Source organism: Thalassospira lucentensis, assembly GCF_032921865.1.
Lineage (GTDB): Bacteria > Pseudomonadota > Alphaproteobacteria > Rhodospirillales > Thalassospiraceae > Thalassospira > Thalassospira lucentensis_A.
On sequence record NZ_CP136684.1, the window covers coordinates 2,988,738 to 3,043,176 of the forward strand.

A 54,439-nucleotide genomic window follows, 5' to 3' on the forward strand; every position below is an offset into this window, starting at 1 on the left:
GTCAGGCTGCAAAATTATATCAGTCCAGTATCGTCCACTGTGCGCCAAACCTGCCCCGAAGGGAAGTAACGAATGACCGATGGTAGTGTGACTTTCGTCGAAAGTGGTGAACTCGATCACCTGATCGCACAGGGCAATGTGACCCTGATTGATGTCCGCGAACCCGACGAATTCAAGTCCGGCCATATCAGCGGGGCGATCAATATGCCGACCTCGAATTTCGACATTCCGGCACTTGTCGACCTTGCCGACGATACAGAGACGGATCTGGTCTTCATTTGTGCCGTCGGACAGCGATCTTTCGGCGCCGCCAACGCCGTTCTGCCCCACCTCGACTGTCAGGTGATGAACCTCAAGGGCGGCCTGCAAAGCTGGACCCGCGACGGATTTGACCTAACCCAAGCCTAACAAACGCCGCGCGCCTTTCCCTCTATCCGCCCTCGCACCCACAGCCCGAACACCAAGAATCGCAAACCAAACTGGAACAGGGGTCCTCTGCGCCAACACGCCAACCCACAGACCCTCTCCCTTCCTCATCCTCATCCTCATCCCTTCCTCATCCTCATCCCGTCCCCGTCCCCGTCCTTGTCCTCGTACTAGTCCTTGTTCTAGTTCTAGTTCTAGTTCTCGCTCTCGTCCCTCCACTCCCGCTCCATACGCCGCCGCCTCCTCCAACAACCACATCGATTCTCGTTGACGATTTCTCATATATGGGATTAATTCCCTGATAGTGGAATTTGAGGTGGTGGGATGATGGATCGGAGGATTGCGGAGCGGTTGGGTGCGTTGCGGGCGGAGCGGGGCTGGTCGCTGGAGGAGCTGGCCGCACGCAGTGACGTCAGCCGGGCCAGCCTGTCGCGGCTTGAGAATGGCGAGGTCAGTCCGACGGCGCATGTTCTGGGCAAGCTTTGTGCCGCCTATGGCCTGCCGATGTCACGCCTGATGCAGATGGTCGAGGACGAGTTCAAACCGCTTGTTTATCGCGGTTTGCAGCGGACCTGGGCCGACCTGGAGACCGGATTTTTCCGACGGACGGTTTCGCCACCCGCGCAGGGGCTGATGGCGGAAGTCATCGAATGCGAACTCGATCCCGGTGCACGGATCGAATACGAGGGAACGCCACGCCCGGGGCTTGAACATCATCTGGTGATGCTGGCCGGGCAACTGCATATCACGGTGGAGGGCAAGGCCTATGTGCTGAATGTCGGGGATTGCCTGCGATACCGGCTTTCAGGCCCCAGCAGCTTTGAAGCCCCCGCCGATAAAGGCGCGATCTATCACCTTTTCATCGTATGAGAGTATGAGGCCCCCAAAAATGAGCGACCAGATCACCATTGCAAGCTTTGACGCCGATCAGCTTGAAAGCCACCTGGAGGCGTTTGGCGAGATGCTGCATGCCTGCGTTCATGACGGGGCCAGCATCGGATTTATCGAACCGTTTGATGCCGCCGCCGCAATTGGCTTCTGGCGCGATATGGTCCTGCCCGCGATGCGGGACGGCAGGCGTGATCTGTTCGTGGCGCTGCTGGACGGCAGCAAGGTGGTCGGAACCGTGCAGCTTGATTGCGCCACCATGCCCAATCAGGTCCATCGTGGCGAGGTCTGCAAACTGATGGTGCATCCGCAATATCGCCGCATGGGCATTGCGCGAAAACTGATGGAAGCGCTGGAAAAACGGGCGTTTGCGAAAGCACGTCATCTGCTGACACTTGATACGAGAACCGGCGACAGTGCAGAGCCGCTTTATGCCTCGCTCGGTTTTGAAACGGCGGGCGTGATCCCGGCCTATGCCCGCGATCCGTTTTCCGAAAAGCTGAGCGCAACGACGGTGATGTATAAGCGGCTTGCCAATTAACGCGCAGGTGAACGATTCCCGTATTCTGTATTCAAAACCGTTTTTCTGGCATGCCAGATTACGTAGGAAAAGTGAATAATCAGCCCGATTATTCACTTTTTGCATTGCAGCATGTGATTGCCGAGCAGGGCGCTTTCCCCCGGAACAGAAGACCTTCATGCTGCTGTGCAGCGCACTAAGGGTTAATGCGTGTGACAGTGGTATGACCAAAACATCTTGAATGCCAAACCGGGTTGAGCGCATCTTTGCGCCTGAAAGCTTTTGTATAAAATAAAAAACCCCGGAGGACGTTCGTCATGAAGAAATTTGCCCTTGCGGCGGCCCTGATGGCTGCCGTTGGTTTTACCGGCATGACCCATAGTGCCATTGCAGCCGATCTGACATTGCGGATTTCGCTGCAACTGCCGATGAAAAGCCATCTTGGTCAGAACCTTTTGATGTTCAAGAACGAGGTCGAGGAAAAATCGAACGGCGATATCGCGGTCGAGATTTATGACAGTGCGCAGCTTTACAAGGACAAGGAAGTGCCCGCCGCCGTCGGTTCCGGGGCGATTGAAATGGGTGTCGCATCGCTGACCCGTTATGTCGGTGATGTGCCGGCGGTCGATGTGTTCTATCAGCCGTTCCTGCTTGATTCCGAAGAGAAAGTCCGTGCCGCGGTTGCCAAGGGATCGCCGGTGCGTGGCCCGCTTGACGAGGCGATTGCCGATACCGGTGCGACCGTCCTGTGGTGGCAGGCATATGGCGGATCGATCATGCTGTCGAATGGTGGCCCGATCAAAGGCCCGGAAGGTCTTAAAGGCCAGAAAGTTCGCGTGTTTTCCAAAACCCAGGGCGATTTCATTTCAGCGGCTGGCGGTGCGCCGACCCTTATTTCCGGGTCCGAGCAGTATATCGCCTATCAGCGTGGCACGGTTGATGTCGGCATGACCGGCATGTCGGGCGTCAAATCCCGCCAGCTTTGGGAAGTCATGGATACGGTGACCGCCACCAACGATGCCGATGTTGAATTCATCGTGGTGATCAATACCGATTTCTGGAACGGCCTTTCGGATGCGCAGCGCGACATCATTTCGACTGCGGCGATGAATGCGGAAAAAGACGTGCGTGACCGCATGTCGTCGATCGAAGCCGAAGCATACGAAGAAGCCAAGGCCAACGGCATGACCGTCTATACCCCGACCGAAGAGGAAATGGCGGCATGGCGTGAAGTTGCCAAACCGGTTTACGAGGAATTCCTTAGCCATACCGGCGATCTGGGCAAGCAGGTCTTTGATGCGGCGAGCAAGCTTTAAGCCTTATTCGCGGACGATAGACTGAACTGCCAATAAAGAAGACATCACCGCATTTTAGACGGCCCCGCCGTTGCGGTGATGTCTTTTCATCTATTCACCAGTCTCTCTTTTCAGGAGGCGGTCGCAACCGGAGGCCACCATGCCGGTACGGCCAGGATTTTTATCATGTTTGATCGTTTGATGCTTTTGCTGGCCTGGATCGCGGCCCTGCTGTTTGTCGCAGCGGGCGTGATGCTGACTTATGAGGTCGTGGCCCGGTATTTCTTTATTCGTCCCACCATCTGGGCGGCAGAGCTTTCGCAGCTTTGCCTGATCTGGGGATCGCTGCTTGGCATGCCCTGGGCATTGGCGGCACGGCGGCATATTTCCGTCGATGCGATCACCCGGCTTTGCAAGCCGGGGATGCGCCGTCTGCTTGAAATCATCGCGATGGCGGTGGTTCTGGTGTTTTCCGTCATGGTGACGTTCAAGGGCTGGGAAATCTTCCTTGAAAGTTTCGAGCGCGGCCGCACCAGCGGCACGATGCTTGACCTTCCGGCGTGGGTTGCGGAAATCCCGGTCGTGATCGGTTTTGCGCTTCTGGCTGTTCAGGCCGTCATTGAAATTGTCGGCGTGATCCGCGGCAAGGATATTCCGGAAGGGGCGCACGAATGACAATTATCCTGACACTTGCGGCAATGTTCGCCTTGCTGCTGATCCGTGTGCCGGTGGCCTTTGCGCTGGGCGGGCTTGGTCTTGGCATGCTGATCATTGGCGGGTTTTCGCCGCTGATGGCACCGCAGGCGATCCTGTCGACACTGGATGGGTTTATTCTGCTGTCGGTGCCGCTGTTCCTTTTGATGTCCAACATCCTGCTGCGCGCCGGGGTCGGTAATGACCTGTTTGCTGCGGTCAGTGCGTGGGTCGGTCATTGGCCGGGCGGGCTTGCGGTCGCAACCATCCTGTCGTGTGGCGTGTTTGCCGCGATTTCGGGATCATCGGTGGCAACGGCGGCCACGATTGGCACGGTCGCCATCCCGGAAATGGTCCAGCGCGGCTATAACAAGCGTTTCGTCTATGGCCTGATGGCGGCGGGCGGCACGCTTGGCATCCTGATCCCGCCTTCGATCCCGATGATCATTTATGGCTTCGTGACCGAAGAATCCGTGATTGCGCTTTTCCTTGCCGGGGTCGGGCCGGGCATTGCGTTGCTGTTGCTGTTTATCGTCTATTCGATGATCTATGCCCGGTTTGGCGGGCAGGAACGCGAACCCAAACGTGGCTGGGATGAACGCAAGCGCGCCACGTTAAAGGCGCTGCCTGCCGTGCTTCTGGCGGTGCTGATCATATCGGGGATCTATTCCGGGGCCTTTACCCCGACCGAGGCCGCGGCCATCGGTTTTGCCGCTGCCCTTCTGATTACGGCAGCGATGCGGGTTCTGACCTGGAAAGCGTTGAAGCTTGCGATTTTTGATACCATGGCGACCACGGTTGCGATCATTCTGATCATTGCCGGGGCAAAGGTGTTTGGCAAGGCGATCACGCTGTATCGCATCCCGCAGGATATCTCGATGATGATCAGCCAGGGGATCGATACCGAACTTGGCTTTATCCTCGTCGTGACGGTCGTATTGCTGATCATGGGGCTGGTGTTCGAAGCACTTTCAATGGTGCTGATCATGACGCCGGTTCTGCTGCCCGCAGCTTTGGCACTTGGCTTTGATCCGATCTGGTTCGGTGTCTATATGGTGATCATGGTTGAATGCGCGCTGATCACGCCACCGGTGGGGCTTAACCTTTATGTCATTCAGTCGGTGGCGAAAACGCGATTGGGCGAAGTGGCGCGCGGTGTGTTGCCGTTCCTGCTTCTGATGTTCCTGACGGCGGCCATTCTGTATGTCTGGCATGATCTTGCCCTGTATATCCCCTTTAAAATGTGACGCTTATGACCAAACAAATCTCTGCTGCCGATAAACTCCGTGCGCTTCTGGCGACTGGCGACCTGATCACCATGCCGTGCTGCTTTGATGCGCTGTCGGCCAAGCTGATCGAACAGGAAGGCTTTGGCCTGACTTTCATGTCGGGCTTTTCGGCCGCGGCTTCGCGGATCGGCGAACCCGATCTTGGCCTGATGTCTTATGGCGAAGTGCTTGATCAGGCGCGCAACATCACCGACGCGGTTTCCATCCCGGTGATCGGTGATGGTGATACCGGATATGGTAATGCGATGAATGTAAAGCGCACCGTCACCGGATTTGCCAAGGCAGGCTGTGCCGCGGTAATGATCGAGGATCAGCTTGCGCCCAAGCGTTGCGGCCATACCAAGGGCAAGGAGGTCGTTGGCCGGGACGAGGCGTTTGATCGTATCAAGGCCGCCGTCGACGCCCGCGATGCCGGGGCGGATATCCTGATCCTTGCGCGCACCGATGCCCGTCATCAGCATGGCCTGAGCGAGGCGATTGACCGGGCCGCGAAATTTGCCGAACTGGGGGCTGACATATTGTTCGTCGAAGCCCCGAAAACGGTCGCGGAAATGCGCACCCTTTGTGCGGCCCTGCCGGGGCCGAAAATGGCCAATATCGTCGAAGGTGGGGAAACCCCCGATCTGACGCCCGAAGAACTGAGTGATATCGGCTATCAGATCGCGGCCTATCCATTATCGCTTATGGCAGCGGCAATGAAGGCGATGGTTGAAACCCTACAATTGATGAAAGCCGGCAAGCCACGCACCGATATGCTGATGGATTGGGGCCAGTTGCGCAATCGCATCGGCTTTGATGCCTATTACGAGGAATTGGAACGCTACGCGACCTCGAAACGCGGGTAGGGGCGGGCACTCATCTGATAGAGTGAAAAACGGCGCGCGAGGGGCTTCTCGCGCGCCGTTTTGCGGTTTAGCCCGGAATGCGGGCGATAACCTTGATTTCGAAATCAAACCCGGCCAGCCAGTTCACGCCGATTGCCGTCCAGTTCGGATAGGGGGCTTCGGGGAAAACATCACCCTTCACCTTCATGATCGTTTCAAACTGGTTTCCGGGATCGGTGTGGAAGGTCGTGACGTCGACAATATCGTCAAGCGTGCAGCCACCAGCCTTGAGCGTTGCTTCAAGATTGGCGAATGCCAGACGGACCTGTGCCTCGAAATCCGGTTCGGGCGAACCGTCAGAGTGGCTGCCGACCTGCCCGGAAACGAACAGAAGGCCGCCCGATTTGATCGCGGCGGAATAACCGTGTTCGGCATAAAGGGCATGTCGGTTGGCGGGGAAAACGGCGTTACGCTGTGCCATGTGGATTTATCCTTTTATCTGGGCATGCAATTTCACATACGATGCGTATATAAATCTCAGATACATGGCGTATGTCAAGTTCTATATACGTGACGTATGTGAGATGATATGTGTCGGGTAATTGACCAAGGAGGTTTGCAATGGCCGCACGGCGTCGCCAGGAAACGATGGAAGAAAACCGCGAAAAGCTTATTTCGGCGGGGCGCAAGGCATTCGGAACGCAAGGGTTTGCCGCGGCGTCGATGGATGAGCTGACGGCATCGGTTGGCCTGACGCGGGGCGCGCTTTATCACAATTTCGGCGACAAGAAGGGGCTGCTTGCCGCGGTGGTGGCGCAGGTCGATGGCGAGATGGCCGCGCGGGCACGCGCCGCAAGTGCCAGCGCCGGGGACGGGTGGCAACAGCTTCTGGCAGAGGGGGCGGCCTATATCGCGATGGCGCTTGATCCCGAGGTGAGGAGAATCGTTCTGCTTGACGGGCCTGCCATTCTTGGCGATCCGTCGCATTGGCCGAGCCAGAATGCGTGCCTTGAGGCCACCAAAGAAGCGGTCGAAAGGCTGATTGCCGACGGGGTTATGAAACCGGTCGATACCGATGCCGCTGCCCGGCTGCTGTGCGGGGCGGCCCTGAACGCGGCGTTATGGGTTGCGGACAGTGATGATCCGAAGTCTGCTTTGCCCAAGGCGGTTGATGCCTTCAGCCTGATGGCCGAGGGGTTTCTGGTCGAGAAACGATAGTTCCCCGATTTGTGAACCGGATGCCCGCCTTTGCGGGCATGGCGGAGAAGGGAAAGAGTCCAACTTGCCGCATCGGAGACAAAAGAAAACCCCGCAGCCAAAAGGCGTACGGGGTTTTCTTTTAATGGTGCCGGCAGAGAGACTCGAACTCCCAACCTTCGGATTACAAATCCGCTGCTCTACCAATTATAGCTACATCGTCGATGGCAGCTTTGATGCGTCCTCGCGACGATGTTAGCAGACCTGAGTACGCTATATGCCTTTGTTCCGTATGTTAGAGCCGCAAGAAAAATTCAAACTTGACGCGATGCCTCCATTCCGCGTGGCAGATTGGTTAGTGGAATTGCAAGCTTACGATGAATTTCTTGCATTCGATTATCGTTATGAGGAATGATTATTTGAAAGCAAAGAGATACGGGGAGGCGTGACGTTGTTTTGCGCCAAGGCTAGGCGGAAAATTTATGAAGAATAGACCTTATTTCAATAAGTCGATTAAAGAGCTGGAAAAGACCTTTAATGACAACCAGAGCGATTCTGAAACGCTTAACCGCTTGATACATGAACTGGAGTTTCGCAGCACGCAACGCGCACTTGCACTAAAGAAAAAAGTTCAGGCGGCAACTACCGATCAATCCCCTAATTCATCTCCTCAAAAGCCTGTATTCAATCCTGAACCAAAAGCGGATCAGCTTGACTCAGCTCCGCGTCAATCAGCGCTAGCTGTTGGTGAGCCTCCGAAGCTCCATGAAGCTATTAGGCCGCCGGAAACAATCAAGATTGCGGCCAAACCTGTAGCGAAACCACCGATCACAAATGATGCGCAGGATATTCTGCGCGCATGGACGGCGTTGGAGGTTTTGTCTCCACAAGGGTATCGACGAGAAACAGATCTGGTAGCCGGTGACCGGAAAAAGATTGCTCGTTTTGAAGAAGGACCTTTGCCGTGGGAACTAGGGGAAAAATCTCTTCCCAAAAAGCGGCTTTACTATGAGCTTATCCTCGGTGCGATAGAACTAGCTCCAGCTGTTGAAATGCTGCTGAAAGTTTACGCTGATAAGCGCCCGGATAAACCCAGCGTAAGGGGGAGCAGTCCGATTGCAAGCATCCTTTTGGACAAAGAAGGACGCCCCTTGGAGGAAGAGACAAGTGCTGCGATTTCAAGTTTTGCGTGGGGCGTTCCAATCGCTCTTCAAGGGGACTTGAAGAAGCTCGCCGACTGGCCCGCCCAGGAAAAGATTTTGAAAGGACAGTTCAGAAAACTCTTAGTCAAACGGGATCGAAATGATGATGTAATTCCGTTGACGAAAAGCCGTATCTCAGAGCTGTTTGAGTATCTTGTCTCGACCCTAAACCTAGACGGTCATGTGATGAAAGCGCCGTCCTTCGCTTTGCGGCGATATGAGTTTTTTGCCAGTAAGACACCGCCCGAACCGGGTTTGCTTAATTCGTTCTTCTTGGAGGATTTGGCCGAGGCCCGCGTGCTGGCAAGTATGGGGAAACTTCCCAAAGCGCTCGAACATTATCTTGGTATCAAAAAGCCGTCGCAACGCATTAATTTGTTGGAAGACAATGCTGGTTTACGGGACTTACTTCAACCCGCTTTGACGCCTCCCGGGAAATGGCCAGGCAAAGGACGTTTCCCGCTGGCTTTGTTACAGCAAGCGGCAGTCAACGCCACAAATGCGCGGCAAATTAAGACTGGTGTTCTCGCCGTTAACGGTCCGCCCGGTACCGGTAAGACAACCTTACTTCGTGATGTTGTGACAGCACGGCTCATAGAGCGTGCCGTAGTGATGCATGAATTTGACCGTCCATCGCAAGCCTTCACGCCAACTAGCGAAACCCTTCAACGTAGCGGTGCGAAGATCACACTTCATAAGCTGGATGAACGACTTAAAGGCTTCGAGATGGTGGTAACATCATCCAACAACAAAGCTGTCGAGAATGTCAGTGCAGAACTTCCTGCACTAGACGCAATCGCGGTGGATGCGCCCGAACTTCGATATTTCAAGAGTATTTCAGATAATGTTCTTGAACGTGATACGTGGGGTCTTATTGCCGCTGTCCTTGGCAATTCTTCAAACCGCTACATGTTTTCACAAAGGTTCTGGCGCGACGAGGAGAATGGTCTTTCCACGTATCTCAATCATGCCAGCGGTGTGCCGCAAATAGTATCGGAACCCCAAGGTCGCGGCCGTCCTCCGCTGAAGCGAAATCGTCGAATCATTGATCGTGAGCATCCGCCGTCAAATAGCCGCGAAGCACAGATGCGGTGGGAGAAAGCCCGTTCCAAATTCAAGACCAAGTTTGATGCTTTAAAGCGAACGGAAAACCGCCTGCAAAAGCTTCATGTGCAGCTCGTGCGTCACGCACAGGTCGTTGCTGAAATTAATAACCTCGCGCAAAAACTGCCTTCTCTTGAAGTGGATGCGCGGAACTTAGAAAGCGAGCGCGCAACCGCCCTACACGAGCTACAAGAAGCAGAAAACCGGTTTAAGAATTCACGACAAGCCCAAGTTTCTCATTTTTCATCGCGCCCTGGTTTCTTTGCAAGGTTATTCCGCACGCCTCGTTTCAGAACATGGCGCGATGAACAGCAAGGCCTTTTTAATAGAGCCGGAGGCGATCAGCAGCGTTTTCACAACTGCAAGAAAATTGCCGAAGATCTTGGTGCAGAGCTCGCGGCGACAAAGGAATTGATTGCGCAGAATCGGGAGTTTTTGGACACCCTTCGTGCCGAAAAGACAGATTTGGAAGCAAGCCTGCAACATACTTGCGTTGAGCTTGATGTACCGATCCCAGATGACGACTTCTTTGCGGGCGCACACGAAGATATTCAAACCGCCAGCGTCTGGTTTGATAGCGCGGCAAGTCGACAGCGCGATGATGTCTTTGAAGCCGCTATTCAACTGCACCACGCATTTATCGATGCAGCAGCCGATCCGCTGCGGCAAAACCTATCTGTCTTTGTAGAGACTTTCGGGACGCGTTCACTCGGCACACCGCAAAAAGATGTCTTGATCCCTGATCTTTGGTCATCTTTCTTCTTGGTGGTTCCGGTTGTCTCGACAACATTTGCCTCGGTGAATTGGATGTTCTCGCGGCTTCCCACCGAAGCCCTGGGATGGCTTCTGGTAGATGAAGCTGGGCAAGCAGTGCCACAAGCTGCCGTTGGTGCGATGATGCGAACAAAGCGCTCGGTTGTCGTCGGCGATCCGCTTCAAATCGAGCCCGTTGTTACCCTCCCTAACAGCCTCACGGAAGAAGTATGTGCTTTCTTCGGCATTGACCCATTGAAATACAATGCGCCAGAAGCCTCGGTGCAGACAGTTGCAGATGCTGCCAGTATGTACTGTGCTAAGTTTCCGATCGGCAGCGGGCACCGGGATGTTGGATCGCCGCTACTTGTGCATCGACGCTGCGATAGCCCGATGTTTGATATCTCGAACGAGATTGCCTATTCAAATCTGATGGTGCAGGCGAAGGCGCCGTCAACGTCAAATCCGGTTCTCGGACACTCATGCTGGATAGATGTTGTAGGCAAGTCTAGTTCTGACAAATGGTGCGCTGATGAAGGAGAAGTGTTGATTAAAATGCTGCGAAAGATTTGCTTGAGCGGCACTCGCGCTGATCTATACGTGGTGACTCCTTTTGTTGTTGTGCAGGACAATCTCCGTCAGGCAATCCTGCGCAGCGGCGTGTTAAGCGGATGGATCGATAAACCTGACGATTGGGTATGGGAGCACGTTGGTACGGTTCACACAGTTCAAGGCCGTGAAGCCGCAATCGTCTTCTTCGTCCTTGGGGCGCAAGATTCTTCTCAAAATGGCGCGCGCAATTGGGCCGGTAGCAAGCCGAATCTCGTGAACGTTGCAGTAACGCGAGCTAAAGCATCACTATACGTTATCGGCAATCGCAGCCTTTGGAAAACGGCGGGAGTGTTTTCGGTGCTAGACAGGTATCTTTCTGATTAAGGTTTCTTCTCTACGCTGCGACGGATAGAACCGCCCGGCCAAATAGCCAAAAGAAAACCCCGTAAGCATGTGCTTGCGGGGTTTCTTTTTAATGGTGCCGGCAGAGAGACTCGAACTCCCAACCTTCGGATTACAAATCCGCTGCTCTACCAATTATAGCTATGCCGGCCAAGCGGCGCGAAACATAATCCGGGCCGTTCGCGAATGCAAGACTTTGAAACAGGGAAAAGATCAGAAAATTGCATCCCTGAAAATCACGGTCCTGTCGCGGATGTTGGCGGGCCGTGATGCCGGTTTGGCATCACGGGATTCGTCAAAGGTTTTCAGCCGCGTGTCCGGTACAGTTCGTAAAGGGCAACCGCGGCCGCGTTCGAGACGTTGAGGCTTTCGATGCGGTCCGACATCGGCAGTTTGACGAGGAAATCGCAATTTTCGCGCGTCAGGCGGCGCAGGCCGTCACCTTCGGAGCCCATGACGATTCCGACACGGCCCTTCAGCTTGGCTTCGGCCAGGGTCTGTTCGGCGTAACCATCCATGCCCGCCAGCCAGAAGTGGGCGGCTTTGAGCTTTTCGATGGTGTGGTTGAGGTTGCCCGCATGAATATAGGGCACGGTTTCAAGCGCGCCGCTGGCCGATTTGGCCAGAACACCGGTTTCAGGCGGGGCGTGACGGTCGGGCACGATGACGGCAGCCGCACCAAAGGCAGCCGCACTGCGAAGAATCGCGCCGACATTGTGCGGGTCGGTGACCTGATCAAGGATGAGGACCGTGCATTGTTCCTCGTCCCTGGTGTCGGCGATCAGTTCTTCGACGGAAATCTGGGGCAGGGGGGCGCAATGCATGGCCATGCCCTGATGGACGGTGCCCGGCGGCAGCATTTCATCAAGATCGGTGCGCCCGGCGGCGTCAAGCTGGACATCGGTGCGTTCGGTATCGGCAAGGGCGGCAACAATTTCGTCGCGCACGGCCTCGGACGCCCAGATTTTGTGAATCGTGCGTTGCGGATTGTAAATCGCGTTCAGAACCGGGTGACGGCCAAACAGAATCAGGCGCGAAGCGTTGCTTGCATTGCCGCCGTCGCGGCCGCGTTTTCGTCCGCGACGCGAATTGCCGTCACGTTTATCATCGTCTTGCGTGAAGCTGTCGCCCGGACCCGTTCCGGTCGAACGGTTGGCAGAACGTGAATTGTTGCGACGCGACATAATGGCGGAAACCTCCGGACGGTAAGGGTGTGAATGCACTTTGTTTCGCTTTGGAACGAAAGCATGGGGAACATATAGGAAAGGAAATACGATTTCGTGTTTTTTTTTGCTGTTGACAAGGACAGGCCCTGCAACGTATTCCCTCCCTCGCCGAACGAAGCCGGGGGGTAACCCCGACAACGTTTTGACCCTGATGGAGGGGTGGCAGAGCGGTCAAATGCAGCGGACTGTAAATCCGCCGACTTAGTCTACGCAGGTTCGAATCCTGCCCCCTCCACCATTCTCTCGCCCTCGCGAGAGCTCGCAAAGAGAATATGCGGGTGTAGCTCAATGGTAGAGCAGAAGCCTTCCAAGCTTACGACGAGGGTTCGATTCCCTTCACCCGCTCCAGATTTTATATGATCCCGTCGGCTCGTGCGGTGGGTTCTTACGTGTTTTTTTTGGTTCGGATTAGGATCTGAGTGTAATGGCTAAAGAAAAGTTTGCGCGTACAAAACCGCACGTGAACGTTGGCACCATCGGCCACGTTGACCACGGTAAAACCACGCTGACCGCAGCGATCACCAAAGTTCTCGCAGAGAGCGGCGGCGCATCGTTCCAGGACTACAGCATGATCGATAAGGCGCCGGAAGAGAAAGCTCGTGGTATCACGATCTCGACCGCGCACGTCGAATATGAAACGGCGAACCGCCACTATGCGCACGTCGACTGCCCGGGCCACGCTGACTATGTTAAAAACATGATCACCGGTGCGGCACAGATGGACGGCGGCATCCTGGTTGTTTCGGCAGCAGACGGCCCGATGCCGCAGACCCGCGAGCACATCCTGCTTGCCCGTCAGGTTGGCGTTCCGGCCCTCGTCGTGTTCATGAACAAGGTTGACCAGGTCGATGACGAAGAGCTGCTCGAGCTCGTCGAAATGGAAATCCGTGAACTTCTGTCGTCCTACGACTTCCCGGGCGACGACATTCCGATCGTCAAAGGTTCGGCTCTTGCCGCCCTTGAAGGTCGTGATGACGCGATTGGCAAAGAAGCGATCCTGAAGCTGATGGAAGCTGTTGACAGCTACATCCCGGCACCGGAACGTCCGAAAGACCGTCCGTTCCTGATGCCGATCGAGGACGTGTTCTCGATCTCGGGTCGTGGTACCGTTGTGACCGGCCGTGTTGAAACCGGTATCGTCAAGGTTGGTGAAGAAGTCGAAATCGTCGGTATCAAAGACACCGTCAAAACGATCGTCACCGGCGTTGAGATGTTCCGCAAGCTGCTCGATCAGGGTGAAGCTGGCGACAACATTGGCGCCCTGCTGCGCGGCACCAAACGTGAAGACGTCGAACGTGGCCAGGTTCTGGCACATGTCGGCTCGATCAAGCCGCACACCAAGTTCACTGCAGAAGCTTACATCCTGACCAAGGATGAAGGTGGCCGTCACACGCCGTTCTTCTCGAACTACCGTCCGCAGTTCTACTTCCGTACCACTGACGTCACCGGCTCGATCGAGCTGCCGGCAGGCACGGAAATGGTTATGCCGGGCGACAACGTCCAGATGACCGCGACCCTCATTGCACCGATCGCAATGGACGAAGGTCTGCGTTTCGCAATCCGTGAAGGCGGTCGTACCGTCGGCGCCGGTGTTGTTGCGAAAATCATCGAATAATTTTTGAAGATTTGCACCATTGGGTGCTTGATCTTTGATGTGCGGGCGGATATAAGCCGCCCGCACACCCTGCCGCCCGGGCGGGACTGTGTCGGAAAGACCTGAAGAAATTCAACTTTCTGATTACCTTGTAGGAGTGTAGCTCAGTTGGTAGAGCATCGGTCTCCAAAACCGAGGGCCGTGGGTTCGAGTCCCTCCGCTCCTGCCATTTACCCGGGTCTTGGAATTGAATTTTTGAAAGCGGTGTAACCCCGACAATGGCTAAAACGTCGCCGGCACAATTCGTACAGCAGGTTCGCACCGAGGCCAAAAAGGTTTCGTGGCCGACCCGCAAGGAAACGACCGTTTCAACCATCATGGTTTTCGTCATGGTGGCTTTGGCGTCTGTTTTCTTTTTTGTTGTGGATCAGCTTCTCGCCTGGGGCGTTCAATTGATCTTTGGTGTCGGGGGTTAAGTCATGGCGCATCGCTGGTACGTTTTGCACGTCCATTCGGGTTTTGAGAAGAAAGTCGCCCAGTCGATCCGCGAGCAGTCCATCAAGAAAGGTCTTGAGGGCGAAATCAAAGAGGTCCTGGTTCCGACGGAAGAAACTGTCGAGGTTCGTCGCGGTGCGAAGGTCAATGCCGAGCGGAAGTTTTTCCCCGGCTACGTGCTGCTGAATATGGACCTGACGGATGAGAGCTGGCATCTGGTCAAGAACACCGCCAAGGTCACCGATTTCCTTGGCAGCCGTGGCAAGCCGATGCCGATTTCCGAAAAGGAAGCCCAGCACATCCTGCATCAGGTGCAGGAAGGTGTCGAGCGTCCGAAGTCGACCATTTCGTTCGAGGTTGGCGAGGAAGTCCGTGTTTCCGACGGTCCGTTTGCATCGTTTAACGGTGTCGTCGAAGGGGTTGATGAAGAACGTGCGCGCCTTAAGGTGTCGGTTTCGATCTTCGGTCGTTCAACCCCGGTCGAGCTGGAATATACCCAGGTCGAAAAGCTCTGACGAGCTGATACAAGTGAAGTTTCTGTCTGCGTGATGCGGACAGTTTTTAAAGCGCGGGAGGTCAGCCATGACCGTACCGCGCGCTTCTGTAATGAGGTACTCTAATGGCGAAGAAAATCGACGGCTATATCAAGCTGCAGATTCCCGCCGGCAAAGCCAACCCGTCGCCGCCCGTCGGCCCGGCTCTTGGTCAGCGCGGCGTGAATATCATGGAATTCTGCAAGGCGTTCAACGCAGCGACCCAGCAGATGGAACCAGGGATGCCGATTCCGGTCGTCATCACCGTTTATTCCGACCGTTCCTTCAGCTTTGTCACCAAAACCCCGCCGGCATCCTACTTCCTGAAAAAGGCAGCAGGCATTCCGAAAGGTTCCGGTACGACCGGTAAAGGTTACATCGGTAAAGTGACCAAAGCACAGGTCAAGGAAATCGCGGAAGCCAAAATGGCTGACCTCAACGCATTTGACGTTGAAGGCGCGATGGCGATGATCGAAGGTTCTGCCCGTGCTATGGGCCTCGAGGTTGTGGAGTAAGACGATGGCCAAGACTGGTAAGCGCCTTGCCCAGGCTTATGAGGGCATCGACCGTAACACCCAGTACGAACTGACCGCAGCGGTCAAGCTCGTCAAGGATGGTGCAAAAGCGAAATTCGACGAAACCGTTGAAATCGCGATGAACCTTGGTGTTGATCCGCGTCACGCAGACCAGATGGTCCGTGGTGTTGTTTCGCTTCCGCATGGTACCGGTAAAACCATGCGCGTCGCCGTCTTCGCAAAAGACGCCAAAGCAGAAGAAGCCCAGAAAGCTGGTGCGGACGCTGTTGGCGCCGAAGACCTGATGGAAGCAATGCAGAAAGGCGATCTGAACTATGATCGCGTTATTGCAACCCCGGACATGATGGCTGTTGTCGGTCGTCTCGGTAAGGTTCTGGGCCCGCGCGGCCTGATGCCGAACCCGAAACTCGGCACCGTGACCATGGATGTTGCCCAGGCTGTTTCCGATGCCAAAGCTGGCCAGGTTCAGTTCCGCGCTGAAAAGAATGGTATTGTCCATGCCGGTATCGGCAAGGCGTCCTTCAGCGAAGAACAGCTTGTTGAAAATGCCAAGGCATTCGTTTCTGCGATCGTCAAAGCGAAACCGACAGGCGCAAAAGGTGTATACCTGCAGCGCGCCGCCATCAGCTCGACCATGGGCGCTGGCGTGAAACTGTCGATTGCGGACATCGCATCGAAGTAATTCAAGAATTCTGACCGGTCGCATGCGGCCGGTCAGGACCGGAGAGGGTTGCAAGATCCTCTCTACCTGTCTGTCCCAGACTGCAGGTGAACGGTATCTGCCGTTCTTAATCTCCTGCATAGGCAGAGGTTCCGGTTTTTAGTTTTCCCCGGTTAACGGGGCATCACAAAAGGCTTGGACATCTGGCAAACGGACGGGCGTCACAGACCGGTTCGAAAGGACTGGTCACGTCTGTGAACCCCCCATGGGGTTCAGGGCAATAAGCAATGTCGGAGACTTAAAGTGAACCGCGATGATAAAACACAGTTCGTAGCAGAAATGCGCGAAGTGTTCGAAGGTGCGGAAGGCGTTATCGTTACCCAGTACAAAGGGTTGACGGTTGCGGAAATCACCGCTCTTCGTGCGCAGATGCGTGATGCTGGTGCGGGCTTCAAGGTCACCAAAAACCGGCTTACGCGACTTGCTCTGGAAGGCACCAAATTTGCCGGTCTTGCAGACCACTTCACCGGCCCGACCGCGATCGCCTATTCGGCTGATCCCGCGTCGGTCGCGAAAGTGGCCTCAACGTTCGCAAAAGCCAATGACAAGCTCGTTCTTGTTGCTGGCGCCATCGGTGAACAGATTCTGGACGAACAGGGCGTCAAAGCTCTGGCAGAACTGCCGTCGCTGGACGAACTGCGTGCGAAACTGGTGGGTATGATCCAGACCCCGGCACAGCGTATCGCTACGCTGACCTCCAAGCCGGCGGCCCAGATTGCCCAGGTGCTGAAGGCATACGCCGAAAAAGGCGAAGCCGCGTAACCCAATTTACCAACTTATCCAAGTTCAAGCCTAGGAGTTTATACAAATGGCCGATCTTAAGGCACTCGTTGAAGAGCTTTCGAAGCTCACCGTTCTTGAAGCTGCAGAGCTTTCCAAACTTCTCGAAGAAGAGTGGGGCGTTTCCGCCGCTGCTCCGGTTGCTGTTGCTGCTGCTGGTGGCGCTGCTGCCGGTGCTGCTGCTGCAGAAGAAAAAACCGAATTCGACGTTATCCTGGCTTCTGCTGGTGACAAGAAAATCAACGTCATCAAAGAAGTTCGCGCAATCACCGGTCTTGGCCTGAAAGAAGCCAAAGACCTGGTCGAAGGCGCACCGAAAGCTGTTAAAGAAGGCGCGTCGAAAGACGAAGCCGAGTCGATCAAGAAGCAGCTTGAAGAAGCTGGCGCAACCGTCGAACTCAAGTAATCGACGGCTTCTTGCCAAGGTTTGGGTCGGCGGCCTTCGGGTCGCCGACCTATCCGTCTCTACGGTGCGGGCAATGGGTGTCCGGTCTGTCGGGACGCGAAAAGGAAATTTACGGTTGACGCTGCCAAAGGTAATCGTACATAACGTAAGGCCGTTTAGGTCAGAGGTTATCTTTGACGGCGTCGACAGCCGAGGGATCAGTGATCTCATTCATGTTGGATGTCACATAACATCCACGGTCATAATCAAGTGAACGCCCGCCCCGTACGGGGCTCGGGCGTCGTTGTGCTGTATGCTTTTTGCGTGGTGGCACAGGGACGAACGAGTTACGACGGTGTGGGGAGGCGCGATTAAAGGAACGATGATGGATAAGTCCTTTACCGGTCGAAAGCGCATCCGCAAGAGCTTTGGACGGATCAGCGAAGTCGCTCCGCTCCCGAACCTGATTGAGGTTCAAAAGAATTCTTACGACAAGTTTTTGCAGACTGGTACCCCGCAGGAGCAGCGGGACGATGCCGGCCTCCAGGAAGTGTTCAAGAGCGTCTTTCCGATTAAAGATTTCTCAGAGCGCGCAACCCTCGAGTTTGTGTCGTATGAGCTGGAGCAGCCCAAATACGATACCGAGGAGTGCCGTCAGCGTGGCATGACTTTTGCCGCGCCGCTGCGCGTGACACTGCGTCTGGTTGTCTGGGATATTGACGAAGATACCGGTGCACGTTCGATCCGCGATATCAAGGAACAGGACGTGTATATGGGCGACATGCCGCTCATGACCGAACACGGTACCTTTATCGTGAACGGCACCGAGCGTGTTATCGTCTCGCAGATGCACCGTTCGCCGGGCGTCTTCTTCGACCACGACAAGGGCAAGAGCCACAGCTCGGGCAAGTACCTGTTTGCTGCGCGCGTGATCCCGTATCGTGGTTCGTGGCTCGATTTCGAATTCGACGCGAAAGACATCCTGTATGTCCGTATCGACCGTCGCCGCAAACTGCCGGCGACCACGCTGCTTATGGCTCTTGAAAACGAAGAGTCCCAGGCCCTGCGTGCACAGCGTGCCGAAGAAGGCCGCTCTGTCGATCCGTCGGAAATCGAAGGCCTGACGCCTGAAGAAATCCTCAACTATTACTATGAGTTCGGCAGAATACCGCCGCACCAAGGATGGTTGGGTAACCGATTTCAATGCAGATCGCTATATCGGTCAGAAGCTGGTCTTTGACCTGCTTGACGCCGACAGCGGTGAAGTCGTTGCCGCCGCAGGCAGCAAGATCACCAAGCGTTCCGCTGCCAAGCTTGTCGAGCAGGGTGTCAAACACATCCTGGTGCCGGAAGAACAGCTTAACGGCTGGTTCATGGCAGAAGACCAGATTGACGGTGAAACCGGCGAGATCCTTGCCGAAGCCGGCCACGAACTGACCGAAGGTGTGTTCGAACAGCTTAAAGAATGGGGTGTCGACACCGTTCGTCTGCTGATGATCGATCACAACAATGTCGGTGCGTATCTGCGCAACACCATTGCACTGGACAAGAACAGCAACCGCGAAGAAGCCCTTGTGGACATCTATCGCGTCATGCGCCCTGGCGAACCGCCGACCATCGAGGGTGCGGAAGCCATGTTCAAAGGCCTGTTCTTTGATGCAGAGCGTTACGACCTCTCGGCTGTTGGCCGTGTGAAAATGAATGCGCGCCTCAATCTGGAATGCCCGGATACGGTTCGTGTTCTGCGTCGTGAAGACATTCTGGAAGTCGTCCGCGTTCTGATCGACCTGAAAGACGGTCGTGGCGAAATCGACGATATTGACCATCTTGGCAACCGTCGTCTGCGTTCGGTCGGCGAGCTGATGGAAAACCAGTTCCGTGTTGGCCTGCTGCGTATGGAACGTGCGATCCGCGAGCGTATGAGCTCGGTCGAGATCGACAACGTCATGCCGCATGACCTGATCAATGCGAAGCCGGTTGCGGCTGCCGTTCGTGAATTCTTCGGCTCTTCGCAGCTGTCGCAGTTCATGGACCAGACCAACCCGCTTTCGGAAATCACCCACAAGCGTCGTCTTTCGGCACTTGGACCGGGCGGTTTGACCCGTGAGCGTGCAGGCTTTGAAGTTCGTGACGTTCATCCGACCCACTATGGTCGTATCTGCCCGGTTGAAACGCCGGAAGGTCCGAACATTGGTCTGATCAACTCGCTGGCGACCTTTGCCCGCGTCAACCAGTACGGCTTCATCGAAAGCCCGTACCGCAAGGTTGTCGATGGCGTGGTTACCCCTGAAGTCATCTATCTTTCGGCCATCGAAGAAGGTCGCTATGTCATTGCACAGGCGAACGAACCGCTGACCAAGGAATTCGGCTTCGAGAACGAACTGATCAACACCCGTAAAGCCGGTGACCACTATATGGCCCGCTCCGAAGAGATCGACCTTATGGACGTCTCGCCGAAGCAGCTCGTATCGGTCGCATCCGCGCTCATTCCGTTCCTTGAGAACGATGACGCGAACCGCGCACTGATGGGGTCGAACATGCAGCGTCAGGCGGTTCCGCTGATCCGTTCTGAAGCGCCGTATGTCGGTACCGGTATGGAAGTTCCGGTGGCACGTGATTCGGGTGCAACCCTGATCGCACGCCGTGATGGTGTTGTTGAATCCGTTGACGCGACCCGTATGGTTATCCGCGCAACCGGTGACATCGCCGCATCGGAATCGGGTGTCGATATCTACACCCTGCTGAAATATCAGCGTTCCAACCAGGGTAGCTGCATCAACCAGCGTCCGCTGGTGAAGGTGGGCGATGTTGTCCAGAAGGGCGACATCATCTCGGATGGTCCGTGTACCGATATGGGTGAGCTGGCTCTGGGCCGTAACGTGCTGGTCGCGTTTATGCCCTGGAACGGTTACAACTTCGAGGATTCCATCCTTCTGTCCGAGCGTATCGCACGTGATGACGTTTATACCTCGATCCATATCGAGGAATTCGAAGTTATGGCCCGCGATACCAAGCTGGGTCAGGAAGAGATCACCCGTGACATTCCGAACGTCGGTGAAGAAGCCCTTAAAAACCTCGACGAGGCGGGCATCGTTTACATCGGCGCGGAAATCAAGCCGGGCGATATCCTTGTCGGTAAAGTGACGCCGAAGGGCGAAAGCCCGATGACGCCGGAAGAAAAACTTCTGCGCGCCATCTTCGGTGAAAAAGCATCCGACGTCCGTGATACGTCGCTGCGTGTCCCGCCGGGACAGTTCGGTACCGTTGTTGAAGTCCGCGTGTTCTCGCGTCGTGGCGTTGACAAGGACGAACGTGCCCTGGCAATCGAACGTTCCGAAATCGAACGTCTTGCAAAAGACCGTGATGACGAACGTGCGATCCTGGAACGCAACTTCTATGGTCGTCTGAAAAACCTGCTGCTTGGCCAGACCCTGGTCGACGGACCGAAAGGTCTGAATGGCGAGATCACCGAAGACGCCCTTTCGGGTGTTGCACGTGGTCTGTGGCGTCAGATTGCCGTTGCCGATGACAGTGTCATGTCCGACATCGAAGCCCTGAAGAAACAGTTCGAGGAATCGATTGCTGTTCTGCAGGCTCGTTTCGACGACAAGGTCGACAAGCTTCAGGCTGGTGATGAACTGCCGCCGGGCGTGATGAAGATGGTCAAAGTCTTTGTCGCGGTTAAGCGTAAAATGCAGCCGGGCGATAAGATGGCCGGCCGTCACGGGAACAAGGGTGTCGTATCGCGCATCATGCCGATGGAAGACATGCCGCACCTCGAAGACGGTACGCCTGTCGATATCGTTCTGAACCCGCTTGGTGTTCCGTCGCGTATGAACGTCGGCCAGATCCTTGAAACCCACCTTGGCTGGGCGTCACGTGGTCTGGGTGAACAGATCGGCGAGCTTGTCGATGCTGTTGCCGATGGTCGTGCCGAGATGGACAGCCTGCGTGGCAAGCTCAATGAAGTGTACGAGGACGAGCAATACGTCACCGGCATTAAAGAGCTGAGCGATGGCGATGTCATCGAGCTTGGTAACAACCTGCGTCGTGGTGTGCCGATGGCAACCCCGGTCTTTGACGGTGCACGTGAGCCTGATGTGGTTCGCATGCTCGAAAAAGCAGGCCTTGATGGTTCTGGCCAGGTCGACCTTTATGATGGTCGTACCGGTGAGAAATTCCATCGCAAGGTGACCGTGGGCTACATCTACATGCTCAAGCTGCATCACCTGGTCGACGACAAGATCCACGCCCGTTCGATTGGTCCGTACTCGCTTGTTACCCAGCAGCCGCTGGGTGGTAAGGCACAGTTCGGTGGCCAGCGTTTCGGGGAGATGGAAGTGTGGGCACTCGAAGCTTACGGTGCTGCCTACACCCTCCAGGAAATGCTTACCGTCAAGTCGGACGATGTTTCGGGCCGTACCAAGGTCTATGAGGCGATCGTTCGTGGCGAAGACACCTTCGAGGCGGGCATTCCGGAATCCTTTAACGTTCTCGTTAAAGAACTTCGGTCGCTGGGTCTCAATGTCGAGCTCGAGCAAGACGACCTTTAATAGCTTGGCGGGCGGGTACCATTCGGGTATCCCGTCCGCCATCAAGCATCTTTCGGCCTGAAAATTGGCGAAACCCGGCGAGACCGGGCATAGCGGGAGAGCCTTTATGAACGAGTTGATGAAGATCTTCGGGCAGCCGCAGGGCACCCAGAGCTTCGATCAGATCCGGATTCAGATCGCCAGCCCGGAGCGTATCCGCTCCTGGTCGTTCGGCGAGATCAAGAAACCGGAGACCATCAACTACCGGACCTTTAAACCGGAACGCGACGGCCTGTTCTGTGCGCGCATTTTTGGTCCGGTGAAGGATTACGAATGCTTGTGCGGCAAGTACAAGCGTATGAAATATCGCGGCATTATCTGTGAGAAATGTGGCGTCGAAGTGACTCTGGCCAAAGTACGTCGTGAACGTATGGGCCATATCGAACTGGCGGCACCGGTTGCCCATATCTGGTTCATGAAGTCGCTGCCGAGCCGTCTGGGTCTGCTGCTGGACATGACGCTCAAGGATCTTGAGCGCATTCTGTATTTCGAAAACTATGTGGTCATCGAGCCGGGTCTGACCCCGCTCAAGATGGGTGAGCTTCTTTCAGAAGATCAGTACATGACCGCACAGGAAGAGTATGGCGAAGACAGCTTCCGTGCCGGTATCGGTGCCGAAGCGATCCGCGACATGCTTGCTGCGATCGATCTTGATGACGAACGCGAAACCGCGAAAATCGACCTCAAGGAAACCAATTCCGAAGCCAAGCGCAAGAAGCTGGTCAAACGCCTGAAGCTGATCGAAGCTTTCCAGGAGTCCGGTGCGCGTCCGGAATGGATGATCCTTGAAGTGATCCCGGTCATTCCGCCAGAACTGCGTCCGCTGGTTCCGCTGGATGGCGGCCGTTTCGCAACGTCCGACCTGAACGACCTTTACCGTCGTGTGATCAACCGTAACAACCGTCTGAAGCGCCTGATCGAGCTTCGTGCGCCCGATATCATCGTGCGTAACGAAAAACGTATGCTTCAGGAATCGGTTGATGCGCTGTTTGACAACGGCCGTCGCGGTCGTCCGATCACCGGTGCCAACAAGCGTCCGCTTAAATCGATGTCGGACATGCTTAAAGGTAAGCAGGGCCGTTTCCGTCAGAACCTTCTGGGTAAACGCGTCGACTATTCCGGTCGTTCGGTTATTACCGTGGGTCCGAACCTGAAACTGCATCAGTGCGGCCTGCCGAAGAAAATGGCGCTCGAACTGTTCAAGCCGTTCGTCTATGCGAAGCTTGAGCTGTACGGGATGGCAACCACCATCAAGGCTGCAAAGCGCATGGTGGAAAAAGAGCGTGCCGAAGTGTGGGATATCCTTGAACAGGTTATCCGTGAACACCCGGTCATGCTTAACCGTGCACCGACCCTTCACCGTCTTGGTATCCAGGCTTTCGAGCCTACCCTGATCGAAGGTAAGGCAATCCAGCTGCATCCGCTCGTCTGTACGGCTTTCAACGCCGACTTCGACGGTGACCAGATGGCCGTTCACGTGCCGCTGTCGCTTGAAGCGCAGCTTGAAGCACGTACCCTGATGATGTCGACCAACAACATCCTTTCGCCGGCTTCGGGTAAACCGATCATCGTGCCGTCGCAGGATATTGTCCTTGGTCTGTACTACATCTCGATGGAACGCGACGGTCAGCCGGGCGAGGGCATGTCCTTCGTCAATATCGCCGAAATCGAACAGGCTCTTGATGCCGGTGTTGTGACCCTGCATTCGAAAATCAATGCACGTTACAAAACCGTCGACGAGAACAACGAACCGATCACCATCCGTGTTCAGACCACGGTTGGCCGCATGTTGCTGTCCGAACTGCTGCCGCGTCATCCGCGCATTCCGTTCGCGACCATCAACAAGCTGCTGACCAAGAAAGACGTCTCGAACGTTATCGACGTCGTCTATCGTCACTGTGGCCAGAAAGAGACCGTTATCTTTGCTGACCGCATGATGGGTCTTGGCTTCAACTGGGCATGCAAAGCCGGTATTTCGTTTGGCAAGGATGACATGATCATTCCGGAAGCCAAGGAAACCCTGGTTGGCGCGACCCATGACAAGGTCAAGGAATACGAACAGCAGTATCAGGACGGTCTGATCACTCGCGGTGAGAAATACAACAAGGTCGTCGACGCCTGGTCGCAGTGCACCGATGACGTTTCCGAAGCGATGATGAAAGTCATCTCGGCAACGGCAGAAGGTGACAATGTGAACTCGGTTTACATGATGGCGCACTCCGGTGCCCGTGGTTCTGCCGCCCAGATGCGTCAGCTGGCTGCAATGCGCGGCCTGATGGCAAAGCCGGATGGCTCGATCATCGAGACGCCGATTATCTCGAACTTCAAAGAAGGCCTGACCGTGCAGGAGTACTTCAACTCCACCCACGGTGCCCGTAAAGGTCTGGCCGATACCGCACTGAAAACGGCGAACTCGGGTTACCTGACCCGTCGTCTCGTCGACGTCGCACAGGACAGCATCATCACCCAGCATGATTGCGGTACTGAACGCGGCCTCGACATTGCTGCGGTTGTCGATTCCGGCGAAGTTATCGAGACGCTGTCTGATCGTATCCTCGGTCGTTTCACCGCTGACGAGATTGTCAATCCGTCAACCGGCGAAGTCATCGTTCCGAAGAACGAAATGGTTGTCGAAGATCACCTTGATCTGATCGAAAAAGCAGGCGTCGAAATGGCGCGTATCCGCTCGGTCCTGACCTGTGATGCCGAAACCGGCGTTTGCGGCCATTGCTATGGTCGTGACCTGGCACGTGGTACCACGGTCAATATCGGTGAAGCTGTCGGTGTTATCGCCGCACAGTCGATCGGTGAGCCGGGCACGCAGCTTACGATGCGTACGTTCCACATTGGTGGTGCGGCACAGCGTGGTGCGGAAGTTTCGGGTGTCGAAGCCAACTTCGATGCGACCGTCAAACTGAAGAACCGTGCGGTTGTTACGAACTCGAGCGGTGTCATGATCGTCATGGCGCGTAACCTCGAGATCCTGCTGATCGACAAGACCGGCCGTGAACGTGCGAAATATCGCGTCCCGTACGGTGCGAAACTGCTTGCTGATGACGGTGACCAGATCACGCGTGGCCAGAAACTGGCCGAGTGGGATCCGTACACCCTGCCGATCATCACCGAGAAAGAAGGTTATGTGAACTATGTCGACCTTCTCGAGAACGTAACCATTCGCGAAGTCTATGACGAAGCGACCGGTATCGCCTCGAAAACGGTTATTGACTGGAAGAGCATGCCGAAGGCATCCGACCTCAAGCCGCGCGTTACGCTGCGTAACGAAAACGGCGAGGTCATCAACCTGGAAAACGGTCTTGAAGCCCGTTACTTCCTGTCGGTTGATGCCATTCTCTCGGTCGAGAACGGTCAGAAAGTCAACGCCGGTGACGTGCTTGCACGTATTCCGCGCGAAGGCTCGAAAACCCGTGACATCACCGGTGGTCTGCCGCGTGTGGCTGAATTGTTCGAGGCGCGCAAGCCGAAGGACCATGCCATCATCGCTGACATCGCCGGTCGTGTTGAGTTCGGCAAGGACTACAAGAACAAGCGTCGCGTGATCGTTCATCCGCTTGAGGATAGCGGTCTGACCGAACCGGTCGAATACCTGATCCCGAAAGGCAAGCATCTTGCCGTTCAGGAAGGGGACTTCGTCGAGAAGGGCGATCAGCTTCTTGATGGTTCTCCGGTTCCGCACGATATCCTGCGCGTTATGGGCGTCCCGGCACTGGCCGACTACCTGGTCAACGAAATCCAGGAAGTCTACCGTTTGCAGGGCGTGAAGATTAACGACAAACACATCGAAGTCATCGTTCGTCAGATGCTTCAGAAAGTGGAAGTTACCAAAACCGGTGACACCACGCTTCTGGTTGGCGAAATCATCGACCGTGTCGATTTCGATGCCGAAAACGAACGTGCCATTAAGGAAGGTGGCGAACTGGCCGAAGCTGCACCGGTCCTTCAGGGGATCACCAAGGCATCGCTCCAGACGCATTCCTTCATCTCGGCCGCGTCGTTCCAGGAAACCACGCGCGTTCTTACCGAAGCAGCCGTATCGGGCAAAACCGATACCCTGATCGGTCTGAAGGAAAACGTGATTGTGGGTCGTCTGATCCCGGCAGGTACCGGTGCGGTGATGAACCGTTTCCGTGCACTGGCCGCCGAACGCGACAAGAATGTACAGATCGAGGCAGAAGAGGAAATCGGCGACAATTTCGGCCCGCAGGCCGATGCCGAGTCCCCGTCATTGCCAGCCGGCGAGTAACATCGCCGCGCAAGCTTGTTAAAGAATCAGAGGCGAACCGGGAATTATCTATCGATGCACCGGTTCGCCTCGGCGTTTGAAGCGCCAACTCGAAGGCCCACAGGGTTTTGCTTGACGCGAAATGGGGCCGTCACTAGTATGCGCCCACCGAATCTCGGGGGGTGTAGCTGTGTCGGTGCCAAATTGCTTGGCAACGGGCGGTTTTGCCCCCCGTCGCTTGAGTGCGACTCTAACGGCCGTCGAGGGCAGGATGATCCTGCGTAATGGGCGGTCCGTATTTGCGTTTGCAGGATTTGCAAAGGCATGCGGTCGTTCGTCGTGCGTCGATAGAGCAGCGCCCTTGTGGCGTCCGTTAAAGTACAAAGGGAAAGTTAATGCCCACTATTAACCAGTTGATCCGCAAATCGCGGACTCCGCGCACCCAGCGCGACATGGTTCCGGCACTGGAAGCCTGCCCGCAGAAACGCGGCGTATGCACCCGTGTCTACACCACGACCCCGAAGAAGCCGAACTCGGCACTTCGTAAGGTTGCTCGTGTCCGTTTGACCAACGGCTACGAAGTTACCAGCTACATTCCGGGTGAAGGTCACAACCTGCAGGAACACTCTGTCGTCATGATCCGTGGCGGCCGCGTAAAGGATTTGCCGGGTGTGCGTTACCACATCATTCGCGGTACCCTCGATACCCAGGGTGTCAAAGACCGTAAACAGCGTCGTTCGAAATACGGCGCGAAACGCCCGAAATAAGGAGCAGCTCAGATGTCACGTCGTCACGCTGCTGAAAAGCGCGAAGTTTTGCCTGACGCCAAATATGGCGATAAGGTTCTGACCAAATTCATGAACGGCCTTATGCTCGACGGTAAGAAATCTGCCGCCGAAAAGATCGTTTATGGTGCACTGGAAGTTATGGAAGGCAAGGGTGCCGATCCGGTAGCCCAGTTCCATGAAGCCATGGACAACGTGAAGCCGAACGTCGAAGTTCGTTCGCGCCGTGTTGGTGGTGCTACTTACCAGGTTCCGGTTGAAGTTCGTTCCGAGCGCCGTCAGGCACTGGCCATTCGCTGGCTGGTTGACGCTGCTCGCAAGCGTTCCGAAACGACCATGATCGGTCGTCTCGCCGGTGAACTGATGGACGCAGCCAACAACCGTGGCTCGGCTGTCAAGAAGCGCGAAGACACCCATCGTATGGCCGAAGCCAACAAGGCTTTCGCTCATTACCGCTGGTAATTCAGACCTCAAGATCAAGAGTCGATTATGGTACAACGTACTCCGATCTCTCGGTATCGCAACATCGGCATCATGGCTCACATCGATGCTGGTAAAACGACGACCACCGAGCGAATTCTATTCTACACCGGCAAGTCCTACAAAATCGGCGAAGTCCACGACGGCGCCGCAACCATGGACTGGATGGAACAGGAACAGGAACGTGGCATTACGATTACGTCTGCTGCGACGACCTGCTTCTGGAAAGATAACCGCATCAACATCATCGATACCCCGGGCCACGTTGACTTCACGATTGAAGTTGAACGTTCGCTTCGTGTTCTCGATGGTGCATGCGCTGTTTTCGATGCCGTTTCCGGTGTTGAACCGCAGACCGAAACCGTATGGCGCCAGGCTGACAAGTACCGCGTTCCGCGCATGTGCTTCGTCAACAAAATGGACCGTACCGGTGCGGACTTCTTCCGCTGTGTTCAGATGATCAAAGACCGTCTCGGTGCCAACGCGGCTGTCATGCAGCTGCCGATCGGTTCCGAAATGGAATTCGAAGGTGTTGTCGATCTGGTGAAAAACCAGGAAATCGTCTGGAAAGACGAGAGCCTCGGCGCAGAATTCGAATATCGCGACATTCGCGACTCGCTCAAGGACCAGGCTGAAGAGTACCGTGAAGCTCTGATCGAACAGGCTGTCGAGTGCGATGAAGCTGCCATGGAAGCTTACCTCGAAGGCGAAATGCCGTCCGAGGAAGTTCTCAAGAAGTGCATCCGTAAAGGTACGCTGAAAGGCGAACTGGTTCCGGTCCTTCTGGGCACCGCGTTCAAGAACAAAGGCGTTCAGCCGCTTCTTGATGCCGTCATCGATTACATGCCGGCTCCGGACGACATCGAAGACGTGCGCGGCATCAAGCCGGGCACCGAAGACGAGCCGGACTCACGTCCGCTGAACGACGAAGCACCGTTCTCCGGTCTTGCATTCAAGATCATGAGCGATCCGTTCGTTGGCTCGCTGACGTTCGTACGTATCTATTCCGGTATGCTTGAAGCCGGTTCTTACGTTCTCAACTCTGTCAAAGAGAAAAAAGAACGTATCGGCCGTATGCTTCTTATGCATTCAAACAACCGCGAAGAAATCAAATACGCTTGCTCGGGCGACATCGTTGCTCTGGTTGGTCTGAAGGATACCACCACCGGTGATACCCTTTGCGATCCGGCCAAGCCGATCATCCTTGAGCGTATGGAATTCCCGGATCCGGTTATCGAGATCGCTGTTGAGCCGAAATCGAAAGCCGACCAGGAGAAAATGGGTCTCGCCCTTGCACGTCTTGCACAGGAAGATCCGTCGTTCCGCGTCAAAACCGACCACGAATCCGGCCAGACCATCATTTCCGGTATGGGCGAACTTCACCTCGACATCATCGTCGATCGCATGAAGCGTGAATTCAAGGTCGAAGCAAACGTCGGCGCGCCGCAGGTTGCTTATCGTGAGACGATTTCCCAGGAAGTCGACATCGATTACACCCACAAGAAACAGTCGGGTGGTTCGGGTCAGTTCGCACGTATCAAGTTGACCTTCACCCCGGGTGAACCGGGCAGCGGGTTCTCCTTCAAGGATACCGTCGTTGGCGGTAACGTTCCGAAGGAATACATCCCGGGTGTTGCCAAGGGTCTTGAAACCTCGCTTAACAGCGGTGTGATTGCCGGCTTCCCGGTCACCGACTTCTCGGTCACCCTGACCGACGGTGCGTATCACGACGTTGACTCGAGCGTCATGGCCTTCGAAATCGCAGCTCGTGCCGCCTTCCGTGAAGGTCTCTCGAAAGCTCGTCCGAAGCTTCTCGAGCCGATCATGAAGGTCGAAGTTGTGACGCCGGAAGAGTACATGGGCGACATCATCGGTGACCTTAACAGTCGCCGTGGTCAGGTCCGTGACATGGATTCCCGTGGTATCGCACGCGTTGTTAGCGCGTTTGTCCCGCTGGCGAACATGTTCGGTTACGTCAATACCCTGCGCTCCATGTCCCAGGGCCGTGCCCAGTTCGTGATGCAGTTCGATCATTACGCCGACGTCCCGCAGGCAGTTGCGGACGAAGTCAAGGCCAAGTCGGCCGGCTAAGGCGAAGCCAGAATAAACGGAGTTAGAAATGGCTAAAGAAAAATTTGCCCGTACAAAACCGCACGTGAACGTCGGCACCATCGGCCACGTTGACCACGGTAAAACCACGCTGACCGCAGCGATCACCAAAGTTCTCGCAGAGAGCGGCGGCGCATCGTTCCAGGACTACAGCATGATCGACAAAGCCCCGGAAGAGAAAGCTCGTGGTATCACGATCTCGACCGCGCACGTCGAATACGAAACGGCGAACCGCCACTATGCGCACGTCGACTGCCCGGGCCACGCTGACTATGTTAAAAACATGATCACCGGTGCGGCACAGATGGATGGCGGCATCCTGGTTGTTTCGGCAGCAGACGGCCCGATGCCGCAGACCCGCGAGCACATCCTGCTTGCCCGTCAGGTTGGCGTTCCGGCCCTCGTCGTGTTCATGAACAAGGTTGACCAGGTCGATGACGAGGAACTCCTCGAGCTCGTCGAAATGGAAATCCGTGAACTTCTGTCGTCCTACGACTTCCCGGGCGACGACATTCCGATCGTTAAAGGTTCGGCTCTTGCTGCCCTTGAAGGTCGTGATGACGCGATTGGCAAAGAAGCGATCCTGAAACTGATGGAAGCTGTTGACAGCTACATCCCGGCACCGGAACGTCCGAAAGACCGTCCGTTCCTGATGCCGATCGAGGACGTGTTCTCGATCTCGGGTCGTGGTACCGTTGTAACCGGCCGTGTTGAAACCGGTATCGTCAAGGTTGGTGAAGAAGTCGAAATCGTCGGTATCAAAGACACCGTCAAAACGATCGTCACCGGCGTTGAGATGTTCCGCAAGCTGCTCGATCAGGGTGAAGCTGGCGACAATATCGGCGCACTGCTGCGCGGCACCAAACGTGAAGACGTCGAACGTGGCCAGGTTCTGGCACATGTCGGCTCGATCAAGCCGCACACCAAGTTCACTGCAGAAGCCTACATCCTGACCAAGGATGAAGGTGGCCGTCACACGCCGTTCTTCTCGAACTACCGTCCGCAGTTCTACTTCCGTACCACTGACGTCACCGGCTCGATCGAGCTGCCGGCAGGCACGGAAATGGTTATGCCGGGCGACAACGTCCAGATGACCGCGACCCTCATTGCACCGATCGCAATGGACGAAGGTCTGCGTTTCGCAATCCGTGAAGGCGGTCGTACCGTCGGCGCGGGCGTTGTTGCCAAGATCATCGAGTAATTTTCTCTTGATCTTTGTGAAGCGGGCGGCTATGTAAGCCGCCCGCAACACTTTTGCGGCAATCGTCAACTCCAGTTGAGGGGCCGGTGTCCTTTTGAGGGCTCCGGTACATAATTACATGGATAGTCAGAACATTCGCATTCGCCTGAAGGCGTTTGACCATCGCGTGCTGGATCAGTCCACGCGCGAGATCGTCAATACGGCGAAGCGCACTGGCGCAGAGGTCCGCGGCCCGATTCCGCTGCCGACCCGCATTGAGAAATACACTGTTCTGCGGTCTCCGCACATCGATAAGAAATCGCGTGAACAGTTCGAAATCCGTACGCATAAGCGTCTTCTCGACATTGTCGACCCGACTCCCCAGACCGTTGATGCTCTGATGAAGCTCGACCTGGCTGCAGGCGTCGACGTCGAGATCAAACTTTAATCGGGAGTAAGCCGCAATGCGTAGTGGACTTATTACCCAGAAGGTTGGCATGACTCGCGTCTTCACGGACGAAGGCGTGCACCTTCCTGTCACCGTTCTGAAAGTCGATAACCTTCAGGTCGTTGCTAATCGTACCAGCGACACCGACGGTTACGTTGCTGTTCAGCTTGGCTATGGCAAAGCAAAAGTGAAAAACGTATCGAAGCCGATGCGCGGTCACTTCGCAAAAGCCAAGGTTGAGCCGAAAGCGAAACTTGCTGAATTCCGCGTTAGCGAAGATGCGCTGATCGAAGTCGGTGCCGAACTTTCGGCTGCCCACTTTGTCGAAGGCCAGTTCGTTGACGTTATCGGCACCTCCATCGGTAAAGGTTTTGCCGGTGCGATGAAGCGCCATAACTTCGGTGGTCTGCGTGCGTCGCACGGTGTGTCTGTATCGCACCGTTCGCATGGTTCCACCGGTCAGTGCCAGGATCCGGGCCGCGTCTTCAAAGGTAAGAAGATGGCTGGTCACATGGGTGCGGCTCGCGTTACCGTTCAGTCCCTGAAAATCGTCTCTACCGACGCTGACAAGGGTCTTGTTCTGGTTCACGGTGCTGTTCCGGGTCATGCTGGTGCGTATGTCCTTGTTAAGGATGCTGTGAAACGTGCTGCACCGGAAGGTCTGCCGTTCCCGGCCGCGCTTAAGGGTGCTGCTGCCCCGGCTGCTGAAGAAGCTGCCGCCGAGGATAAGGAATAAGCATCATGAAGCACGATATTCTGAAACTTGACGCGTCCAAGGCAGGTAACATCGATCTTGCAGAAGAGATCTTTGGTCTGGACGTTCGTCGTGACATCCTTCACCGCATGGTGAACTGGCAGCTGGCAAAGCGTCGCGCCGGGACCCATAAGGTCAAGGAAAAGAGCGAGATCTCTGCGACCACGAAAAAGTTCGTACGTCAGAAGGGTAGTGGCGGTGCACGTCACGGTTCCCGTAAAGCCGTACAGTTCCGTGGTGGTGGTGTAGCGCATGGTCCGCGTGTTCGCGATCATTCGCACGATCTGACCAAGAAATTCCGTAAGCTCGCGCTGAAAACCGCTCTGTCGGCCAAAGCAAAGGACGGTAAGCTTATCGTTCTGGACTCCGCGGAATTCTCGGACGCCAAAACCAAGAATCTGGTCGCAGTTTTCGCTAAGCTCGGCTGGAAATCTGCACTGATCATCGACGGTTCGCAGGTCAATGAGGGCTTTGCACGCGCTGCGCGCAACATCCCGCAGATTGATGTGCTGCCCGAGATTGGTGCTAACGTCTATGACATCCTGCGCCGTGACACCCTGGTGCTGACCAAGGGTGCGGTCGAAGCGTTGGAGGCACGTCTCAAATGACGATCATCAGCAAAGAGCGGATGTACGAAGTCATCCGCGCCCCGCATATCACTGAAAAGTCGACGCTGATTTCTGAACACAACGCAGTTGCGTTCAAAGTTGCGATCGACGCCACCAAGCCGGAGATCAAGGCTGCTGTGGAAGGTCTGTTCGGGGTGAAGGTCAAGGCGGTCAATACCTCTGTGGTAAAAGGCAAGACCAAGCGTTTTCGCGGTACTGTCGGTCGCCGGAGCGATTTCAAGAAAGCGATGGTTACCCTCGAAGAGGGTCAGTCCATCGACGTGACGACGGGAATCTAAGACATGGCTTTGAAGAAGTTTAAACCAACCTCTCCTGGTCGCCGTCAGCTGGTTCTTGTCGATCGTTCCGATCTCCACAAGGGCAAGCCGATCAAAGCGTTGACCGAAGGTCTTCGCAAGAAAGGTGGCCGTAACAACTCTGGTCGTATCACCGCCCGCCGTATTGGTGGTGGTCACAAGCGTCGTTACCGCATCATCGACTTCAAACGTACCAAGTTTGATGTCGTCGGTACGGTCGAACGTCTGGAATATGATCCGAACCGCACGGCGTTCATCGCCCTGGTTCGTTATTCCGATGACGAGTTGGCCTACATCCTCGCACCGCAGCGTCTTGCTGTCGGCGACAACGTTGTTGCTGCCGAACGCGTAGACATTAAGCCGGGTAATGCCGCACCGCTGAAGAATATTCCGGTCGGTACCATCGTCCATAACGTCGAACTGAAAGCCGGTAAAGGTGGTCAGATCGCACGTTCGGCAGGCACCTATGTGCAGCTTGTCGGCAAGGACCAGGGTTACGCCCAGCTTAAGCTGTCCTCCGGTGAGGTACGTTTGGTTCGTGGTGAATGCATGGCTACCATCGGTGCCGTGTCCAACCAGGACCAGCAGAACACAAACCTTGGTAAAGCAGGCCGCAATCGCTGGCTTGGCAAGCGTCCTTCGGTTCGTGGTGTTGCCATGAACCCGATCGATCACCCGCATGGTGGTGGTGAAGGTCGCACTTCGGGTGGTCGTCACCCGGTTACGCCGTGGGGCAAGCCTACCAAGGGCAAACGTACCCGCTCGAACAAAAAGACTGACGCGCTCATCATGCGCCGTCGTCATAAGAGCTAACGGAGGAGGCTAGACTATGGCGCGTTCCGTTTGGAAGGGTCCGTTTGTAGACGGATACCTTCTTAAGAAAGCCGAAACAGTCCGTGCTTCAGGCCGGAATGAGGTAATTAAGACCTGGTCGCGGCGCTCGACGATTTTGCCGCAATTCGTAGGCCTCACCTTTGGGGTTTACAATGGCCAGAAGTTTCTGCCGGTACTTGTGAACGAAGATATGATCGGTCATAAGTTCGGCGAGTTTTCGCCGACCCGTACCTACTATGGTCACGCGGCCGACAAGAAGGCGAAGAGGAAGTAACGATGGGTAAAAAAGCTGACATCCGTCGGCTGGCGGATAACGAGGCCGCGGCTTCGCTCCGGGCAGTACGCATTTCCCCGCGTAAGCTCAACCTCGTCGCCGAGTCGATCCGTGGTATGAAGGCAGAGGCTGCTTTGGCAGAGCTCACCTTCTCCAATAAACGCATTTCGCAGGACGTCAAAAAGCTGCTGGAATCGGCGATTGCTAACGCCGAGAACAACCACCAGCTTGATGTCGACCGTCTCTATATCAAAGAGGCGACTGTTGGTAAGGCATTCGTGATGAAACGTTGGCGGGCCCGCGCACGCGGTCGCGTTGGCAAGATCGTCAAGCCGTTCTCCAACATGCGCATCGTCGTCTGCGAACGTGAGGAGGCCGAGTAATGGGTCAGAAAGTAAATCCGATCGGTCTGCGCGTTGGCATTAACCGTACCTGGGATTCCCGCTGGTACGCCAACAAGTCCGATTTCGCTGGCCTTCTTCATGAAGATCTGGCGATCCGTAAATACATCTTCGACCGTCTGAAACAGGCGGGTGTTTCGAAGGTGATTATCGAACGTCCGGCGAAAAAAGCCCGCATTTCGATCCACTCCGCCCGTCCGGGTGTTGTGATCGGGAAAAAAGGCCAGGACATCGAGAAGCTCAAGAACGATCTGCAGAAACTGACCAAGTCGGAAGTGCAGGTTAACATCATCGAAATCCGTAAACCGGAAATCGATGCCAAGCTGGTCGCTGATAACATCGCCCAGCAGCTTGAGCGCCGTGTTTCGTTCCGTCGCGCCATGAAGCGCTCGGTTCAGAACGCAATCCGTCTCGGTGCTGGTGGCATTCGTATTAATGCTGCTGGTCGTCTTGGTGGTGCTGAAATCGCTCGTACCGAATGGTACCGTGAAGGTCGCGTTCCGCTGCATACCCTGCGTGCGGACGTTGATTATGGCACTTCGGAAGCTCACACCACCTATGGTGTTTGCGGTCTGAAGGTCTGGATCTTCAAGGGCGAAATCATGGCTCACGATCCGTTGGCTTCAGAGCGTAAAGCGCTCGAGTCGGCTGGTTCAGGTCGTAAGTAAGGAGATAGAGAGATGCTTTCTCCAAAACGTACAAAGTTCCGTAAAGCACACAAAGGTCGCCTTAAAGGTGAGGCCAAAGGTGGTACGGAACTTAATTTCGGCGCTTATGGCTTGAAAGCCTTGGAGCCGGAGCGTATAACGGCGCGTCAGATCGAAGCGGCTCGCCGCGCGATCACCCGCCACATGCGCCGTCAGGGCCGTGTGTGGATCCGTGTTTTCCCGGATCTCCCGGTATCGCAGAAGCCTGCTGAAGTCCGTCAGGGTAAAGGCAAAGGCTCGGTCGAATATTGGGCGGCACGCGTAAAACCGGGTCGGATTATGTTTGAACTTGACGGTGTTCCGCTGGATCTTGCACGTCGGGCTTTCGAGCTCGCAGCGGCAAAATTGCCGATCAAGACCAAGTTTGTCACGCGTCTTGGTGAAGGGGAGTAATTAGTGATGAAAATTGCTGATCTCCGCGCGAAAAGCGCTGATGAACTAAAACAGATGCTGCTCGACCTGCGTAAGGAATCGTTCAATATGCGTTTCCAGCAGGCTTCCGGTCAGTTCGAGAACACTGCGCAGGTCCGTAAGGTCCGCCGTGATATCGCCCGCATCAAAACCCTTCTCGGAAACGAGAAGGGTGCTACTGCGGCCTAACTGGACACGCATAGGAGTTAAGACACATGCCGAGGCGTGTATTGCAGGGGACAGTCGTTTCGACAAAAAACGACAAGACCGTGGTGGTCCGTGTGGAACGCCAGGTCATGCACCCGCTGTATAAAAAGTATGTGCGCAAGTCGAAGAAATTCCACGCGCATGATGAAGAGAACCGCTTCAAGACGGGTGACGTCGTTCGTATTCGCGAATGCCGGCCGATCTCGAAATTGAAGTCTTGGGAAGTAGTGGTCGAGGAGTGAGTCCTCAGCCCAACCATAGTCAAGGGGTAAACCCATGATCCAGATGCAGTCCAATCTGGACGTTGCCGATAATAGCGGCGCTCGCCGTGTTCAGTGCATCAAGGTGCTGGGCGGCTCGAAGCGCAAAACCGCTAATGTCGGTGATGTTATCGTGGTTTCCGTCAAGGAAGCCATTCCGCGCGGTCGTGTTAAGAAGGGTGCAGTTCACAAAGCTGTCATCGTTCGGACCGCAAAGGAAATTCGTCGTTCCGATGGTTCGGCGATCCGCTTTGACCGTAATGCTGCCGTTCTTATTAATGCGAACGGTGAGCCTATCGGTACGCGTATTTTCGGCCCGGTGACCCGTGAACTTCGTTCGCGTGGTTACATGAAGATCATTTCGCTTGCCCCGGAGGTGCTGTAATGGCTGCCAAGATTAAAAAGGGTGATCGCGTCATTGTTCTTACGGGTAAAGACAAAGGGAAAACCGGCGAAGTTATCGCCGCTTTCCCGACCGAGAACAAAGTTCTGGTTTCGGGCATCAACCTGGTGAAACGTCACCAGCGTCCGACCGGTGCTGATGCTGGCGGCATCGTCGAGAAGGAAGCGAAAATCAACGTTTCCAACGTGGCGATTGTCGACCCGAAAGAAAACAAGCCGACCCGCGTCGGTTTCAAGACCCTCGATGATGGTCGCAAGGTTCGCGTAGCGAAGCTCAGCGGCGAAGTCATCGACAACTGAGGGACGGAAAAATGACGCGCCTGCGCGAACATTACAAAGAAGTGGTGCGTGACGCACTCCAGAAGGAGTTCTCCTACGAGAACTCCATGGAGGTTCCGCGCCTCGAGAAGATCGTGATCAATATGGGTGTCGGCGACGCCACCCAGGATCGCAAAAAGCTGGAAGGTGCGGCAGCCGATCTTACTGCCATCACCGGTCAGAAGCCTATCTTCACCAAAGCGAAAAAGTCGGTAGCGGCTTTCAAGCTTCGTGAAGGCATGAACATCGGTTGTAAAGTGACCCTGCGTCGCGACCGTATGTACGAGTTCCTGGACCGTCTGGTCACTGTCGCGCTTCCGCGCGTTCGTGACTTCCGCGGCCTGAACAAAAAATCCTTCGATGGTCGTGGCAACTTTGCCATGGGCCTCAAGGAACAGTTCGTCTTTCCTGAAGTCGAGTACGACAAAGTCAACTCGGTTCGCGGGATGGACATCATCATTTGCACCACGGCAAAGTCCGACGCCGAAGCTCTCGCCCTTCTCAAGGGCTTTGATCTTCCGTTCGGAAACTAACTGGAGGTTGGCCCATGGCCAAGAAAAGCGCCGTTCAGCGCGAACTTAAACGTGAGCGCCTGGCTAAGCAGCATGCTGCCAAGCGTGCCGCCCTTAAAGCGGTCATCAGCAACCGCGAGACGTCCCCTGAGGATCGTATCGCGGCTGTGATCAAACTCGCCCAGCTGCCACGCAACTCGGCCCGTATCCGTCAGCGTATTCGCTGCCAGGTTTCCGGTCGTCCGCGCGGTGTGTATCGCAAATTCCGCCTGTCCCGTATCGCCCTTCGTGAACTTGCTTCGCGTGGTCAGATCCCGGGCATGGTGAAGTCGAGCTGGTAAGGAGGACATCACATGTCGATGACTGATCCCGTAGGCGATATGCTCACGCGTATCCGCAACGGTCAGCGCGTTGGTAAATCCAGCGTTGCTTCGCCGGCTTCAAAACTGCGTACCGGTGTGCTGGATGTTCTCCAGCGCGAAGGTTATATCCGCGGTTACAGCATTAATGAAATTCGCAAGGGCGTCAGCGAAATCAACATCGAACTCAAATATTTTGAGGGCGAAGGCGTGATTAAGCAGATCGACCGCGTCTCGACCCCTGGTCGTCGTGTCTATTCGAAGATCAAAGATCTTCCGAAAGTTTACAACGGCCTGGGCATCGCAGTCCTGTCCACTCCGAAAGGGGTTCTGTCGGATCAGGAGGCTCGCGAGCAGAATGTCGGCGGCGAAATCCTCTGCAAGGTATTCTAAGGAGGGCCAACGATGTCGCGAGTAGGAAAAAACCCGGTGGTCGTGCCTAACGGCGTTACCATCACCCTGACCGAAGAACAGATCAGTGCAAAAGGCAAGCTCGGTGAGCTTCGTCTGCCGCTGACCTCGGACGTAACTGTTTCACAGGATGACAACCAGATCACCGTGAAACCGGCCAACGATAGCAAGCGCGCACGTGCCCTTTGGGGTACCACCCGTGCCAATATCGCAAACCTCGTAACCGGGGTTTCGGACGGCTTCACCAAGAAACTGGAAATCACCGGTGTTGGTTACCGTGCGCAGGTCCAGGGCAATAAACTGGTTCTGCAGCTTGGCTTCTCTCATGACGTGGAAATGGAGATCCCCGCGGGTCTTAACGTCGTCGCAGAAAAGCCGACCCTTATCGCCATCTCTGGCGCAGATAAACAGCTCGTTGGTCAGTTCGCTGCAAATGCACGCGGCTGGCGCGGTCCGGAGCCTTACAAAGGCAAAGGTGTCCGTTACGAAGGCGAGTATATCTTGCGCAAAGAAGGCAAGAAGAAGTAAGGACTGGCACGATGAAAAACGCGAGAAACCTCTTCGAGCGCCGCAAACGCCGCGTTCGTTTTGCGATCCGCCAGAAAGCGGCCGGTCGCCCGCGCCTCAGCGTGCACCGTTCCAACGCGCATATCTATGCACAGATCATCGACGATCTGGCAGGCAAGACCCTTGCCTGCGCATCGTCGGCCGAGAAAGATCTCGGTGGCAAAGGCAGCAATGCCGAAGCAGCTGTGCTGGTCGGTAAAGCTATTGCCGAACGTGCCGTTGCCGCTGGTGTGAAAACGGTCGTATTCGATCGTGGCGGGTATTTGTTCCATGGCCGGGTGAAAGCTCTGGCCGATGCCGCCCGTGAGGGCGGTCTGGACTTCTAAGGAGCACGACCATGGCACGTAATCAGAATACACAACAGCAGCAGCAGGCGCCGAAAGCCCGTGAAGAAAACGAACTCGTCGACAAGCTGGTTGGTATCAACCGCGTCGCGAAAGTCGTTAAGGGCGGCCGTCGCTTTGCTTTCTCCGCAATGGTTGTCGTCGGTGACCAGCGCGGTCGCGTCGGATACGGCACGGGTAAAGCCCGTGAAGTTCCGGAAGCGATCCGCAAGGCTACCGAAGCAGCCAAGCGCAACATGATCCGCGTTCCGTTGCGTGAAGGCCGTACCCTTCACCACGATGTGCAGGGCCACTTTGGTGCAGGTCGGGTTATTCTCCGTTCTGCTCCGGCTGGTACCGGTATCATTGCTGGCGGTGCGATGCGCGCAGTTTTCGAAACCATGGGTGTTCAGGACGTCGTGTCCAAATGCACCGGTTCGAACAACCCGCACAACGTTATCCGTGCAACTCTTGACGCTCTGGTCAACGGCGCTTCACCGCGTCAGGTCGCTGCAAAACGCGGCCTGAAGGTTGGCGAGATCGTTGCCCGTCGCGATAGCGGTTCGGCTGCGGCCGCCGTTCTCGAAAAGGAGTAATTCGATATGGCTGCTAAGAAAAAAGCGACCGTACGCGTTACCCAGACGGGTTCGCCGATCGGACGTCCGGCTGATCAGCGCCAGACCCTTGTGGGTCTTGGCCTGAACAAACTGCACCGGACTCGTGAGCTGGAAGATACTCCGGCTGTTCGCGGTATGATCGCCAAGGTCAAGCACCTCGTCCGCGTGGACGAGGCCTGATTGGCCCCCAGATCGAAAAGGTGTTGATTAATGAAACTCAACGAACTTGCCGATAACCCGGGTGCCCGCAAGGCGCGCACCCGCGTCGGTCGCGGTATCGGTTCGGGTAAAGGCAAAACTTCTGGCGCAGGTCAGAAGGGTCAGACTTCCCGTTCCGGTGTAGCGATCAATGGCTTCGAAGGCGGGCAGATGCCAATCTACCGTCGTCTTCCGAAGCGCGGCTTTAAAAATCCGTTCCGGAAACTGTTCGGTGTTGTGAACCTTGGTACCCTTCAGACCGCCGTTGATAACGGTGTTCTTGAAGAAGGTGCGAATGTCACCATCGAAGTTCTGGTCGAAAAAGGCCTGGCCCGTCCGCAGAAAGACGGTCTGCGTCTGCTCGCCAAAGGCGAACTGAAAGCGAAACTGAACATCGAAGTTACCGGTGCTTCCAAGTCGGCTATCGAAGCCGTCGAGAAAGCTGGTGGTTCGGTCAAGGTTCTTGCTCCGGTCGTCGCAGCAGAAACCGCAGAATAAGCCTCTATGACTACGTGAGGGTCCGGTTCCCAAGATTACGGGACCGGACCCTCCAGTTTTAGCGTATTGGGAGATGAGTGCATGGCATCGGCCGCCGAGCAGCTTGCCGCGAACCTGAACTGGTCGTCTTTTTCTAAGGCAACCGAGCTTAAAAAGCGTATCTGGTTCACTTTGGGCGCGCTTATAGTTTACCGTCTGGGAACCTATATTCCTATTCCCGGCGTTGACCCGTCCATTCTTGCTGATATTTTCCAGCAGAATGCTGGTGGCGTCCTGGGCATGTTTGACATGTTTGCTGGTGGTGCGCTTGGGCGTATGACCATCTTCGCGCTGAACATCATGCCTTATATCTCTGCCTCGATCATCATTCAGCTGATGACCACTGTTTCGCCAAGCCTTGAGGCTATGAAAAAAGAGGGCGAGCAGGGGCGTAAAAAGATTAATCAATATACCCGTTATCTGACCGTTCTGATCGCCACGATCCAGGCGTGGGGCATTGCTGTTGGTCTTGAAAGCATGAGCGGTTCAACCGGCTCTGCGGTTCATGATCCGGGCATGTTCTTCCGCTTTACCGCGGTCGTGACGCTTGTTGGCGGCACCATGTTCCTGATGTGGCTGGGCGAACAGATCACCCAGCGCGGTATCGGTAACGGCATTTCGCTTATCATCTTTACCGGCATTGTTGCGGGCCTTCCGGCCGCGATTGCGGGCACCCTTGAACTGGGCCGTACCGGTGCGATTTCGGCACTGGTGATCGTTGCGATCCTCGTTCTGGCTGTTGCTGTCATTGCCTTCATCGTGTTCGTGGAACGTGCGCAGCGCCGTGTTCTGATCCAGTACCCGAAACGCCAGGTCGGCATGAAGGTCATGGAAGGTCAGAGCTCGCATCTGCCGCTCAAGATCAACACGGCCGGCGTTATTCCGCCGATCTTTGCAAGCTCGCTTCTGCTGATGCCGCTTTCGGTTGCACAGTTCACTGCCGGTGCGGATGCGCCTGTGTGGCTCAGCACCGTGACGGCACTGCTTGGCCGTGGCCAGCCGCTTTATATCGGTCTGTATATCGCGCTTATCGTCTTCTTTGCCTTCTTCTACACCGCGGTTGTTTTCAACCCGGAAGATACGGCAGACAACCTGAAAAAACATGGCGGCTTCATTCCGGGCATCCGTCCGGGCAAGAATACCGCCAACTATCTGGATTTCATCCTGACCCGTCTGACGGTCATCGGTGCGGCTTATCTGGCATTCGTCTGTATCCTGCCGGAACTGCTGATCGCCGAATGGTCTGTGCCGTTCTACTTTGGTGGGACTAGCTTGCTGATCGTTGTCACGGTAACCATGGATACCGTAGCACAGATCCAGTCGCATATGCTGGCTCACCAGTATGAAGGCCTGATCAAGAAATCCAAATTGCGTGGACGCCGCCGCTAAGGCGGCGCCACCAAGACCGTCAGGGGGACGACAATGAACATTATCCTTCTTGGCCCTCCGGGTGCTGGCAAAGGGACCCAGGCAAAGCGTCTTGAAACCGGACGCGGCATGATTCAGCTTTCGACCGGTGACATGCTGCGCGCAGCGGTCGCCGCCGGTACCGAGCTGGGGCAGAAGGCAAAGGAAGTCATGGATGCGGGCAAGCTCGTCTCCGACGATCTGATGATCGGTCTGATTTCCGAACGACTTGACCAGGACGATACCAAGAACGGTTTCATTCTGGATGGTTTTCCGCGCACCACAGCCCAGGCACATGCCCTGGATGTGATGCTGGAAACCAAGGGACTGGCACTTGATTATGTGATCGAGTTGCGGGTTGACGATGCCGCCCTTGTGGCGCGTATCGTTGGTCGCTACACCTGCGCGAAATGCGGGCAGGGATACCATGACGAGTTCCAGAAACCCAAGCAGGACGGTGTGTGCGACGTATGTGGCAGCACCGAATTCAAACGCCGTGCGGATGACAATGCCGAGACGGTCACATCGCGACTGGAAGCTTATCACAAGCAGACAGCACCGATCATTCCCTACTATGAGAATGCCGGTAAGCTGAAAACAGTTGACGGGATGGCCGAAATCGACGAAGTTACGCGCGAGATAGAAGCCATCCTGGGGTAATTTCCCGGGCAGGGCATTTTTTTGCTGGCGGGTTGGCAGTATTGCTGGCCCGCTTTTGCAGCGCCCCGTCCTACCGGATCTGCCGCAGGGTTTGTTAACAGGAAACAGGAGTCTCACACAGTGGCTCGTATTGCTGGCGTAAACATCCCGACCGCTAAGCGTGTCGTGATTGCGCTTACCTACATCACCGGCATTGGCCCGGCGAAAGCTAAAGAAATTTGCGCAAAGGTTGGCATCGAAGCAGCAACCCGCGTTCATCAGCTCTCTGATGACCAGGTTCTCAAGGTGCGTGAAGTCATCGACGCTGATTACACCGTCGAAGGCGACCTTCGTCGTGAAACCGCAATGAACATTAAACGTCTGATGGACCTGGGCTGCTATCGCGGTCTGCGTCATCGTCGCGGTCTCCCGGTACGCGGTCAGCGTACCCACACCAACGCCCGCACCCGCAAGGGCCCGGCTAAGCCGATCGCTGGCAAGAAGAAGTAAGGTAGGGGACAGACAATGGCAAAAGCTCCTCAGACTCGCGTGCGTCGCCGCGAGCGGAAGAACATTACGAACGGTATCGCGCACGTAAACGCGACCTTCAACAACACCATGATCACCATCACCGACGTTCAGGGTAACACTATTTCCTGGTCGACCGCTGGTGGTATGGGTTTCCGCGGTTCGCGTAAATCGACCCCGTATGCTGCACAGATTGCTGCTGAAGATGCAGGTAAAAAAGCTGCTGAACACGGCATGAAAACCCTTGAAGTTCAGGTTAAAGGCCCGGGTTCGGGACGTGAATCTGCTCTTCGTGCGCTGCAGGCGGTTGGTTTCACCATTACGTCGATCAAAGACGTAACGCCGATTCCGCACAACGGTTGCCGTCCGCGTAAACGTCGTCGCGTCTAATCGCGCCGATCTGCGGACGACCCCGCGTTTGGGCCCGGGCGACCGGGCCTCTTCGCGTTTCTCGCGGGGGCCAATTTTGTGCCCCCCTTACCATAGGCTCCAGTTGCGAAGGTGGGTCTCGTGATTCAAAAGAACTGGCAGGAACTGATTAAGCCGACCAAGCTTGATGTTACTCCGGGTACGGATGCCAGCCGCATCGGTACGATCGTGGCGGAACCGCTGGAGCGCGGTTTTGGTCAGACTCTGGGTAACGCGCTGCGTCGCATTCTGCTGTCGTCGCTCCAGGGTTCGGCGGTTACTGCGATCCAGATCGACGGTGTATTGCACGAATTTTCGTCGATCCCGGGCGTGCGTGAAGATGTCACCGACATCATCCTGAATATCAAGACCATGGGTGTGCGCATGCATGCCGAAGGTCCGAAGAAAATGGCGCTTAAAGCGACCGGTCCGGGTGCTGTCACCGCGGGTCAGATCGAAACCGGTGCCGACATCGAAATCCTTAACCCGGATCTCGAGCTGTGCCATCTTGATGATGGTGCGACGCTGAACATCGAATTCACCGTTGATAACGGTAAAGGCTATGTTGCTGCGACCTCGCATCGTTCGTCGGATGCGCCGATCGGTCTTATTCCGATTGATGCAATCTTCAGCCCGATCCGTAAAGTGGCCTACAAGGTGGAAAACACCCGTGTTGGTCAGGATACCGATTATGACAAGCTGTCGCTGACCGTTGAAACCAACGGCTCGGTCACCCCGGAAGATGCAATGGCACTTGCTGCCCGTATCCTTCAGGACCAGCTGTCGCTGTTCGTCAACTTCGACGAGCCGGAAGCGGTTGTCGAAGAGAAGAAAGAAGACGAACTGCCGTTCAACCGCAATCTGCTGCGCAAGGTCGACGAGCTCGAGCTGTCGGTCCGTTCGGCAAACTGCCTCAAGAACGACAACATCATCTATATCGGTGATCTGGTTCAGAAAACCGAAGCAGAAATGCTTCGTACGCCGAACTTCGGTCGTAAGTCGCTGAACGAAATCAAGGATGTTCTGGCTCAGATGGGTCTGCATCTTGGTATGGAAGTCGGCGGTTGGCCGCCGGAAAATATCGAAGAACTCGCTCGCAAGTTCGAAGACCCGTTCTAAGAACGGATCTTCGGCCTTCGGGTCGGTACTTTGGACTGCCGGGGCAGGCGTTCTGCCCCAACCAGAAACCCGGTTTTCGGAATTTCTGGCGGGCTGGTGCCCAAAACCGCACGTGCATGACCTGATTTAATCAGGGTGGCGGCGCGGTATCACAATCGGTTTCGTGAGCGAAGCCAAGGCAATAAGGAGAGTTCCTATGCGTCACGGTATGCAAGGCCGTAAGCTTAATCGTACGTCGTCCCATCGTAAGGCGATGTTCTCTAACATGGCGGTTTCGCTGCTCACCCACGAGCAGATCAAAACCACTCTTCCGAAGGCCAAGGATCTTCGCCCGTATGTCGAAAAACTGATTACGCTGGGCAAGCGGGGCGACCTGCATGCACGCCGTCAGGCCATTTCGATCCTGCGTGACGAGAAAGTCGTTGCCAAGCTGTTCGGCGAAATTGCTGATCGCTACAAAGAGCGTTCGGGTGGTTACACCCGCGTTCTCAAGGCTGGCTTCCGTTATGGCGATGCTGCTCCGGTTGCTGTGATCGAACTCGTTGATCGCAACCCGGAAGCAAAAGGCGCGGAAGACCGTGCTCGCCTTGAAGCAGAGGGCGAAGGCGAAGAAGCGTCTGCTGAATAAGCAACGTTTCGGCCTTTAAGATAGAAACGGGCGGTGCCAATGGTACCGCCCGTTTTCTTTTGTCATTATCGCGCATTGGAAATATTTCGAAATTCATCATATTTCCGCCAAGGTTGCGCGCAAATCCTGATCACCCTAATTTCTGTCGGGGATCTAGAACCCGACCAGACTGTTTTCCGCCCTGATCGGGGCATGTATCCCTTGATACGGCCGATTTTGTTCTATCAAGGGATAGATGCGCTGGCTTTATGAAGAAAAGAGAGAGTTCGACGTGCAGGCACGATTGATTGCGACCGTCATGACCGGGATCATGATTGTATCGGGGGCCATGTTTGGCCAGATTGGGTTGGCCTCGGCACAGGATCGGCGCCTGCCCGAAAGCCAGACCGAAATAAAGATGTCCCTGTCGCCGCTGGTGAAGCAAACCGCCCCGGCCGTGGTCAATATCTATACCAAAAAGGTCGTCACCACCCAGCAGCGCAGCCCGTTTTTCAACGATCCGTTCTTTCGCCAGTTCTTTGGTGACCGTTTCGGCGGGGCATTCGGCGCACCGCGCCAACGGGTGGAGCGGTCACTTGGTTCCGGGGTGATTGTCTCGTCGGATGGCACAATCGTGACCAATCATCACGTGATCGAAGGGGCCAGCGAAATTCGCGTCGTCCTGCATGACAATCGTGAATTCGATGCCGAACTGGTTGGTTCGGACGAACGCACCGACCTTGCCGTTCTGCGCCTGCGCGATGTGAAGGATGAATTGCCGGCGATTACCCTTGGCGACTCCGACGCGGTCGAAGTCGGTGATCTGGTCCTTGCCATCGGCAACCCGTTCGGGGTCGGGCAGACCGTCACCAGCGGCATTGTTTCCGCATTGGCACGTGCCGGTGTTACGGGGCAGGATTACCAATCCTTTATCCAGACCGATGCCGCGATCAACCCGGGAAATTCCGGCGGGGCGCTTGTCGATATTGATGGCAAGCTGATCGGGGTAAATTCGGCAATCTTTACCAAATCGGGCGGGTCGAACGGCATTGGTTTTGCCGTTCCCGTCAATATGGTCAAGGTGGTGATGCGCGGCCTGATCAGTGGCGATTTGCGTCGCCCGTGGCTGGGAGCAGCCGGGCAGTCGGTGACCGCCGATCTGGCATCGTCGCTTGATCTGGATCGTCCGCACGGTGTTCTGATCAACGAAGTACGCCAGGGCAGCCCGGCCAATCGGGGCGGGCTTCTGCCCGGTGACGTCGTGATTGCGGTGAACGGTCTGCCGGTCGATAACCCGAACGAGCTTAAATTCCGTATCGCGACGCTGGAGCTTGATCACGATGCAGAACTTTCCGTGCTGCGCAAGGGGCAGGAAGTGATGCTTCGGATGCCGCTTGAAGTCGCCCCGGAACTGCCGGCGCGCGAAGAAACCGAGGTCGAAGGCCGCAATCCGTTCAGCGGATCGAAAATCGCCAATGTGAACCCGGCACTTGCCGATGAAATCGGCATCGATACGCTAAGCAACGGTGTGGTCGTCCTTGCTGTAAAACGCGATAGCCTTGCGCGGCGCGCGCGCATCCAGCCCGGCGATTATATCGTCGAGGTCAATGGGGTGCCGATTGACACGGTCGCCCGCCTGAAGGAAGTTGTGAAGGCTGGCGAACGCGCCCGTGAGTGGTCGATTGCGGTCAAACGCGATGGCAAGGTTCTGACCGCTGAATTCACGCTGTAACCGGCCGCCGCAACGCTTACCAAGGATCAAAGGCCCCACATGGTATCACTGTTTGAAAGTCAGGCATCCCGGCCCTTGGCCGACAGGCTGCGTCCGGCAAAGCTGGATGAAGTCGTCGGGCAGGGGCACCTGTTTGGGGATGACGGGCCGATCACGCGGATGATCAATACCGGGCGGGTGCCATCGGTGATTCTTTGGGGGCCGCCCGGCTGTGGCAAGACAACTCTGGCCCGCCTGATGGCCGATGTTGCCGATATGGCGTTTGAGCCGCTATCGGCGATCTTTTCCGGGGTTGCCGACCTGCGCAAGGTGTTTGACCGGGCACGCGGGCGGCGGGCAACCGGGGCGTCGACCCTGTTATTCATCGACGAAATCCATCGTTTCAACAAGGCCCAGCAGGACAGCTTCCTGCCATTCGTTGAAGACGGCACCATTTCCCTGATCGGGGCGACAACCGAAAACCCGTCGTTCGAACTGAACGCGGCATTGCTGTCGCGCTGTCAGGTGCTGGTGCTTAAACGGTTGGATGATCAGGGCCTTGAAGAACTTCTGGTGCGGGCGGAAAAGGAAATGGGGTTCGAGTTGCCCCTGTCACCCGAGGCACGGGTCACGCTGCGTGCCATGGCCGATGGTGACGGGCGCTATTTGCTGAACCTTGCCGAAGAACTGTTTTTGCTGCCGCCCAGTGATGATGGACCGCTTGGCGTTGCCGAACTGTCGCGCACCGTGCAAAAGCGCATGCCGCTTTATGACAAGGGGGATGACAGTCATTACAACCTGATCAGTGCCCTGCATAAATCGGTGCGCGGGTCGGACCCGGATGCGGCCCTGTACTGGTTTAACCGCATGCTGGCCGGGGGCGAGGACCCGAAATTTGTTGCGCGCCGCATCACCCGCATGGCGGTCGAGGATATCGGACTTGCCGATCCGCAGGCGCAGCAGATTTGCGTGGGGGCGTGGGAAGCTTATGAGCGCCTCGGAAGCCCGGAAGGTGAACTGGCGCTGGCACAGGCGGTGATCTATCTGGCGCTGGCGCCTAAATCGAATGCCGGTTATGCCGCCTATAAACGGTCATTGAAGGTCGCGCGCGATACCGGGTCGCTGATGCCGCCGGCCCATATCCTCAATGCCCCGACCAAGCTGATGAAGGATATCGGTTATGGCACCGGCTATGCCTATGACCATGATCAGGAAGACGGTTTTTCCGGGCAGAATTATTTTCCCGACGGCATGCGCCGTCAGAGTTTTTATGAACCGGTCGAACGCGGTTTTGAACGTGATTTGAAAAAGCGGGTCGAATATTTCGACAAATTGCGCCGTGAACGTCAAAAGCAGCGCGGTGAAGACTAACCGGCAGGTGTTTTGTTCTCTTTTGGTCAACAATCTGGTGAAAAGACATCAGATAATCATCGTCATGGAAACTGTTAAAGTCAGGGCAACAGAAACAAACCCGGACTTGGAGAATTCACATGACTTCGATCCTGCATATCAATGCCTCGGTTAACGGCGAAAATTCCAATTCGCGCCAGATCGCATCCAAGCTGATCGAACGCATTGTTGCCGCAACCCCGGCTGCCAACGTTGTTGAACGTGACCTGAACGATAAATCGATCCCGGCCCTGACCGGCGAGATTGTCGGCGCGTTCTATACCCCGGCTGAAAACCGTTCCGGCGCACAGAAAGACGTGATCGCCGTTTCCGACAAACTGGTTGCCGAACTTCAGGCATCCGATGTCGTTGTCATCGGTGCGCCGATGTATAACTTCTCGGTTCCGTCGACCCTTAAGGCATGGGTTGACCTGATCGCCCGTGTCGGCGTGACTTTCAACTATACCGAAAACGGCCCGAAAGGCCTGCTTGAAGGCAAGAAAGCCTATATCGTTGTTGCCACCGGTGGCGTTCCGGTCAACAGCCCGGCGGACTTCGCAACCCCGTATCTGAAACAGGTTCTTGGTTTTGTCGGTATTTCCGATGTTGATGTTATTGATGCATCCGGTTTCGCGGTAAATGCCGAGGAAGCCATGGAACGCGCGATTGCCAATGTTGCTGCCGCACCGCTTCCGAAGGCGGCATAACGCACTGCCTGTTGCCCGCGGAAATCGATAGTCGCACCCATTCCCCCCCCCCCCGATGTGGCTTGCTGGTTTCCAGATAAAGCCCGAACGAGTATCTCGTTCGGGCTTTTTTGCATTTGTTAACTTGACGAATTACAACAATTAACCGGTATTTAGGGAGTCCTGCGTTAGAGCAGGTCTCACAAAACGGGAACGGGGAATTTTTGTGAAACGCTTGGCGATTGTACTTGCATGGCTTCTGTTTGTTGGCGGGCTGACTTTTGCGGTGATCCGTTTTAGCGGATTGCTCGATAGTATGCTGGTCGCAGGAGAACCGGCGGATATCAGCCTGGGCCCGGATATCGAGCTGCCAAAGTCGCCGACCTATTTCCTGATCTGTCCGCTTGAAGCATGTCCATCGACGCATCGGAATGCCCAAAGCCCGGCATTTGACGCCGCACCCGATACCGTTGCAACCGCCTTGCAGGCAACGGCGGGCGAGCTGGGCATGAAACTGGTTGAAGGCGATGGCCTGTCGCTTGAACTGCGTTTCCTTGCCCGGACACCAATATTCCGTTTTCCCGACTGGGTTGATGTTAAAGTCATCCCCAGCGAACAGGGGGGCAGTCGTGTCTTTGCCTATTCCCGGTCGGTTTATGGCAATGACGATTTCGGCCAGAATGAAAAACGTCTGAAATCATGGATGGCGGCAACCGTTGCCCTGATCGGTCAGCAGGCAGCGCCGAAGAACTGAGTATGATAAGCGCGACAAAGACGAAAAGGCTCACTCCAGATCAAATGGTGCGAGCCTTTAAATCTTTGGATTACTTTTCGATATTGGTCGCTTTTCCGAGCAAAGCTGCCACAAATTCCTCGGTAGGAACTGGCAAAAGGTCCTGTGGATGATCACCACCTAAGGATGCCCATTTGCTGCTAGCGCTTCTGGTGGTTGTCAGAAGCATAGCCTGTGTTCGCACATCAAAGGCCTGATATTTTATTGTAATACGATCCGGGCGTCCTGACCATTCCGTTGCACGATCTTCCCAATGCAAAATTTCCGGTTCGATCAAATAATCAAGGTCATCTTTTGCCGCGTTTGCAAACGCGGTTTCACGAGCTTCTACTGTAGAGGCTGAGATAATCTTGCTGCTGAAGGGGCTTAGTTTGTTGCGAACAACTTGAACCAGCATCTGACCGGAATTGTTGTAGTTTGTTGCTCCGTAAATGCCATCTTTCGGCAACATGACGTAATATGAACTGCCGGGCGGCACGGTGGTCATTACTTCGTGGTTATCCACACGGTATTTGCTCGAACAAGCTCCGAGCGTTAGTGTCAGTCCGGCGATGAGTAGCAACTTTGCCTGTTTTAATTTCATTTCCGTCCCCCCTCAATTTTAAGTAGGGAAAACTAATAAAAGCGAAATAGGTTTTCTGGCAAGAAGATAACTTGTGATATCTGGAAATCAGATGGTTATCACATGCGACCCGCCTATGATGTTTTCACACGTGACTTTTCAAAACCGAAAGACTAGGTTCCGCGCCATGCAATTTTCACCGTTGTTTATCGCATCCATCGCATTGGGCGGAGCTATCGGGGCGGTTGCCCGATATGGTGTTTCGGCCTTTATGGGAGCGACGCTTGGTCACGGTTTTCCCTGGGGGACGTTGACGGTCAATATCGTCGGGTCTTTTGTCATGGGGCTTCTGATCGAGCTTTCGGCGGTCAAGCTATCGCTCAGTCCTGAAATGCGGGCCTTCCTTGTGACCGGCTTTTTGGGGGCGTTTACAACGTTTTCTACTTTTTCGCTCGATGTCGCGACCTTATATGAACGCGGCAACCTTGGTCTTTCGGGGCTTTATGTTGCTGTTTCGGTCTGCGTTGGCATCGCAGCATTGTTCGGCGCAATCGCGCTGGTAAGGGGAGTTCTGCAATGAGTGGTGTCACTCTGCGCAAGGTTAAGAATGACGAAGCCGAAATGCGGCTTGATCGCTGGTTCAAGCGGAACTGCCCGGAATTTACCTTTGGGCAGGTTCAGAAGCTGCTGCGTGGCGGCCAGATCCGTGTGGATGGCAAACGTGCCAAGGCCAATCAGCGGCTTGAGCCCGGTCAGGAAGTCCGTGTTCCACCCGCACCGGTCATGTCGGGTGGCGGACTGGGGCCGTGGGCCGAAGGCAATTACGATGCAGCCAACGCGGCACAGCATGTGAAATCAGGCCCGTCCAAGTCGGATGCGACCGAGGAAGAGCTTCAGGCGCTGCGCGATTCCGTCATTTTCTATGACGAGGTGGTTCTTGCGATCAACAAGCCCGCGGGGCTTGCGGTGCAGGGCGGGACCAATACCGACCTGCATGTCGATGGCATGCTGGATGCGCTGAAACTTGATAGCAAGGAACGCCCGAAGCTTGTTCACCGTCTTGACAAGGACACCAGTGGCGTCCTGTTGCTGGCACGTTCGGCATCGGCGGCCAATGCCCTGACCAAGGCGTTCAAGGATAAAACCACGCGCAAACTTTATTGGGCGATTGTTACCGGCGCACCCGACGAACGCGAAGGCCTGATTGATGCGCCGCTTGCCAAACATGGCGGCAAGGGCGGCGAAAAGATGATGATCGACGAGAAAGAGGGCAAATCGGCCCAGACGATTTATCGTCAGCTTGCCCGAGCCGGACGTCGTGCGGCGTGGCTTGCCCTGTCGCCACTGACCGGTCGTACCCACCAGTTGCGCGCCCATTGCCAAGCGATGGAATGCCCGATCCTTGGTGATGGTAAATATGGCGGGGCCAAAGCATTTATGGATGGTCTGTCAAACCAGATGCATCTGCATGCGCGTGCGATTGATTTTCCCCATCCGGTGACCGGCCATCGGGTCGTGATCGAGGCCCCCGTGCCCGAACATTTCAGCGCAACCATCAAGGCGCTGAATTTCGATCCGAAAACGCCGACCAAATTCCTGACCCCGGAAATCCACCGGGAAAGGGAAGTAAAGCCAAAGCCGAAACCGTCGAGAACACGCAAAAGATAGGTGTTCGAAAAAGCTTTCCCAAACGCGAAAAGCCGACGCAGTGCGTCGGCTTTTTCGTCCCTGTCAACGGTGTTGATGACAAATGGTTTGGTTACAGGCGCGCGACCATTTTACCGAAACGGTTAACAAACGCATCGTGAACCCGGCGTAAATGCTGGGCGTGAACCGTGTTTCCCGTGCGTTCGCAGATTTCGGCCTGGCTTTTGATCATGACCGCGATCCGTTTGCGGCCACGTGGTGTGTGCACCATGCTTTCGCCTTCCTCAAGGGCGGTAAGAAGGGGGATGTGTTCACACTCGGCAATCGCGAGAATTTCTTCTTCGCGCAGATCGCTGAAATCGATGCAGTCCCGAAGCGTGAGCATATTTGCCTCCGCAGTTCGCGTGCCAACCCTCTTATCGTATCCCTACCTTGGGGTGTTCGGAAGCGGGATGAAATTCACCAGTGGTTTCCATTGCTTGCCGCATAGCAAAAAATGCGTCCGCATTGCATTGGCTAGAGACTCGATCTTTGGCGAAGTTTGGAATAATCTCCGGCCCGATATAAACAGAACTGGATGACTTTTGATGGCGAATGATCCGCTCAGGCTTGTGGTATTTGATTGTGACGGCACCCTGGTCGATAGCCAGCATGCGATTGCGCATTGCATGGATCATGCCTTTGCTGAACATGACCTTGATTGCCCCGGCCTTGAAAAGACACGTACCATCATCGGTCTGAGCCTGCCTGAAGCGATCCGCAAGCTTGCCGCACCGGGCATGCTTGATGACGCGATTATCGAAGGCGTTACCGCGGCCTATAAGGCGGCATTCCTTGAATTGCGCCAGACCCCGGATTTCTATGAACCGCTTTTCCCCGGTGTGCGCGAAATGCTGGCCGAGCTTGACACACGCAACTGGCTTTTGGGCGTTGCGACGGGCAAGGCGCGCCGCGGGCTTGATGCGGTTCTGGCGCGCAACGCGCTTGAAGGACGGTTTGTTACCCTTCAGACCTGCGACAATCATCCATCCAAGCCCCATCCATCGATGTTGCATGCGGCGATGGATGAAACCGGTGTCGATGCGCCCAATGCGGTGATCATTGGTGATACGGCCTATGACATTGAAATGGGTCGGGCGGCCGGAATGCTGGCCATTGGCGTCAGTTGGGGATATCACGATGTTGAAACGCTCAACAAGTCCGGGGCGCATGCCGTGATTGATCATTTCGATCAGTTGCCCGGATTGCTGGAAACCATGTGGGGAACTGGCCGTGATGCTGCCTGAAGCCGATCACAAAGACGACGATTTAAAGCCGATCCGGGTCGAAATTACCGTCCCGGTCGAGCCCGAATATGCGTTCGAGGCATTCACCAACGGTTTTGGCAACTGGTGGCCGACCGACAGCCATTCACTGGCGCGCGAAAACTGCAAATCGGTCGAGATGAATCCCGGGCTTGGTGGCAGGATCGTTGAACATGCCAAGGGCCGCGACCCTGTGGTCTGGGGGACTGTCGATATCTGGCAGGCGGGCGAGCATATTGCCTTTACCTGGCATCCCGGCTGGGAAGAGGGGGCCTATACCCGCATCAGCGTCACGTTCGAGCAGAATGCCTTTGGCCGTTGCGTGATCCGGCTCAAACACTGGGACTGGAAAAATCTGGGTGAAATCGCCCCGATGGTCCGCGACGGGTATGAAAGCGGCTGGAAATATGTTTTCGAACAGTGCTTTGCCAATTACCTGACGGCCAAGCGGCACTGACTGATTTTAAAGCAGGCCATATTCCATCAAATCGCGGCGCAGGCGGATCGGATCGCGGAACCAGTGGGTGGCAAAGCCCATTTCGCGCGCCTGCTGAATGTTCTTTTCGCTGTCATCGATAAACAGGGTTTCGCGCGGATCAAGTTTGAAACGTGCTGCCGTCAGATCGAAAATCTGTGGGTCGGGCTTGGCCAGTTTTTCCTGACCCGATACCAGAATGCCTTCGAAATGGCTTAGGAAACCGAACCGTTCAATCGCATGTGGCCAAGTATCCGCCGACCAGTTGGTCAGGGCAAACAAACGCACATTGCCGCGCGATTTCAGTTCTTCAAGAATATGAACGGTGCGGTCAATCGACCCCTTCATCATTTCCGGCCAGCGGTCCATCCATGCCGCGATCTGATCATGATATTCCGGATAGCGATGCTGAAGATCGGGGATTGATTTGGCAAAGCGAAGCGCACCCTTGTCATGCAGGAAATTCCAGTGCGGATGACATATCTCGGTCAGGAAGCGTTCCATTTCGGCCGGGTCGTTGAAAATCTTGCGATACAGATGCCGCGGGTCCCAATCGACCAGAACGCCGCCCAGATCAAAAAGAACCGTTTCGATAGTACGCATGATTTCCTCGGGATGAATTGCAGCACGATTGCAGTCGGCTTGTTAAAGCAGGCAAGCGGGGCCGGGGCAAGGGGGCATTTTGATGACAATTGCCGACATGATCATACAAGGGGTTGATCCGTAACGGATTTGGGCGCGTACTCTTTGCAATGACAGGGATTTATGACGCGAGTGTGATTTGCAAACTCTTCGCATCTTGCGAAATGATGACGCGAAGAACATCATGTAAAATACAACCTGATAAAACGCCTGATCGTAACAAGACAGAGGAGGCTTGAATATGTGCACGCTTGAC

Annotated in this window: 62 protein-coding genes, 4 tRNA genes and 1 pseudogene (1 of these 67 running past the window's edge); 61 read left to right on the forward strand and 6 right to left on the reverse strand. The window is 55.5% G+C overall.

Annotation, left to right across the window (positions count from 1 at the left end):
* Positions 1–72 precede the first annotated feature (72 nt).
* The 7 genes from R1T41_RS14435 to R1T41_RS14465 all read left to right on the forward strand — a co-directional run bounded on the left by R1T41_RS14435 (position 73) and on the right by R1T41_RS14465 (position 5,956).
* Positions 73–408: a rhodanese-like domain-containing protein gene (locus R1T41_RS14435; RefSeq protein ID WP_062952548.1), complete on the forward strand. Its 336-nt coding sequence runs from the start codon at positions 73–75 to the stop codon at positions 406–408.
* 342 nt (positions 409–750) lie between these two features.
* Positions 751–1,296, forward strand: a complete 546-nt coding sequence (locus tag R1T41_RS14440) for a helix-turn-helix transcriptional regulator (protein ID WP_082824803.1) — start codon at positions 751–753, stop codon at positions 1,294–1,296.
* A 19-nt stretch (positions 1,297–1,315) separates the two neighbouring features.
* The gene (locus tag R1T41_RS14445) at positions 1,316–1,855 is read left to right on the forward strand and encodes a GNAT family N-acetyltransferase (protein WP_317337628.1); all 540 of its coding nucleotides are present in this window, start codon (positions 1,316–1,318) and stop codon (positions 1,853–1,855) included.
* Positions 1,856–2,151: 296 nt separating this feature from the next.
* Positions 2,152–3,150: a TRAP transporter substrate-binding protein DctP gene (gene dctP, locus R1T41_RS14450; RefSeq protein WP_062959199.1), complete on the forward strand. Its 999-nt coding sequence runs from the start codon at positions 2,152–2,154 to the stop codon at positions 3,148–3,150.
* A 165-nt stretch (positions 3,151–3,315) separates the two neighbouring features.
* Positions 3,316–3,804, forward strand: a complete 489-nt coding sequence (locus tag R1T41_RS14455) for a TRAP transporter small permease (protein WP_062952544.1) — start codon at positions 3,316–3,318, stop codon at positions 3,802–3,804.
* Positions 3,801–5,069, forward strand: a complete 1,269-nt coding sequence (locus tag R1T41_RS14460) for a TRAP transporter large permease (protein WP_007092235.1) — start codon at positions 3,801–3,803, stop codon at positions 5,067–5,069. The genes R1T41_RS14455 and R1T41_RS14460 overlap by 4 nt, the downstream gene beginning before the upstream one ends.
* A gap of 5 nt (positions 5,070–5,074) precedes the next feature.
* On the forward strand, positions 5,075–5,956 hold the full coding sequence (locus R1T41_RS14465; RefSeq protein ID WP_317337629.1) for an isocitrate lyase/PEP mutase family protein: 882 nt from the start codon (positions 5,075–5,077) through the stop codon (positions 5,954–5,956).
* A gap of 67 nt (positions 5,957–6,023) precedes the next feature.
* Here the strand turns inward: R1T41_RS14465 and R1T41_RS14470 are convergent, their stop codons facing one another.
* Positions 6,024–6,416, reverse strand: a complete 393-nt coding sequence (locus R1T41_RS14470; RefSeq protein ID WP_317337630.1) for a RidA family protein — start codon at positions 6,414–6,416, stop codon at positions 6,024–6,026.
* Positions 6,417–6,556: 140 nt separating this feature from the next.
* Here R1T41_RS14470 and R1T41_RS14475 point away from each other — a divergent pair, with 140 nt between their 5' ends.
* Both R1T41_RS14475 and R1T41_RS14480 read left to right on the forward strand, forming a co-directional pair.
* Positions 6,557–7,153, forward strand: a complete 597-nt coding sequence (locus tag R1T41_RS14475) for a TetR/AcrR family transcriptional regulator (protein WP_114095777.1) — start codon at positions 6,557–6,559, stop codon at positions 7,151–7,153.
* Between the two features lie 461 nt (positions 7,154–7,614).
* Positions 7,615–11,127, forward strand: coding sequence for a DEAD/DEAH box helicase (locus R1T41_RS14480; RefSeq protein ID WP_317337631.1), 3,513 nt, complete (start codon positions 7,615–7,617; stop codon positions 11,125–11,127).
* Positions 11,128–11,219: 92 nt separating this feature from the next.
* Here R1T41_RS14480 and R1T41_RS14485 read toward each other — a convergent pair.
* A tRNA-Thr gene (locus R1T41_RS14485) sits at positions 11,220–11,296 on the reverse strand.
* Between the two features lie 154 nt (positions 11,297–11,450).
* Positions 11,451–12,329: a 23S rRNA (guanosine(2251)-2'-O)-methyltransferase RlmB gene (rlmB, locus tag R1T41_RS14490; RefSeq protein WP_062952538.1), complete on the reverse strand. Its 879-nt coding sequence runs from the start codon at positions 12,327–12,329 to the stop codon at positions 11,451–11,453.
* Positions 12,330–12,524: 195 nt separating this feature from the next.
* Here rlmB and R1T41_RS14495 point away from each other — a divergent pair.
* From R1T41_RS14495 to R1T41_RS14725, 47 genes and pseudogenes are all read left to right on the forward strand, one after another.
* Positions 12,525–12,609 (forward strand) — tRNA-Tyr (locus R1T41_RS14495).
* Between the two features lie 36 nt (positions 12,610–12,645).
* Positions 12,646–12,719: transfer RNA gene (locus R1T41_RS14500), tRNA-Gly, on the forward strand.
* 76 nt (positions 12,720–12,795) lie between these two features.
* Positions 12,796–13,986, forward strand: coding sequence for an elongation factor Tu (gene tuf, locus R1T41_RS14505; protein WP_040059651.1), 1,191 nt, complete (start codon positions 12,796–12,798; stop codon positions 13,984–13,986).
* Positions 13,987–14,118: 132 nt separating this feature from the next.
* A tRNA-Trp gene (locus R1T41_RS14510) sits at positions 14,119–14,194 on the forward strand.
* A gap of 49 nt (positions 14,195–14,243) precedes the next feature.
* Positions 14,244–14,441: a preprotein translocase subunit SecE gene (gene secE / locus R1T41_RS14515; protein WP_062952273.1), complete on the forward strand. Its 198-nt coding sequence runs from the start codon at positions 14,244–14,246 to the stop codon at positions 14,439–14,441.
* 3 nt (positions 14,442–14,444) lie between these two features.
* On the forward strand, positions 14,445–14,975 hold the full coding sequence (gene nusG / locus R1T41_RS14520) for a transcription termination/antitermination protein NusG (RefSeq protein WP_007092434.1): 531 nt from the start codon (positions 14,445–14,447) through the stop codon (positions 14,973–14,975).
* 104 nt (positions 14,976–15,079) lie between these two features.
* Complete coding sequence (gene rplK / locus R1T41_RS14525; RefSeq protein ID WP_062952272.1) at positions 15,080–15,508, forward strand: 50S ribosomal protein L11; 429 nt, start codon at positions 15,080–15,082, stop codon at positions 15,506–15,508.
* A 4-nt stretch (positions 15,509–15,512) separates the two neighbouring features.
* Positions 15,513–16,211, forward strand: a complete 699-nt coding sequence (gene rplA / locus R1T41_RS14530; protein WP_007092432.1) for a 50S ribosomal protein L1 — start codon at positions 15,513–15,515, stop codon at positions 16,209–16,211.
* A gap of 282 nt (positions 16,212–16,493) precedes the next feature.
* Positions 16,494–17,012, forward strand: a complete 519-nt coding sequence (rplJ, locus tag R1T41_RS14535) for a 50S ribosomal protein L10 (protein WP_037991699.1) — start codon at positions 16,494–16,496, stop codon at positions 17,010–17,012.
* Between the two features lie 46 nt (positions 17,013–17,058).
* The gene (rplL, locus tag R1T41_RS14540; RefSeq protein ID WP_062952271.1) at positions 17,059–17,436 is read left to right on the forward strand and encodes a 50S ribosomal protein L7/L12; all 378 of its coding nucleotides are present in this window, start codon (positions 17,059–17,061) and stop codon (positions 17,434–17,436) included.
* 364 nt (positions 17,437–17,800) lie between these two features.
* Positions 17,801–21,968, forward strand: a pseudogene (gene rpoB, locus R1T41_RS14545) (DNA-directed RNA polymerase subunit beta).
* Between the two features lie 106 nt (positions 21,969–22,074).
* Complete coding sequence (gene rpoC / locus R1T41_RS14550) at positions 22,075–26,268, forward strand: DNA-directed RNA polymerase subunit beta' (RefSeq protein WP_062952269.1); 4,194 nt, start codon at positions 22,075–22,077, stop codon at positions 26,266–26,268.
* A gap of 374 nt (positions 26,269–26,642) precedes the next feature.
* On the forward strand, positions 26,643–27,014 hold the full coding sequence (gene rpsL, locus R1T41_RS14555) for a 30S ribosomal protein S12 (protein WP_007092427.1): 372 nt from the start codon (positions 26,643–26,645) through the stop codon (positions 27,012–27,014).
* Between the two features lie 12 nt (positions 27,015–27,026).
* Complete coding sequence (gene rpsG / locus R1T41_RS14560; protein ID WP_062952268.1) at positions 27,027–27,494, forward strand: 30S ribosomal protein S7; 468 nt, start codon at positions 27,027–27,029, stop codon at positions 27,492–27,494.
* Positions 27,495–27,521: 27 nt separating this feature from the next.
* Positions 27,522–29,603, forward strand: a complete 2,082-nt coding sequence (gene fusA / locus R1T41_RS14565) for an elongation factor G (RefSeq protein ID WP_062952267.1) — start codon at positions 27,522–27,524, stop codon at positions 29,601–29,603.
* A gap of 28 nt (positions 29,604–29,631) precedes the next feature.
* Positions 29,632–30,822, forward strand: a complete 1,191-nt coding sequence (tuf, locus tag R1T41_RS14570) for an elongation factor Tu (protein WP_040059651.1) — start codon at positions 29,632–29,634, stop codon at positions 30,820–30,822.
* A 118-nt stretch (positions 30,823–30,940) separates the two neighbouring features.
* A complete protein-coding gene (gene rpsJ / locus R1T41_RS14575) occupies positions 30,941–31,249 on the forward strand; it encodes a 30S ribosomal protein S10 (protein ID WP_007091508.1) in 309 nt (102 codons plus the stop codon).
* Positions 31,250–31,265: 16 nt separating this feature from the next.
* Entirely contained in the window at positions 31,266–31,985 is a 720-nt protein-coding gene (rplC, locus tag R1T41_RS14580; RefSeq protein WP_062952329.1) for a 50S ribosomal protein L3, read from the forward strand.
* Between the two features lie 5 nt (positions 31,986–31,990).
* On the forward strand, positions 31,991–32,611 hold the full coding sequence (rplD, locus tag R1T41_RS14585) for a 50S ribosomal protein L4 (RefSeq protein ID WP_062952330.1): 621 nt from the start codon (positions 31,991–31,993) through the stop codon (positions 32,609–32,611).
* The gene (locus R1T41_RS14590; protein WP_007091505.1) at positions 32,608–32,910 is read left to right on the forward strand and encodes a 50S ribosomal protein L23; all 303 of its coding nucleotides are present in this window, start codon (positions 32,608–32,610) and stop codon (positions 32,908–32,910) included. The genes rplD and R1T41_RS14590 overlap by 4 nt, the downstream gene beginning before the upstream one ends.
* Positions 32,911–32,913: 3 nt before the next feature.
* On the forward strand, positions 32,914–33,741 hold the full coding sequence (rplB, locus tag R1T41_RS14595; RefSeq protein WP_062952331.1) for a 50S ribosomal protein L2: 828 nt from the start codon (positions 32,914–32,916) through the stop codon (positions 33,739–33,741).
* A gap of 16 nt (positions 33,742–33,757) precedes the next feature.
* Positions 33,758–34,036 (forward strand): 30S ribosomal protein S19, encoded by a 279-nt coding sequence (gene rpsS, locus R1T41_RS14600; protein WP_007091503.1) that lies wholly within the window; start codon positions 33,758–33,760, stop codon positions 34,034–34,036.
* A 2-nt stretch (positions 34,037–34,038) separates the two neighbouring features.
* Entirely contained in the window at positions 34,039–34,419 is a 381-nt protein-coding gene (gene rplV / locus R1T41_RS14605) for a 50S ribosomal protein L22 (RefSeq protein WP_062952332.1), read from the forward strand.
* Positions 34,419–35,105 carry a 30S ribosomal protein S3 gene (gene rpsC / locus R1T41_RS14610; RefSeq protein WP_062952333.1) on the forward strand — a complete coding sequence of 229 codons (687 nt, stop codon included), beginning with the start codon at positions 34,419–34,421 and terminating at the stop codon, positions 35,103–35,105. Before rplV ends, rpsC begins: the two co-directional genes overlap by 1 nt.
* A 12-nt stretch (positions 35,106–35,117) precedes the next feature.
* A complete protein-coding gene (gene rplP, locus R1T41_RS14615; RefSeq protein ID WP_007091500.1) occupies positions 35,118–35,537 on the forward strand; it encodes a 50S ribosomal protein L16 in 420 nt (139 codons plus the stop codon).
* A gap of 6 nt (positions 35,538–35,543) precedes the next feature.
* The gene (gene rpmC, locus R1T41_RS14620; RefSeq protein WP_007091499.1) at positions 35,544–35,744 is read left to right on the forward strand and encodes a 50S ribosomal protein L29; all 201 of its coding nucleotides are present in this window, start codon (positions 35,544–35,546) and stop codon (positions 35,742–35,744) included.
* Between the two features lie 26 nt (positions 35,745–35,770).
* Complete coding sequence (rpsQ, locus tag R1T41_RS14625; RefSeq protein ID WP_007091498.1) at positions 35,771–36,004, forward strand: 30S ribosomal protein S17; 234 nt, start codon at positions 35,771–35,773, stop codon at positions 36,002–36,004.
* 34 nt (positions 36,005–36,038) lie between these two features.
* On the forward strand, positions 36,039–36,407 hold the full coding sequence (gene rplN / locus R1T41_RS14630) for a 50S ribosomal protein L14 (protein ID WP_007091497.1): 369 nt from the start codon (positions 36,039–36,041) through the stop codon (positions 36,405–36,407).
* Entirely contained in the window at positions 36,407–36,724 is a 318-nt protein-coding gene (gene rplX, locus R1T41_RS14635; protein ID WP_007091496.1) for a 50S ribosomal protein L24, read from the forward strand. The genes rplN and rplX overlap by 1 nt, the downstream gene beginning before the upstream one ends.
* 11 nt (positions 36,725–36,735) lie before the next feature.
* Positions 36,736–37,275 carry a 50S ribosomal protein L5 gene (gene rplE, locus R1T41_RS14640; protein ID WP_317337632.1) on the forward strand — a complete coding sequence of 180 codons (540 nt, stop codon included), beginning with the start codon at positions 36,736–36,738 and terminating at the stop codon, positions 37,273–37,275.
* Between the two features lie 14 nt (positions 37,276–37,289).
* On the forward strand, positions 37,290–37,595 hold the full coding sequence (rpsN, locus tag R1T41_RS14645; RefSeq protein ID WP_062952335.1) for a 30S ribosomal protein S14: 306 nt from the start codon (positions 37,290–37,292) through the stop codon (positions 37,593–37,595).
* Between the two features lie 12 nt (positions 37,596–37,607).
* Positions 37,608–38,006 carry a 30S ribosomal protein S8 gene (gene rpsH, locus R1T41_RS14650; protein WP_062952336.1) on the forward strand — a complete coding sequence of 133 codons (399 nt, stop codon included), beginning with the start codon at positions 37,608–37,610 and terminating at the stop codon, positions 38,004–38,006.
* 12 nt (positions 38,007–38,018) lie between these two features.
* The gene (gene rplF / locus R1T41_RS14655) at positions 38,019–38,552 is read left to right on the forward strand and encodes a 50S ribosomal protein L6 (protein WP_062952337.1); all 534 of its coding nucleotides are present in this window, start codon (positions 38,019–38,021) and stop codon (positions 38,550–38,552) included.
* A gap of 11 nt (positions 38,553–38,563) precedes the next feature.
* Positions 38,564–38,917, forward strand: coding sequence for a 50S ribosomal protein L18 (gene rplR, locus R1T41_RS14660; RefSeq protein WP_062952338.1), 354 nt, complete (start codon positions 38,564–38,566; stop codon positions 38,915–38,917).
* Positions 38,918–38,928: 11 nt separating this feature from the next.
* Positions 38,929–39,510 (forward strand): 30S ribosomal protein S5, encoded by a 582-nt coding sequence (gene rpsE, locus R1T41_RS14665; RefSeq protein WP_007091490.1) that lies wholly within the window; start codon positions 38,929–38,931, stop codon positions 39,508–39,510.
* Positions 39,511–39,516: 6 nt separating this feature from the next.
* Positions 39,517–39,711 carry a 50S ribosomal protein L30 gene (gene rpmD / locus R1T41_RS14670; RefSeq protein ID WP_007091489.1) on the forward strand — a complete coding sequence of 65 codons (195 nt, stop codon included), beginning with the start codon at positions 39,517–39,519 and terminating at the stop codon, positions 39,709–39,711.
* A 30-nt stretch (positions 39,712–39,741) separates the two neighbouring features.
* A complete protein-coding gene (gene rplO, locus R1T41_RS14675; protein ID WP_062952339.1) occupies positions 39,742–40,227 on the forward strand; it encodes a 50S ribosomal protein L15 in 486 nt (161 codons plus the stop codon).
* 81 nt (positions 40,228–40,308) lie between these two features.
* Positions 40,309–41,655, forward strand: a complete 1,347-nt coding sequence (secY, locus tag R1T41_RS14680; protein WP_062952340.1) for a preprotein translocase subunit SecY — start codon at positions 40,309–40,311, stop codon at positions 41,653–41,655.
* A 33-nt stretch (positions 41,656–41,688) separates the two neighbouring features.
* Entirely contained in the window at positions 41,689–42,333 is a 645-nt protein-coding gene (locus tag R1T41_RS14685; protein ID WP_037990968.1) for an adenylate kinase, read from the forward strand.
* A gap of 120 nt (positions 42,334–42,453) precedes the next feature.
* Positions 42,454–42,822 (forward strand): 30S ribosomal protein S13, encoded by a 369-nt coding sequence (rpsM, locus tag R1T41_RS14690; RefSeq protein ID WP_007091485.1) that lies wholly within the window; start codon positions 42,454–42,456, stop codon positions 42,820–42,822.
* Between the two features lie 15 nt (positions 42,823–42,837).
* On the forward strand, positions 42,838–43,230 hold the full coding sequence (gene rpsK, locus R1T41_RS14695) for a 30S ribosomal protein S11 (RefSeq protein ID WP_062952341.1): 393 nt from the start codon (positions 42,838–42,840) through the stop codon (positions 43,228–43,230).
* Between the two features lie 120 nt (positions 43,231–43,350).
* Positions 43,351–44,367: a DNA-directed RNA polymerase subunit alpha gene (locus R1T41_RS14700; RefSeq protein WP_007091483.1), complete on the forward strand. Its 1,017-nt coding sequence runs from the start codon at positions 43,351–43,353 to the stop codon at positions 44,365–44,367.
* Positions 44,368–44,563: 196 nt separating this feature from the next.
* A complete protein-coding gene (gene rplQ / locus R1T41_RS14705) occupies positions 44,564–44,995 on the forward strand; it encodes a 50S ribosomal protein L17 (RefSeq protein ID WP_007091482.1) in 432 nt (143 codons plus the stop codon).
* Between the two features lie 235 nt (positions 44,996–45,230).
* On the forward strand, positions 45,231–46,706 hold the full coding sequence (locus tag R1T41_RS14710; protein WP_247742104.1) for a DegQ family serine endoprotease: 1,476 nt from the start codon (positions 45,231–45,233) through the stop codon (positions 46,704–46,706).
* A 39-nt stretch (positions 46,707–46,745) separates the two neighbouring features.
* Entirely contained in the window at positions 46,746–48,056 is a 1,311-nt protein-coding gene (locus R1T41_RS14715) for a replication-associated recombination protein A (RefSeq protein ID WP_317337633.1), read from the forward strand.
* Between the two features lie 119 nt (positions 48,057–48,175).
* Positions 48,176–48,781, forward strand: coding sequence for an FMN-dependent NADH-azoreductase (locus tag R1T41_RS14720; RefSeq protein WP_062952344.1), 606 nt, complete (start codon positions 48,176–48,178; stop codon positions 48,779–48,781).
* 205 nt (positions 48,782–48,986) lie between these two features.
* Complete coding sequence (locus R1T41_RS14725; RefSeq protein WP_317337634.1) at positions 48,987–49,514, forward strand: DUF1499 domain-containing protein; 528 nt, start codon at positions 48,987–48,989, stop codon at positions 49,512–49,514.
* A gap of 70 nt (positions 49,515–49,584) precedes the next feature.
* On the opposite strand, the gene R1T41_RS14730 is transcribed toward R1T41_RS14725, so the two are convergent.
* A complete protein-coding gene (locus R1T41_RS14730; protein ID WP_317337635.1) occupies positions 49,585–50,136 on the reverse strand; it encodes a DUF4823 domain-containing protein in 552 nt (183 codons plus the stop codon).
* A 166-nt stretch (positions 50,137–50,302) separates the two neighbouring features.
* Here R1T41_RS14730 and crcB point away from each other — a divergent pair, with 166 nt between their 5' ends.
* Both crcB and R1T41_RS14740 read left to right on the forward strand, forming a co-directional pair.
* Complete coding sequence (crcB, locus tag R1T41_RS14735) at positions 50,303–50,695, forward strand: fluoride efflux transporter CrcB (RefSeq protein WP_062958923.1); 393 nt, start codon at positions 50,303–50,305, stop codon at positions 50,693–50,695.
* Entirely contained in the window at positions 50,692–51,783 is a 1,092-nt protein-coding gene (locus tag R1T41_RS14740; protein WP_317337636.1) for an RluA family pseudouridine synthase, read from the forward strand. The genes crcB and R1T41_RS14740 overlap by 4 nt, the downstream gene beginning before the upstream one ends.
* Positions 51,784–51,874: 91 nt before the next feature.
* Here R1T41_RS14740 and R1T41_RS14745 read toward each other — a convergent pair whose 3' ends face one another.
* On the reverse strand, positions 51,875–52,147 hold the full coding sequence (locus R1T41_RS14745) for a hypothetical protein (RefSeq protein ID WP_317337637.1): 273 nt from the start codon (positions 52,145–52,147) through the stop codon (positions 51,875–51,877).
* 202 nt (positions 52,148–52,349) lie between these two features.
* On the opposite strand from R1T41_RS14745, the gene R1T41_RS14750 reads away from it, so the two are divergent.
* Positions 52,350–53,048: an HAD-IA family hydrolase gene (locus tag R1T41_RS14750; protein WP_317337638.1), complete on the forward strand. Its 699-nt coding sequence runs from the start codon at positions 52,350–52,352 to the stop codon at positions 53,046–53,048.
* Positions 53,038–53,523: an SRPBCC domain-containing protein gene (locus R1T41_RS14755; protein ID WP_062952350.1), complete on the forward strand. Its 486-nt coding sequence runs from the start codon at positions 53,038–53,040 to the stop codon at positions 53,521–53,523. The genes R1T41_RS14750 and R1T41_RS14755 overlap by 11 nt, the downstream gene beginning before the upstream one ends.
* Positions 53,524–53,529: 6 nt before the next feature.
* Here R1T41_RS14755 and R1T41_RS14760 read toward each other — a convergent pair whose 3' ends face one another.
* On the reverse strand, positions 53,530–54,144 hold the full coding sequence (locus R1T41_RS14760) for an HAD family hydrolase (RefSeq protein WP_062958926.1): 615 nt from the start codon (positions 54,142–54,144) through the stop codon (positions 53,530–53,532).
* Positions 54,145–54,424: 280 nt separating this feature from the next.
* Between R1T41_RS14760 and R1T41_RS14765 the strand changes: the two genes are divergently transcribed.
* Positions 54,425–54,439, forward strand: partial view of a dienelactone hydrolase family protein gene (locus R1T41_RS14765; RefSeq protein WP_062952352.1) — the 5' portion only. 810 nt of this gene lie beyond the right edge of the window; 15 of the gene's 825 nt are visible here — the first part of the coding sequence; the start codon lies at positions 54,425–54,427; its stop codon lies off the right edge, out of view.

What these genes read in the sequence shown, in the direction of transcription:
- R1T41_RS14435 (WP_062952548.1), top strand. Translation starts at nt 73, where the DNA reads ATGACCGATGGTAGTGTGACTTTCGTCGAAAGTGGTGAACTCGATCAC.
- R1T41_RS14440 (WP_082824803.1), top strand. Translation starts at nt 751, where the DNA reads ATGATGGATCGGAGGATTGCGGAGCGGTTGGGTGCGTTGCGGGCGGAG.
- R1T41_RS14445 (WP_317337628.1), top strand. Translation starts at nt 1,316, where the DNA reads ATGAGCGACCAGATCACCATTGCAAGCTTTGACGCCGATCAGCTTGAA.
- dctP (WP_062959199.1), top strand. Translation starts at nt 2,152, where the DNA reads ATGAAGAAATTTGCCCTTGCGGCGGCCCTGATGGCTGCCGTTGGTTTT.
- R1T41_RS14455 (WP_062952544.1), top strand. Translation starts at nt 3,316, where the DNA reads ATGTTTGATCGTTTGATGCTTTTGCTGGCCTGGATCGCGGCCCTGCTG.
- R1T41_RS14460 (WP_007092235.1), top strand. Translation starts at nt 3,801, where the DNA reads ATGACAATTATCCTGACACTTGCGGCAATGTTCGCCTTGCTGCTGATC.
- R1T41_RS14465 (WP_317337629.1), top strand. Translation starts at nt 5,075, where the DNA reads ATGACCAAACAAATCTCTGCTGCCGATAAACTCCGTGCGCTTCTGGCG.
- R1T41_RS14470 (WP_317337630.1), bottom strand. Translation starts at nt 6,416, where the DNA reads ATGGCACAGCGTAACGCCGTTTTCCCCGCCAACCGACATGCCCTTTAT.
- R1T41_RS14475 (WP_114095777.1), top strand. Translation starts at nt 6,557, where the DNA reads ATGGCCGCACGGCGTCGCCAGGAAACGATGGAAGAAAACCGCGAAAAG.
- R1T41_RS14480 (WP_317337631.1), top strand. Translation starts at nt 7,615, where the DNA reads ATGAAGAATAGACCTTATTTCAATAAGTCGATTAAAGAGCTGGAAAAG.
- rlmB (WP_062952538.1), bottom strand. Translation starts at nt 12,329, where the DNA reads ATGTCGCGTCGCAACAATTCACGTTCTGCCAACCGTTCGACCGGAACG.
- tuf (WP_040059651.1), top strand. Translation starts at nt 12,796, where the DNA reads ATGGCTAAAGAAAAGTTTGCGCGTACAAAACCGCACGTGAACGTTGGC.
- secE (WP_062952273.1), top strand. Translation starts at nt 14,244, where the DNA reads ATGGCTAAAACGTCGCCGGCACAATTCGTACAGCAGGTTCGCACCGAG.
- nusG (WP_007092434.1), top strand. Translation starts at nt 14,445, where the DNA reads ATGGCGCATCGCTGGTACGTTTTGCACGTCCATTCGGGTTTTGAGAAG.
- rplK (WP_062952272.1), top strand. Translation starts at nt 15,080, where the DNA reads ATGGCGAAGAAAATCGACGGCTATATCAAGCTGCAGATTCCCGCCGGC.
- rplA (WP_007092432.1), top strand. Translation starts at nt 15,513, where the DNA reads ATGGCCAAGACTGGTAAGCGCCTTGCCCAGGCTTATGAGGGCATCGAC.
- rplL (WP_062952271.1), top strand. Translation starts at nt 17,059, where the DNA reads ATGGCCGATCTTAAGGCACTCGTTGAAGAGCTTTCGAAGCTCACCGTT.
- rpoC (WP_062952269.1), top strand. Translation starts at nt 22,075, where the DNA reads ATGAACGAGTTGATGAAGATCTTCGGGCAGCCGCAGGGCACCCAGAGC.
- rpsL (WP_007092427.1), top strand. Translation starts at nt 26,643, where the DNA reads ATGCCCACTATTAACCAGTTGATCCGCAAATCGCGGACTCCGCGCACC.
- rpsG (WP_062952268.1), top strand. Translation starts at nt 27,027, where the DNA reads ATGTCACGTCGTCACGCTGCTGAAAAGCGCGAAGTTTTGCCTGACGCC.
- fusA (WP_062952267.1), top strand. Translation starts at nt 27,522, where the DNA reads ATGGTACAACGTACTCCGATCTCTCGGTATCGCAACATCGGCATCATG.
- tuf (WP_040059651.1), top strand. Translation starts at nt 29,632, where the DNA reads ATGGCTAAAGAAAAATTTGCCCGTACAAAACCGCACGTGAACGTCGGC.
- rpsJ (WP_007091508.1), top strand. Translation starts at nt 30,941, where the DNA reads ATGGATAGTCAGAACATTCGCATTCGCCTGAAGGCGTTTGACCATCGC.
- rplC (WP_062952329.1), top strand. Translation starts at nt 31,266, where the DNA reads ATGCGTAGTGGACTTATTACCCAGAAGGTTGGCATGACTCGCGTCTTC.
- rplD (WP_062952330.1), top strand. Translation starts at nt 31,991, where the DNA reads ATGAAGCACGATATTCTGAAACTTGACGCGTCCAAGGCAGGTAACATC.
- R1T41_RS14590 (WP_007091505.1), top strand. Translation starts at nt 32,608, where the DNA reads ATGACGATCATCAGCAAAGAGCGGATGTACGAAGTCATCCGCGCCCCG.
- rplB (WP_062952331.1), top strand. Translation starts at nt 32,914, where the DNA reads ATGGCTTTGAAGAAGTTTAAACCAACCTCTCCTGGTCGCCGTCAGCTG.
- rpsS (WP_007091503.1), top strand. Translation starts at nt 33,758, where the DNA reads ATGGCGCGTTCCGTTTGGAAGGGTCCGTTTGTAGACGGATACCTTCTT.
- rplV (WP_062952332.1), top strand. Translation starts at nt 34,039, where the DNA reads ATGGGTAAAAAAGCTGACATCCGTCGGCTGGCGGATAACGAGGCCGCG.
- rpsC (WP_062952333.1), top strand. Translation starts at nt 34,419, where the DNA reads ATGGGTCAGAAAGTAAATCCGATCGGTCTGCGCGTTGGCATTAACCGT.
- rplP (WP_007091500.1), top strand. Translation starts at nt 35,118, where the DNA reads ATGCTTTCTCCAAAACGTACAAAGTTCCGTAAAGCACACAAAGGTCGC.
- rpmC (WP_007091499.1), top strand. Translation starts at nt 35,544, where the DNA reads ATGAAAATTGCTGATCTCCGCGCGAAAAGCGCTGATGAACTAAAACAG.
- rpsQ (WP_007091498.1), top strand. Translation starts at nt 35,771, where the DNA reads ATGCCGAGGCGTGTATTGCAGGGGACAGTCGTTTCGACAAAAAACGAC.
- rplN (WP_007091497.1), top strand. Translation starts at nt 36,039, where the DNA reads ATGATCCAGATGCAGTCCAATCTGGACGTTGCCGATAATAGCGGCGCT.
- rplX (WP_007091496.1), top strand. Translation starts at nt 36,407, where the DNA reads ATGGCTGCCAAGATTAAAAAGGGTGATCGCGTCATTGTTCTTACGGGT.
- rplE (WP_317337632.1), top strand. Translation starts at nt 36,736, where the DNA reads ATGACGCGCCTGCGCGAACATTACAAAGAAGTGGTGCGTGACGCACTC.
- rpsN (WP_062952335.1), top strand. Translation starts at nt 37,290, where the DNA reads ATGGCCAAGAAAAGCGCCGTTCAGCGCGAACTTAAACGTGAGCGCCTG.
- rpsH (WP_062952336.1), top strand. Translation starts at nt 37,608, where the DNA reads ATGTCGATGACTGATCCCGTAGGCGATATGCTCACGCGTATCCGCAAC.
- rplF (WP_062952337.1), top strand. Translation starts at nt 38,019, where the DNA reads ATGTCGCGAGTAGGAAAAAACCCGGTGGTCGTGCCTAACGGCGTTACC.
- rplR (WP_062952338.1), top strand. Translation starts at nt 38,564, where the DNA reads ATGAAAAACGCGAGAAACCTCTTCGAGCGCCGCAAACGCCGCGTTCGT.
- rpsE (WP_007091490.1), top strand. Translation starts at nt 38,929, where the DNA reads ATGGCACGTAATCAGAATACACAACAGCAGCAGCAGGCGCCGAAAGCC.
- rpmD (WP_007091489.1), top strand. Translation starts at nt 39,517, where the DNA reads ATGGCTGCTAAGAAAAAAGCGACCGTACGCGTTACCCAGACGGGTTCG.
- rplO (WP_062952339.1), top strand. Translation starts at nt 39,742, where the DNA reads ATGAAACTCAACGAACTTGCCGATAACCCGGGTGCCCGCAAGGCGCGC.
- secY (WP_062952340.1), top strand. Translation starts at nt 40,309, where the DNA reads ATGGCATCGGCCGCCGAGCAGCTTGCCGCGAACCTGAACTGGTCGTCT.
- R1T41_RS14685 (WP_037990968.1), top strand. Translation starts at nt 41,689, where the DNA reads ATGAACATTATCCTTCTTGGCCCTCCGGGTGCTGGCAAAGGGACCCAG.
- rpsK (WP_062952341.1), top strand. Translation starts at nt 42,838, where the DNA reads ATGGCAAAAGCTCCTCAGACTCGCGTGCGTCGCCGCGAGCGGAAGAAC.
- rplQ (WP_007091482.1), top strand. Translation starts at nt 44,564, where the DNA reads ATGCGTCACGGTATGCAAGGCCGTAAGCTTAATCGTACGTCGTCCCAT.
- R1T41_RS14710 (WP_247742104.1), top strand. Translation starts at nt 45,231, where the DNA reads ATGCGCTGGCTTTATGAAGAAAAGAGAGAGTTCGACGTGCAGGCACGA.
- R1T41_RS14715 (WP_317337633.1), top strand. Translation starts at nt 46,746, where the DNA reads ATGGTATCACTGTTTGAAAGTCAGGCATCCCGGCCCTTGGCCGACAGG.
- R1T41_RS14720 (WP_062952344.1), top strand. Translation starts at nt 48,176, where the DNA reads ATGACTTCGATCCTGCATATCAATGCCTCGGTTAACGGCGAAAATTCC.
- R1T41_RS14730 (WP_317337635.1), bottom strand. Translation starts at nt 50,136, where the DNA reads ATGAAATTAAAACAGGCAAAGTTGCTACTCATCGCCGGACTGACACTA.
- crcB (WP_062958923.1), top strand. Translation starts at nt 50,303, where the DNA reads ATGCAATTTTCACCGTTGTTTATCGCATCCATCGCATTGGGCGGAGCT.
- R1T41_RS14740 (WP_317337636.1), top strand. Translation starts at nt 50,692, where the DNA reads ATGAGTGGTGTCACTCTGCGCAAGGTTAAGAATGACGAAGCCGAAATG.
- R1T41_RS14745 (WP_317337637.1), bottom strand. Translation starts at nt 52,147, where the DNA reads ATGCTCACGCTTCGGGACTGCATCGATTTCAGCGATCTGCGCGAAGAA.
- R1T41_RS14750 (WP_317337638.1), top strand. Translation starts at nt 52,350, where the DNA reads ATGGCGAATGATCCGCTCAGGCTTGTGGTATTTGATTGTGACGGCACC.
- R1T41_RS14755 (WP_062952350.1), top strand. Translation starts at nt 53,038, where the DNA reads ATGCTGCCTGAAGCCGATCACAAAGACGACGATTTAAAGCCGATCCGG.
- R1T41_RS14760 (WP_062958926.1), bottom strand. Translation starts at nt 54,144, where the DNA reads ATGCGTACTATCGAAACGGTTCTTTTTGATCTGGGCGGCGTTCTGGTC.